Annotated in this window: 49 protein-coding genes and 1 tRNA gene (1 of these 50 running past the window's edge); 30 read left to right on the top strand and 20 right to left on the bottom strand. The window is 43.8% G+C overall.

The window, feature by feature from the left end; all coding sequences use genetic code 11:
* The 6 genes from LT679_RS05105 to LT679_RS05080 form a co-directional block, all read left to right on the top strand.
* Nucleotides 1–408, top strand: partial view of a 3'-5' exonuclease gene (locus tag LT679_RS05105; RefSeq protein ID WP_232176168.1) — the 3' portion only. Its footprint begins 303 nt before the window's first position; only the last 408 of its 711 coding nucleotides appear in the window; the start codon falls outside the window, past its left edge; it ends in the stop codon at nucleotides 406–408.
* Entirely contained in the window at nucleotides 408–2,099 is a 1,692-nt protein-coding gene (locus LT679_RS05100) for an ABC transporter ATP-binding protein (RefSeq protein ID WP_232176167.1), read from the top strand. The genes LT679_RS05105 and LT679_RS05100 overlap by 1 nt, the downstream gene beginning before the upstream one ends.
* Before the next feature lie 104 nt (nucleotides 2,100–2,203).
* Nucleotides 2,204–4,339 (top strand): ribonuclease R, encoded by a 2,136-nt coding sequence (gene rnr / locus LT679_RS05095; protein WP_232176166.1) that lies wholly within the window; start codon nucleotides 2,204–2,206, stop codon nucleotides 4,337–4,339.
* 13 nt (nucleotides 4,340–4,352) lie between these two features.
* Nucleotides 4,353–5,327 carry a polyprenyl synthetase family protein gene (locus LT679_RS05090; RefSeq protein WP_232176164.1) on the top strand — a complete coding sequence of 325 codons (975 nt, stop codon included), beginning with the start codon at nucleotides 4,353–4,355 and terminating at the stop codon, nucleotides 5,325–5,327.
* Between the two features lie 16 nt (nucleotides 5,328–5,343).
* Entirely contained in the window at nucleotides 5,344–5,745 is a 402-nt protein-coding gene (locus LT679_RS05085; protein ID WP_232176162.1) for an energy transducer TonB, read from the top strand.
* A 5-nt stretch (nucleotides 5,746–5,750) separates the two neighbouring features.
* Nucleotides 5,751–6,149, top strand: a complete 399-nt coding sequence (locus tag LT679_RS05080) for an energy transducer TonB (RefSeq protein WP_232176160.1) — start codon at nucleotides 5,751–5,753, stop codon at nucleotides 6,147–6,149.
* Between the two features lie 86 nt (nucleotides 6,150–6,235).
* On the opposite strand, the gene LT679_RS05075 is transcribed toward LT679_RS05080, so the two are convergent.
* Nucleotides 6,236–7,243, bottom strand: coding sequence for a 3'-5' exonuclease (locus LT679_RS05075; RefSeq protein ID WP_232176158.1), 1,008 nt, complete (start codon nucleotides 7,241–7,243; stop codon nucleotides 6,236–6,238).
* Nucleotides 7,244–7,381: 138 nt separating this feature from the next.
* Between LT679_RS05075 and LT679_RS05070 the strand changes: the two genes are divergently transcribed.
* Nucleotides 7,382–9,361, top strand: a complete 1,980-nt coding sequence (locus LT679_RS05070) for a DUF3857 domain-containing protein (protein ID WP_232176156.1) — start codon at nucleotides 7,382–7,384, stop codon at nucleotides 9,359–9,361.
* Nucleotides 9,362–9,369: 8 nt separating this feature from the next.
* Nucleotides 9,370–11,277 (top strand): DUF3857 domain-containing protein, encoded by a 1,908-nt coding sequence (locus tag LT679_RS05065; RefSeq protein ID WP_232176154.1) that lies wholly within the window; start codon nucleotides 9,370–9,372, stop codon nucleotides 11,275–11,277.
* 72 nt (nucleotides 11,278–11,349) lie between these two features.
* Here LT679_RS05065 and bioB read toward each other — a convergent pair whose 3' ends face one another.
* The 6 genes from bioB to ribD all read right to left on the bottom strand — a co-directional run bounded on the left by bioB (nucleotide 11,350) and on the right by ribD (nucleotide 16,430).
* Complete coding sequence (gene bioB / locus LT679_RS05060) at nucleotides 11,350–12,369, bottom strand: biotin synthase BioB (RefSeq protein ID WP_232176152.1); 1,020 nt, start codon at nucleotides 12,367–12,369, stop codon at nucleotides 11,350–11,352.
* Between the two features lie 24 nt (nucleotides 12,370–12,393).
* A complete protein-coding gene (mgtE, locus tag LT679_RS05055; RefSeq protein WP_232176150.1) occupies nucleotides 12,394–13,743 on the bottom strand; it encodes a magnesium transporter in 1,350 nt (449 codons plus the stop codon).
* An 86-nt stretch (nucleotides 13,744–13,829) separates the two neighbouring features.
* The gene (locus LT679_RS05050; protein WP_232176148.1) at nucleotides 13,830–14,108 is read right to left on the bottom strand and encodes a hypothetical protein; all 279 of its coding nucleotides are present in this window, start codon (nucleotides 14,106–14,108) and stop codon (nucleotides 13,830–13,832) included.
* Between the two features lie 89 nt (nucleotides 14,109–14,197).
* Nucleotides 14,198–14,701: a DinB family protein gene (locus LT679_RS05045; protein ID WP_232176146.1), complete on the bottom strand. Its 504-nt coding sequence runs from the start codon at nucleotides 14,699–14,701 to the stop codon at nucleotides 14,198–14,200.
* 49 nt (nucleotides 14,702–14,750) lie between these two features.
* Complete coding sequence (locus tag LT679_RS05040) at nucleotides 14,751–15,365, bottom strand: YigZ family protein (RefSeq protein WP_232176144.1); 615 nt, start codon at nucleotides 15,363–15,365, stop codon at nucleotides 14,751–14,753.
* A gap of 9 nt (nucleotides 15,366–15,374) precedes the next feature.
* The gene (gene ribD / locus LT679_RS05035; RefSeq protein WP_232176142.1) at nucleotides 15,375–16,430 is read right to left on the bottom strand and encodes a bifunctional diaminohydroxyphosphoribosylaminopyrimidine deaminase/5-amino-6-(5-phosphoribosylamino)uracil reductase RibD; all 1,056 of its coding nucleotides are present in this window, start codon (nucleotides 16,428–16,430) and stop codon (nucleotides 15,375–15,377) included.
* Nucleotides 16,431–16,463: 33 nt separating this feature from the next.
* On the opposite strand from ribD, the gene prmC reads away from it, so the two are divergent.
* From prmC to LT679_RS05010, 5 genes are all read left to right on the top strand, one after another.
* Nucleotides 16,464–17,330 carry a peptide chain release factor N(5)-glutamine methyltransferase gene (prmC, locus tag LT679_RS05030; RefSeq protein WP_232176140.1) on the top strand — a complete coding sequence of 289 codons (867 nt, stop codon included), beginning with the start codon at nucleotides 16,464–16,466 and terminating at the stop codon, nucleotides 17,328–17,330.
* Nucleotides 17,331–17,392: 62 nt separating this feature from the next.
* Nucleotides 17,393–18,652 carry a putative DNA modification/repair radical SAM protein gene (locus LT679_RS05025; protein WP_232176138.1) on the top strand — a complete coding sequence of 420 codons (1,260 nt, stop codon included), beginning with the start codon at nucleotides 17,393–17,395 and terminating at the stop codon, nucleotides 18,650–18,652.
* Nucleotide 18,653: 1 nt separating this feature from the next.
* Complete coding sequence (locus LT679_RS05020) at nucleotides 18,654–19,415, top strand: TIGR03915 family putative DNA repair protein (RefSeq protein ID WP_232176136.1); 762 nt, start codon at nucleotides 18,654–18,656, stop codon at nucleotides 19,413–19,415.
* Between the two features lie 308 nt (nucleotides 19,416–19,723).
* Nucleotides 19,724–20,398, top strand: a complete 675-nt coding sequence (locus LT679_RS05015) for a hypothetical protein (RefSeq protein WP_232176134.1) — start codon at nucleotides 19,724–19,726, stop codon at nucleotides 20,396–20,398.
* Nucleotides 20,399–20,410: 12 nt separating this feature from the next.
* Nucleotides 20,411–21,358 carry a hypothetical protein gene (locus LT679_RS05010; protein WP_232176132.1) on the top strand — a complete coding sequence of 316 codons (948 nt, stop codon included), beginning with the start codon at nucleotides 20,411–20,413 and terminating at the stop codon, nucleotides 21,356–21,358.
* 71 nt (nucleotides 21,359–21,429) lie between these two features.
* Here the strand turns inward: LT679_RS05010 and dnaB are convergent, their stop codons facing one another.
* Complete coding sequence (gene dnaB, locus LT679_RS05005) at nucleotides 21,430–22,992, bottom strand: replicative DNA helicase (RefSeq protein ID WP_232176130.1); 1,563 nt, start codon at nucleotides 22,990–22,992, stop codon at nucleotides 21,430–21,432.
* A 272-nt stretch (nucleotides 22,993–23,264) separates the two neighbouring features.
* Between dnaB and rlmB the strand changes: the two genes are divergently transcribed.
* Nucleotides 23,265–24,026: a 23S rRNA (guanosine(2251)-2'-O)-methyltransferase RlmB gene (rlmB, locus tag LT679_RS05000; RefSeq protein WP_232176128.1), complete on the top strand. Its 762-nt coding sequence runs from the start codon at nucleotides 23,265–23,267 to the stop codon at nucleotides 24,024–24,026.
* A gap of 116 nt (nucleotides 24,027–24,142) precedes the next feature.
* Here rlmB and LT679_RS04995 read toward each other — a convergent pair whose 3' ends face one another.
* A complete protein-coding gene (locus tag LT679_RS04995) occupies nucleotides 24,143–25,228 on the bottom strand; it encodes a mannose-1-phosphate guanylyltransferase (protein ID WP_232176126.1) in 1,086 nt (361 codons plus the stop codon).
* 232 nt (nucleotides 25,229–25,460) lie between these two features.
* Here LT679_RS04995 and recQ point away from each other — a divergent pair, with 232 nt between their 5' ends.
* Nucleotides 25,461–27,653, top strand: a complete 2,193-nt coding sequence (gene recQ, locus LT679_RS04990) for a DNA helicase RecQ (RefSeq protein WP_232177155.1) — start codon at nucleotides 25,461–25,463, stop codon at nucleotides 27,651–27,653.
* A gap of 258 nt (nucleotides 27,654–27,911) precedes the next feature.
* On the opposite strand, the gene LT679_RS04985 is transcribed toward recQ, so the two are convergent.
* Nucleotides 27,912–28,328 (bottom strand): acyl-CoA thioesterase, encoded by a 417-nt coding sequence (locus LT679_RS04985; RefSeq protein ID WP_232176124.1) that lies wholly within the window; start codon nucleotides 28,326–28,328, stop codon nucleotides 27,912–27,914.
* An 89-nt stretch (nucleotides 28,329–28,417) separates the two neighbouring features.
* Here LT679_RS04985 and LT679_RS04980 point away from each other — a divergent pair, with 89 nt between their 5' ends.
* From LT679_RS04980 to LT679_RS18695, 4 genes are all read left to right on the top strand, one after another.
* Complete coding sequence (locus tag LT679_RS04980; RefSeq protein ID WP_232176122.1) at nucleotides 28,418–29,089, top strand: basic secretory protein-like protein; 672 nt, start codon at nucleotides 28,418–28,420, stop codon at nucleotides 29,087–29,089.
* A 139-nt stretch (nucleotides 29,090–29,228) separates the two neighbouring features.
* Nucleotides 29,229–29,957, top strand: a complete 729-nt coding sequence (locus tag LT679_RS04975; RefSeq protein WP_232176119.1) for a dioxygenase family protein — start codon at nucleotides 29,229–29,231, stop codon at nucleotides 29,955–29,957.
* 63 nt (nucleotides 29,958–30,020) lie between these two features.
* Nucleotides 30,021–30,569, top strand: a complete 549-nt coding sequence (locus tag LT679_RS04970; protein WP_232176117.1) for a hypothetical protein — start codon at nucleotides 30,021–30,023, stop codon at nucleotides 30,567–30,569.
* Nucleotides 30,532–31,233, top strand: a complete 702-nt coding sequence (locus LT679_RS18695; protein ID WP_232176115.1) for a pirin family protein — start codon at nucleotides 30,532–30,534, stop codon at nucleotides 31,231–31,233. Before LT679_RS04970 ends, LT679_RS18695 begins: the two co-directional genes overlap by 38 nt.
* Here the strand turns inward: LT679_RS18695 and LT679_RS04960 are convergent.
* Nucleotides 31,228–32,211 (bottom strand): D-alanine--D-alanine ligase, encoded by a 984-nt coding sequence (locus LT679_RS04960; RefSeq protein WP_232176113.1) that lies wholly within the window; start codon nucleotides 32,209–32,211, stop codon nucleotides 31,228–31,230. The genes LT679_RS18695 and LT679_RS04960 overlap by 6 nt on opposite strands.
* A 186-nt stretch (nucleotides 32,212–32,397) precedes the next feature.
* Between LT679_RS04960 and LT679_RS04955 the strand changes: the two genes are divergently transcribed.
* The 7 genes from LT679_RS04955 to LT679_RS04925 all read left to right on the top strand — a co-directional run bounded on the left by LT679_RS04955 (nucleotide 32,398) and on the right by LT679_RS04925 (nucleotide 37,388).
* Complete coding sequence (locus LT679_RS04955) at nucleotides 32,398–33,195, top strand: PASTA domain-containing protein (protein ID WP_232176111.1); 798 nt, start codon at nucleotides 32,398–32,400, stop codon at nucleotides 33,193–33,195.
* A complete protein-coding gene (locus tag LT679_RS04950) occupies nucleotides 33,182–33,496 on the top strand; it encodes a rhodanese-like domain-containing protein (RefSeq protein WP_232176109.1) in 315 nt (104 codons plus the stop codon). The genes LT679_RS04955 and LT679_RS04950 overlap by 14 nt, the downstream gene beginning before the upstream one ends.
* Nucleotides 33,497–33,499: 3 nt before the next feature.
* Nucleotides 33,500–34,555: an endolytic transglycosylase MltG gene (gene mltG / locus LT679_RS04945; protein WP_232176107.1), complete on the top strand. Its 1,056-nt coding sequence runs from the start codon at nucleotides 33,500–33,502 to the stop codon at nucleotides 34,553–34,555.
* Nucleotides 34,555–34,962: an acyl-CoA thioesterase gene (locus tag LT679_RS04940; protein ID WP_232176105.1), complete on the top strand. Its 408-nt coding sequence runs from the start codon at nucleotides 34,555–34,557 to the stop codon at nucleotides 34,960–34,962. The genes mltG and LT679_RS04940 overlap by 1 nt, the downstream gene beginning before the upstream one ends.
* Nucleotides 34,963–34,972: 10 nt before the next feature.
* Nucleotides 34,973–35,974 carry a YihY/virulence factor BrkB family protein gene (locus LT679_RS04935; protein ID WP_232176103.1) on the top strand — a complete coding sequence of 334 codons (1,002 nt, stop codon included), beginning with the start codon at nucleotides 34,973–34,975 and terminating at the stop codon, nucleotides 35,972–35,974.
* A gap of 100 nt (nucleotides 35,975–36,074) precedes the next feature.
* Nucleotides 36,075–36,159 (top strand) — tRNA-Ser (locus tag LT679_RS04930).
* A gap of 212 nt (nucleotides 36,160–36,371) precedes the next feature.
* Entirely contained in the window at nucleotides 36,372–37,388 is a 1,017-nt protein-coding gene (locus LT679_RS04925; protein ID WP_232176101.1) for a LacI family DNA-binding transcriptional regulator, read from the top strand.
* Between the two features lie 5 nt (nucleotides 37,389–37,393).
* On the opposite strand, the gene LT679_RS04920 is transcribed toward LT679_RS04925, so the two are convergent.
* Nucleotides 37,394–38,839, bottom strand: coding sequence for a glycoside hydrolase family 28 protein (locus LT679_RS04920; protein ID WP_232176099.1), 1,446 nt, complete (start codon nucleotides 38,837–38,839; stop codon nucleotides 37,394–37,396).
* A 34-nt stretch (nucleotides 38,840–38,873) separates the two neighbouring features.
* Nucleotides 38,874–41,168, bottom strand: a complete 2,295-nt coding sequence (locus LT679_RS04915; protein ID WP_232176096.1) for a GH92 family glycosyl hydrolase — start codon at nucleotides 41,166–41,168, stop codon at nucleotides 38,874–38,876.
* A gap of 395 nt (nucleotides 41,169–41,563) precedes the next feature.
* Between LT679_RS04915 and LT679_RS04910 the strand changes: the two genes are divergently transcribed.
* The 3 genes from LT679_RS04910 to LT679_RS04900 are packed head-to-tail and all read left to right on the top strand — an operon-like array spanning nucleotide 41,564 to nucleotide 47,227.
* Nucleotides 41,564–42,454, top strand: a complete 891-nt coding sequence (locus tag LT679_RS04910; protein ID WP_232176094.1) for an inositol oxygenase — start codon at nucleotides 41,564–41,566, stop codon at nucleotides 42,452–42,454.
* A gap of 52 nt (nucleotides 42,455–42,506) precedes the next feature.
* Nucleotides 42,507–45,539, top strand: a complete 3,033-nt coding sequence (locus LT679_RS04905) for a SusC/RagA family TonB-linked outer membrane protein (protein WP_232176092.1) — start codon at nucleotides 42,507–42,509, stop codon at nucleotides 45,537–45,539.
* Nucleotides 45,540–45,550: 11 nt separating this feature from the next.
* Entirely contained in the window at nucleotides 45,551–47,227 is a 1,677-nt protein-coding gene (locus LT679_RS04900) for a RagB/SusD family nutrient uptake outer membrane protein (protein WP_232176090.1), read from the top strand.
* A gap of 357 nt (nucleotides 47,228–47,584) precedes the next feature.
* Here the strand turns inward: LT679_RS04900 and LT679_RS04895 are convergent, their stop codons facing one another.
* Together LT679_RS04895 and LT679_RS04890 are read right to left on the bottom strand one after the other, a co-directional pair.
* The gene (locus LT679_RS04895) at nucleotides 47,585–49,798 is read right to left on the bottom strand and encodes an alpha-N-acetylglucosaminidase (RefSeq protein WP_232176088.1); all 2,214 of its coding nucleotides are present in this window, start codon (nucleotides 49,796–49,798) and stop codon (nucleotides 47,585–47,587) included.
* Between the two features lie 44 nt (nucleotides 49,799–49,842).
* The gene (locus LT679_RS04890; protein WP_232176086.1) at nucleotides 49,843–51,063 is read right to left on the bottom strand and encodes an acyltransferase family protein; all 1,221 of its coding nucleotides are present in this window, start codon (nucleotides 51,061–51,063) and stop codon (nucleotides 49,843–49,845) included.
* Nucleotides 51,064–51,267: 204 nt separating this feature from the next.
* Here LT679_RS04890 and LT679_RS04885 point away from each other — a divergent pair, with 204 nt between their 5' ends.
* Nucleotides 51,268–51,456, top strand: a complete 189-nt coding sequence (locus tag LT679_RS04885) for a hypothetical protein (RefSeq protein ID WP_232176084.1) — start codon at nucleotides 51,268–51,270, stop codon at nucleotides 51,454–51,456.
* A 325-nt stretch (nucleotides 51,457–51,781) separates the two neighbouring features.
* On the opposite strand, the gene LT679_RS04880 is transcribed toward LT679_RS04885, so the two are convergent.
* The 5 genes from LT679_RS04880 to LT679_RS04860 all read right to left on the bottom strand — a co-directional run.
* Complete coding sequence (locus LT679_RS04880; protein WP_232176082.1) at nucleotides 51,782–53,440, bottom strand: glycoside hydrolase family 32 protein; 1,659 nt, start codon at nucleotides 53,438–53,440, stop codon at nucleotides 51,782–51,784.
* Between the two features lie 149 nt (nucleotides 53,441–53,589).
* Nucleotides 53,590–54,042 (bottom strand): DoxX family protein, encoded by a 453-nt coding sequence (locus LT679_RS04875; protein WP_232176081.1) that lies wholly within the window; start codon nucleotides 54,040–54,042, stop codon nucleotides 53,590–53,592.
* Between the two features lie 57 nt (nucleotides 54,043–54,099).
* Nucleotides 54,100–54,666 (bottom strand): Crp/Fnr family transcriptional regulator, encoded by a 567-nt coding sequence (locus tag LT679_RS04870; protein WP_232176079.1) that lies wholly within the window; start codon nucleotides 54,664–54,666, stop codon nucleotides 54,100–54,102.
* A 94-nt stretch (nucleotides 54,667–54,760) separates the two neighbouring features.
* The gene (locus tag LT679_RS04865) at nucleotides 54,761–57,160 is read right to left on the bottom strand and encodes an ABC transporter permease (RefSeq protein WP_232176077.1); all 2,400 of its coding nucleotides are present in this window, start codon (nucleotides 57,158–57,160) and stop codon (nucleotides 54,761–54,763) included.
* 292 nt (nucleotides 57,161–57,452) lie between these two features.
* Nucleotides 57,453–57,671: hypothetical protein (locus LT679_RS04860; protein ID WP_232176075.1), on the bottom strand; the 219-nt coding region annotated here is incomplete at its 5' end.

The following is a 57,671-nucleotide window of genomic DNA, read 5'->3' as shown; positions in this document are numbered from 1 at the left end:
AACAGCCAGCCGCCTAACCAGGTACTTTGCGCGCACAACGGCAAGGAATTTGATTTCCCGTATATCTGCCGCCGTATGCTCATCCACGGCATTAAGCATCCATCACAGTTGGAACTATCGGGTAAAAAACCCTGGGAGATAAACCATATTGATACAATGGACCTGTGGAAGTTTGGCGATTATAAAAATTATACCTCGCTAAGCCTGCTTACGGCTATTTTTGATATTCCCACCCCAAAGGATGATATTGACGGCAGCCAGGTTGGCCATGTGTACTGGGTTGAAGATGAGTTGGAGCGTATTTGTACTTATTGCCAAAAGGATGTGGTGGCTACCGCGCAACTGTTGAGACGCTTTCGCGGCGAACCATTAATTCCTGATGAAAATGTAACTATTGTTGGCGGCTGATGCTTAGGGTTGAGGACTTACATATCAGCTTTAAAACGCAAAATAGTTTCTTTGAAGCGGTGAAAGGCGTCTCATTCCAAATCAATAAGGGTGAAACGCTGGGTATAGTAGGTGAGTCCGGTTCAGGTAAATCCATTACCTCGCTGGCCGTGATGCGTCTTTTGGATAAGCAGGCGAAAGTGCGCGGCAAAGTTTGGCTGAACGATCAGGATATATTTGAACTTGCCGAACGCGATATGCAGCAAGTGCGCGGCAATCGCATGGCCATGATTTTCCAGGAACCCATGACCTCGCTTAACCCGGTGCTTACCTGCGGTTTCCAGGTGGCTGAAGCCATAATTACCCATCTTAATAAATCCAAAGCAGGAGCGCGCGAAGCGGCAATCGCTTTATTTAAAGAAGTACAGCTACCCCGGCCCGAAGCTATTTTCGATAGCTATCCGCATCAGCTTTCGGGCGGGCAAAAACAGCGCGTGATGATCGCCATGGCTTTATCCTGTAACCCTGAATTACTGATAGCCGATGAGCCTACTACCGCGCTGGACGTGACCGTACAAAAGAACATCATTGAGCTGCTTTTAAAGTTGAAAAAAGAACGGGGCATGAGCCTCATCTTCATCTCGCATGATCTGGGGGTAATACGGTATATAGCCGACCGCGTGTTAGTGATGTATAAAGGTGAGGTAATTGAAGAAGCACCGATAGAACAATTATACAACGCCCCTGAAAAAGCCTATACTAAGGGCCTGTTGGCTTGCCGGCCATCGCCGCACAGGTTGCTGAAAAAACTGCCTACCGTTGCCGATTTTTTGCAAGCAGGTGATGAGCTGTGTGTTAAAGAGATGTGCGGCCGCTACGCTTACGAGCCAGGCGAGTTGTATGCACGACGGCAAGAGCTTTATGCTAACGAACCTATCCTCAAGGTTGATGGATTAAGCACCTGGTATCCGGTTAAAAAGGGGCTGTTTGGCACAAGTCATGAAGTGATCAAAGCGGTAGATGATGTGAGATTTGACGTTTTCCCCGGTGAAACATTGGGGTTGGTGGGTGAGTCGGGTTGTGGTAAAACCACACTTGGCCGCAGTATTTTGAGGTTGATTGAGCCTACAAAAGGCAACTTAAGTTTTGAAGGTATTGATTTATGCAGCTTAAGCAATACCGAAATGCGCCGTATGCGTCGGGATATACAGATCATTTTTCAGGATCCGTATTCATCCCTTAACCCGCGGCTATCCATAGGGCAAGCTTTGCTTGAGCCGCTACAGGTTCATCAGCTATATATTAACGATGCCAACCGGCGTCAAAAAATAAAGGAAGTGCTGGAAAGGGTAGGCCTTCTGCCGCAACATGTTAAACGTTACCCGCACGAGTTTTCGGGCGGGCAAAGGCAGCGCATCGTTATCGCGAGGGCATTGGTATTACAACCTAAATTCATTATCTGCGATGAGTCGGTTTCCGCGCTGGATGTATCCGTGCAGGCGCAAGTGCTTAACCTGCTTCGCGATTTGCAGGAAGAGTTTAAGCTGAGTTACATCTTCATCTCGCATGATCTGGCGGTGATTAAACACATATCCGACCGTATGATAGTCATGAACAAAGGGCGTATTGTTGAGCAGGGTTTTCCGGAAGATATCTATAACAATCCTAAGGAGGAATATACACGTTCACTTATATCTGCTATTCCGGATTAACAACATACCAAAACACTTTAGCTATATTTGAGTGTTAAACAGATTGGACTGTTTAATTAACTGACCGATCACTGAACACTTAAGTGTGTTTCGATATCTACTTTATGTCAAAAAAGAAAAGTAATTCTACCATAAAACAAGTGCTCACACAAATGGTGCTGGGCGTATTTGAAGAGAACGGCAACACGCCGTTAAACTATAAACAAGTATCGGCTAAATTAAATGTGCGCGATCCTGAATCGCGTGATATTATTTTGGAGATTCTGAAAGAAGAATCAAAAAAAGATACCATTAAGCAAATATCCCCGGGAAAGTTCCAACTGCTGGAGCTTAAAACTTTTGTTGAAGGTAAGGTGGATATGACTAATGATGGCTCCGCCTTTATAGTTACTGACGACGAAACCGAAGACGATATTTTTGTGGCTCCGCGTAAGCTGCGCACAGCACTTAATGGCGACCGTGTAAAAGTTTACGTTTATGCCAAAAGCAAAGGCCGCCGCAAGGAAGGTGAGGTGATTGAAATACTGGAACGCCGCAAAATGGAGTTTACCGGTATCTTAAAACTATCACAGCACTATGCCTTTTTAATTCCGGACGACCGGAAAATGCTGCATGATATTTTTATTCCGCTGGAGCAACTTGACGGTGCCCGCAACGGCGAAAAAGCGGTTGCCGAGATAACCGATTGGCCTGCCGGTGCCAAAAATCCGGTAGGCAGGATAAAGCACATCCTGGGTAAGCAAGGCGAAAACGATACCGAGATGAACGCCATATTGGCGGAGTATGGTTTCCCGCTTTCATTCCCCGCAGAAGTGGAGCAAGAGGCGGAATCCATTACTGAAGCTATCACCGAGGAAGAGATCGCCAAACGCCGTGATTTCCGGGAGGTACTCACCATCACGATTGACCCATACGATGCCAAGGATTTTGATGACGCCATATCCTTTAAAAAACTGGAGAACGGCAACTACGAGGTTGGTGTTCATATAGCTGACGTAGCACATTATATAGAGCCCGATTCCGCATTGGATAAAGAGGCTTTTGAGCGCGGTACTTCGGTTTATCTGGTTGACAGGGTTATCCCAATGCTGCCCGAAAGGCTATCAAACGGACTATGCTCGCTTCGCCCTAACGAAGACAAGTTGTGCTTTGCTGCGGTTTTCGAGCTGGATGAAAACGCCAATATTGTAACCGAATGGTTTGGCAAAACGGTAATCCACTCTAACAGGCGCTTTACTTACGAGGAAGTACAGCAAATAATTGAGGACAAAGCAGGTGAATACAGCGAGGAAATACTAAAACTTAATGAACTGGCCTACATTTTACGCGATCGTAAATTTAAAGCAGGCGCTATCAGCTTTGAAACAACCGAGGTTAAATTTAAGCTGGATGAGCAAAGCCGGCCAATTGGTGTGTATGTAAAGGAGCGTAAGGATGCGCATAAGCTGATTGAAGACTTTATGCTGCTGGCTAACCGCAAGGTGGCTGAATTTGTTAGTAAAAAAGGTAAGGGCAAACATAAGTTCACTTTTGTTTACCGCGTTCACGACGCTCCTAAGCCCGAAACCCTGGCCAGCTTTGCGCAATTTGCGTCGCGGTTTGGCTATAAAATAAATACCAAGAGCGATAAGGAAGTGGCCCGCTCACTAAACCATTTGATGGAAAGCGTTGAAGGTAAAAAGGAGCAGAATGTGCTTACCCATTTGGCCATACGCTCAATGGCAAAGGCAATTTACACTACAAAAGGTACCAGTCATTACGGCCTGGCCTTTGATCATTACACCCATTTTACCTCACCCATACGCCGTTACCCGGATGTAATGGTGCACCGTTTGCTATTTCATTATTTGAACGGTGGCCAGTCGGCCAATGCCGAGCATTATGAAAAGCTGTGCGTACATAGCTCCCAAATGGAGAAAAAAGCTGCCGATGCGGAACGTTCATCCGTAAAATATAAACAGGCTGAATACCTGGCCGATCAGGTGGGCAATACTTACGCGGGTATCATATCCGGCGTTACCGAGTGGGGCATGTATGTAGAGATCATTGAAAACAAATGCGAGGGCATGATACGCCTGCGCGATATAAGCGATGATTTTTATACTTTGGATGAAAAGAATTACGCCATCATAGGTCAGCGCAAGAAGAAGGTTTACCAGCTTGGCGACGAGGTGAAAGTTAAGGTAAAGAACGTTGATTTGACAAAAAAGCAAATTGATTTTTCATTAGTGCAGGAGTAATTATATTTGCCGGGTGAAGAAACTTGCCGAACTGCAGGATATAATATCCGAAGCGCTGAACCGCTATACCTTACCTGCACAACCTGCCGAACTTTATGAGCCGATACGCTACATCCTTACGCTGGGCGGCAAACGCCTGCGCCCGGCACTGGTGTTAATGGCTTGCGATATGTTTGGCGGCGATGTTGAGGCGGCCGTGCAGCCTGCGTTGGCTATTGAGGTGTTCCATAATTTTACGCTGATGCATGATGATATTATGGATAACGCCCCTTTGAGGCGTGGCAAAGCTACGGTGCATGAAAAATGGAACAGCAATATCGCCATCCTTTCTGGCGATGTAATGATGGTGGAGGCCAACAAGCTGATGATGCAGGTTGATGACCGCATACTGCGCCCGGTGCTGGATATTTTCAACGAAACCGCCCAGGGCGTATGCGAAGGCCAGCAGTATGACATGAACTTTGAGCAGCACAACACCGTTGCCGTTGAAGAATATATCGACATGATTCGCTTGAAAACGGCCGTGCTGTTGGGTGGTGCTTTGCGCATTGGCGCGCTTATCGGCGGGGCAAGCATTGCAGATGCGGAGAACATTTACCACTTTGGCGTTAACCTGGGTATAGCCTTCCAATTGCAGGATGATATTTTGGATGTCTATGGCGACCCGAAAAAATTTGGCAAGCAGGTAGGTGGTGATATCCTCTCCAATAAAAAAACATACCTGCTCATCAAGGCCCTTGAACTGGCTAAGAACGATGACGCGATCAATTTACATTACTGGCTCGCCGCACGTACATATGAGCCTGCCGAAAAGGTAGCCGCTGTAACCGAGGTTTACAATAATCTGCAAGTAAAGCAACAAGCCGAAGAGGCCATGAGTGGCTATGTCGAAAAAGCCTATCAATACCTCACTGCTATCAGCGTAGCTGAAAACCAAAAGCAATTTTTGCAGGAATTTGCCGATGGGTTGATGGTGAGGGATTATTAGTAATACATTTGTGGTTATGAAAAAAACCTTATTCACAGTTTTATTTGCTGCATTTTCGTTAGTGCTTAAAGCACAGGATGCGCCTGAAAGATTGGACTCATTAGGAAGAGAATTAGAGGAACAACCACAAGTTGAGGCTGAACAGCAAGATGTACTACCTATGTATCCGGGCGGCTTAATTCAATTATTTAAGTTCATCGAAAAACATAAAAGATACCGTGGAGTACATGGATTGGTTGAGGTGTCATTCGTGATTGAAAAGGATGGGAGTACAAATGAATTCAGAGCTGTAAAAAGTTTGAGTGAAGACGCAGATCAGGAAGCAATACGTGTTTTGCGTAAAATGCCTAAATGGAAACCGGCAATGCAAAACGGTGAACCTGTCAGATTTGCATTTACTATGCCGGTAAGATTTTAAATAACATGATAAAATTTACAGTTGTCTTTTTAACACTATTATATAGTGCTTCACAGCTAAGCGCGCAAGATAGGCCTAATACCGATACAGTAAAAACGGATAGCGCAGAAGTGTTTTACCCGGTTGAAGTGCAGCCGTCTTTTCCCGGAGGCTTTCCTGCCTTATATAAATTTGTTTCTAAGGGTGTTACTGAAGCTAATGTATCAGGTCCGGGTAGGGTTTTTTTAACCTTCATCGTACAAAAGGACGGTAGCCTCACTGATATTAAGGTTGCTAAAAGTTTAAGCGAAGACGCAGATAAGGCCGCCATAAAAATTATGGCGGCAAGCCCTAAGTGGGAGCCCGGCATATCACGTGGGAAACCTTGTCGTGTTCAATACACCTTACCAATTACGTTTAAATGAAATTGTAATGTCTTGATTAGTTAATAACGTTTCTTCAATCACATAAATAAACAACAAAGGCCGATCATATGATCGGCCTTATTATTTTATCCCTTTTTAAACTTATCAGCTAATAGCTTCAGCATATCATCGTTAACCGGTTTCGCCGGGGTATCATCCTTTTTGGAATAGTTGTTATTCGGCCTGTTGTTTTGATATTGTGGTTTTTGGTAATCCTTTTTTACAAAATTTTGCTGCGCGGGTTGCTGAGGCTTAGGCTGCTGCGGGCGGTTTTGCCTTTCAATAGCTTTTTTGGCGCTCCAGCGTTTATAAATTTCTTCCAGCTTACGTTTAGTATACAGCGGGAAATCGCCCTGCATCATCCAGGAGTAATAGCTTGGCTCGGCATCAAATACATCTTCAACGCGCTTGCCTTTATGCTTGCCAAAGTTGATTACTTCTTCGCCATCCTCGTTGTACACTAAACGGCCTGCAAAATCGACCGGTTTGCTTAGGTTGGTAAATTTGTGCAGCGCCTCAACATCGCCCACAACAGGCACACTGCGTATGCCCTTTTTATCTTCCCATTCGGTGCCATGGTAACGGGCTACCTGCGCTAACAGTACTTCCATGGTGGCACGGGTATCGGCCTCGGCACTGTGGGCATTTATAATATCCTTGCTGCAATAAAACTGGTAAGCCGCCTTTAAGGTACGCTGCTCCATCTGGTGAAAAATGTTTTGAACATCCACAAAATGGCGGTTTTCCAAATCAAACTCTACCTTGGCACGCAAAAACTCTTCCATAAGCATAGGTATATCAAACTTGTTGGAGTTATAGCCGGCCAGGTCACTTTTACCTATAAAGTCGGCAATGTCCTGAGCGAGCGCTTCAAAGGCAGGCTCGTTGGCTATATGCTCATCATAAATGCCATGTACCAGCGACGATTCCAGCGGAATAGGCATCCCTGGGTTAACGCGCCAGGTTTTAACTTCTTCACTATCATCAGGGTGCAGTTTTATAACGGCTATTTCCAATATGCGGTCGGTACCCAGGTTGGTACCGGTAGTTTCCAGGTCAAAAAAGGCCAGCGGACGTTTTAAAATCAATTTCATTGAGGGCAAAGGTCTTAAAAAACTTTAGTTGTTTGAAATTATTTGCGGTTATAAACAACTAATTGGCGGTAAATTATTTGCTTATCCGCTTGATTTAGTATTTTTATGACCGAAAAAACGATCGGACTTTATCACTTCATGAAAAGAAAATTACTCTCCCTGGCTTCGGCCATTTTTGCACTATGTACATCGGTTAACGCGCAGGATTTTGATTACGGTAAGTTCTCCTATGATGAGCTGAACAGCAAGTCCTACAAAAACGATACTTCGGCACATGCGGTAGTGTTGCAGGAATATGGCAACGCGCGCATAGGAGATGCTGACCGTATTACCTTAGAATTTGATTATCATGTTAAGATCAAGATTTTTGACGCCAAAGGATACGCCAACGGCAACATTGAGATACCGATACGTGTAAATTCAAATTCTGGCGAGGAAGTAAGCGAGATTGAAGGCATTACTTATTATACCAACGAAAAAGGCGAAGCGGTAAAGGAGCAGCTAAGCCCCAAAAATGTATTTACGGTGAAACAAAACACCTATTGGAATACGGTGCGGTTTGCCATGCCGGCACTGCACGAAGGCTGCGTTATTGAATATAAATACCACTTAAAAAGCCCTTACATACAGGAGTTCAGGAAATGGGATTTTCAGTCGGATATCCCTAAGGTTTATTCGGAATATAAGGTGCAGTTGCCCGCCGTTTACAACTACAAAATATCGTTACGCGGCGTTTTGAAAATGTTGGAAGGCGGAAAGTACAAGCCTGAACTCGAACGCGAATGTTTCAGCATAGGAGGTATCAAAGCCGATTGCTCCAGGTTTATATTCGCCATGAAAGACATACCGGCATTTAAAGAAGAGGAGTACATGACCTCTAAAAATAATTTTTTGTCGGCCATTTACTTTGAGCTTGAAGATTATACTAACCTGAATACCGGTTCAAAAGTAAAATTGTCAAAAGAGTGGCGGGACGTTGACCGCGAGTTACGGTCTGACGAATCATTCGGTAGCCAGTTAAAAAAGAAAGATTTTTTTAAAGAAAAGCTGATACCGGTATTAGCCGGTAAAACAGCTCCGCTCGAAAAAGCGCAGGCCGTATATCACTTCATCCAGAAAAATATAAAATGGAATCATTTTTATGCAATTTACAGTTTTGACGGCATCAGGAAAGCCTTTGAAAAGCATACCGGTAACGTAGCCGATGTTAACCTTGCTTTAGTGGTGGCGCTTAAAAGCGCCGGATACGATGCTGAGCCGGTTTTAATTTCAACCCGCGAGAATGGTTTTATCACCAAGCTCTATCCTGTGCTTACTGAATTTAACTACCTGATTGCAAAAATCGATATCGAAGGTAAAACTTACTTTCTCGACGCTACCGACCCGCTGCTTGGGTTTGGTACCTTACCAATGCGTTGCATGAATGACCAGGGCCGGGTGTTTAGTCTGGATAAACCATCGTATTGGGCTGACATTACTAAACAAACCGAAAGCGGCACTTATGTGCTCGATTTTAAATTGCAGGAAAATGGTAAGCTCAAAGGTACTATCAGCAGTATTTTAACCGGTTACGATGCCTACCGCAAGCGTATCGAGATCAGTAAGTTTAATACTGTTGACGAATATGTAGAGAACTATGACGAGCGAATGCCGAGGATGAAGATATTAAAATCAGACGTTAAAAACGTTGATAGTTTAGACAGGGGCGTTATTGAATATTACGAGGTGGAAATAGATTTATACGACAACCTCGACTCAAAAAAATTAACCTTTAACCCGTTCCTACTTCACCGTATAGCTGAAAACCCGTTTAAGCTTGAGGAAAGAACATACCCGGTTGACTTAGGTGTAGCATCAACAGACCGTGTTAGTTTAAACATAGAACTACCGGCGAATTACAAAATTGAGTATTCGCCAAAAAACGTGGGCTTAACGTTGCCGGATAACGGCGGCAGGTTTGTTACCAATTTTGAGACGATAGGTAATAAATTTTCATTTTCGCACATTACACAATTCAATAAACCGGTTTATGCGTCTTCAGAATATCCTTACCTGAAAGAACTGTATAATCAGATCATTCAGGCTCAAAAGGTTGATTTAGTCTTTACTAAAGGGTAATTGCATCAATGAAACGTTTACTTATACTAAGTTTATTTATAGCCTGCGCTGTTACAGCAAAAGCACAGCAAAATTACGATGTATCGTTAATACCCAAGCAACTGCTGCCTTATGCGTCGTCGGTTATCAGGTATAGCGATGAAGTAGTTGAAATTAGTGATATCGGGGCACAAACCCGTCGTATAAAAAAGGCGATCACCATATTTAACAGGAGTGGTGATGAAGACGCGGAGATATTGGTATGGCATGATAAAAATACCTCGATCAAATACATCAAGGGTTTTGTGTACAACAGCTCCGGCAATGTTACGGCAAAAATAAGCGAGCGTAATTTTGAAGATGCTTATGCAGGGAACAATTTCTCGTTATACGAAGATACCCGTGTAATGCACTTTAAACCCGCAGTGGTTGATTACCCTTACACGGTAGAGTATGAGTACGAAACGCGCGATAAGCAAACGCTTTCTTTAGCAAGCTGGATGCCTGCGTCAAGTACCAATACCGCTGTTGAAAAAAGTTCGTTTACCGTTATTTGCCGCCCTAATTTCAACATCCGTTATAAGGAAATGAATTTACCGGCTAAGGTGCAAACAGGTACAAACAAGGATGGTATGGCCACCTACAGCTGGCTGGTAAATAATTTAAAAGCTACCAGGCAAGAGCCATATAGCCCCAATCCCGAAACCTTTTTGCCGATGGTTAAGATTGCACCTGTCAACTTCAGGTATGGTGCTTACACCGGAAGTTTTAATAACTGGAACGAGCTGGGCAAATGGGTGTACAATAGCTTGCTTGTAGGCAGGCAGGCGCTTTCGCCGGCTACAATTGCCAACATTAAAGAGCTTACAAAAGATATTCCTGACGAAAAGCAGCGTGCTAAAAAAATATACGAGTATATGCAGCAGCGTACGCGGTACATTAGCATACAGATTGGTATTGGCGGTTACAGGCCGTTTCCCGCGGATGATGTTGACCGGTTGAGCTACGGCGATTGTAAAGCACTGGTAAATTATACACAGGCCTTGCTGGCAGCAGCTAACATAAAATCATACTATTGCGTGGTGAACGCCGGCAGCCGTAAAGTAAACGTTGATCCTGATTTTGCTACCATAAATGATGGCAACCACATTATTTTATGTCTACCGTTTAAAAATGATACTACCTGGCTGGAGTGCACCAGTCAAAAAATGCCTTTCGGCTATTTGGGTGATTTTACTGATGACCGTACGGTTTTGGCCTGCACGCCTGAAGGTGGTGTGTTGCTGCATACGCCAAAGTATACAGCGGAGAAAAATATACAATTGCGAAAGGCGACGCTTAAGCTTGATTCGGCAGGCGAAGTTTCGGGAAGTATGAAAACTCTTTATAAAGGCACTCAGTACGAAAACCAGGAAAACCTGACTTATGAGTCGCCCGCTGACCAGTTGAAGGAGATAAAAGAAGCCTACGCCATTAATAACCTCGATGTAGGCAAGCTAAAGTTTGAGAAAGTGAAAGATATTAATCCGGAGCTCAGCGAGGAACTACAGTTTAGCGCGCGCGATTACGCGTCTGTAGCTAATAACAAGCTGCATTTCACCCCTAATATTGCCAATAAAACCCGCAGCATACGCGATATACGCAACAGAACAACGGATGTTTGCATACAACGTGGCTATACGGATGAAGATGAAATTGTTTACACGTTACCGGCTGGCAATTACCAATACGAAAAAAAACCGTTATTGATAGCCATAAATAAACCGTTTGGAACATACATGGCCATTATGAATTTAACGGGTAACAAGCTTGTTTACAAACGTACAATTAAACTGATAGACGGTACTTATGATAAGGAAACTTATGCCGACTTAGTGAAGTTTTTTGAAGATGTTGCCGATGCAGATAATTACAATGCCACATTGGTTAAGCAATAGAACTTGAAAGCAAAGCAAAGGCGCGTTAGTGATAACGCGCCTTTTGTATTTATAGCAGTAAGTAAGCTATCGTTAACCGATAACCTCGTTAATGCTCATTTCTTTTACTTCTTTTACCTCGTTAGGTCGGCCGTTTTTGAATGCTTTGCGTGGGGTAAGGCCCAGCAACTCAAACATAGCCATGTCGTCGGCAAATGCCGGGTTAGGGGTGGTAAGCAATTTATCTCCGGCGAAGATGGAATTGGCGCCTGCCATAAAGCAGAAGGCTTGTTCCAATGTGCTCATCTCGGTACGGCCTGCTGAAAGGCGTACCACCGTGCGCGGCATAATAATGCGGGCGGTAGCTATCATACGTACCATATCCCAAATGGCTACGCGCGGCTGATCTGCAAGCGGGGTACCCTTTACCGGTACCAGCGCGTTAATCGGCACTGATTCCGGGTGCTTCGGAAGGTTTGACAAGGTTTTCAGCATCGATATCCGGTCCTCAACCGTTTCACCTAAGCCAATAATGCCGCCGCTGCATACTGTGATCTTGGCTTTACGTACATGCTCCAGCGTTTGTAAACGATCATCATACGTACGGGTAGTGATTATACGCTTGTAATCATCTTCTGAGGTATCGAGGTTGTGATTGTAAGCATATAACCCGGCATCGGCCAAACGCTGTGCCTGGCTTTCGGTAAGCATACCCAGGGTACAGCAAACCTCCATGTCAAGTTCATTAACGGCTTTCACCATATCAATCACCTTATCAAAGTCGCGGTTATCGCGTACTTCGCGCCAGGCTGCGCCCATGCAAAGGCGTGAAGCACCGCCGGCTTTTGCTCTCTCGGCAGCGGCAACCACCTCGTGTTTGGGCATAATGGCATGCACTTCAACACCGGTATTGTAACGCGCCGCTTGCGGGCAATAGGCGCAATCTTCGGTGCAGCCGCCGGTTTTAATTGATATTAATGAACTTATCTGTACTTCTGAGTAGTCCTTATTTTCGCGGTGAATGGTAGCCGCGCGGTAAACCAGGTCAAGCAATGGCGAGTGGTAAATCTCGGCAATTTCGTCCTGTGTCCAGTTATTTCTTACCTCTGTCATCTCTTCAATTTTGATGGTTCAAATTTATAATAAAAGCTTTGAAGCTACCCATAGTGGCAGCAAAAAACCAAAACAATCTGTAAATGTGGTTATTATGATGGATGATGCCACAGCAGGGTCAATACCAACACGCTTAAGTATTAGCGGTATGGATGCCCCGGTAATGCCAGCGATTAGCAAATTACCTGTCATCGCCAAAAAAAGTACTAAACCCAGCATCGGGTTGGCATCATAAAACAAGGCTACTAACAATACGATCAAACCATTGGATGCACCGTTGATCATACCTACTAATAACTCCTTTAAAACGGTACGGTAAGCCTGGTTGTCGGTCAGATCGCTTAACGAGATACGCCTCACCGTAACGGCCAGCGCCTGCGTTGCCGCGTTACCACCCATACCGGCAATAATGGTCATGTAGGCCGACATGATGGGGAGCGCCTTTACCGTATCATCAAAACTGCGGATGATGGATGCCGCAAGGAATGCCGTCCCCAGGTTGATCACCAGCCAAGGCAGGCGGCTTTTTACCGCATCCTGCCAGCTACCGCTCAGTTCTTCATCTTCAGATACACCGGAGATCTTCAAAATATCTTCGGTATTTTCTTCCTGCATTACGTCAATAATATCATCAACCGTAATGCGGCCAAGCAGTTTCATGTGCTCATCCACTACCGGTATGCTGTTGATGTTGTATTGTTGTATCAGGCGGGCAACTTCTTCCTGGTCAACGTCGGCCTGTACATGTACAAACTCCGTCACCACCAGGTCGCGTATCATTACATCATGACGCGATTTGATGATATTTTTGAGCGATACAATGCCTTGCAGAATGTTATTATCATCAACAGCGAATATGGTATAAAATTCTTCCTGTTCTTCTGATTGCTTGATAACGGCATCCAGCGCCTCCATTTTATTCATGCCGATGTTTACCGTAGTAACATCAGTGGTCATCAAACCACCGGCGGTATCCTCGGCATAGCTCAGCAGGGTGCGTATATTGCTGGCATCCTCATGGTCAAGGTCGTCTAATATTTCCTGCTGCTCATCTTCATCAAGCTGGGCAATAATATCGGTGGCAACGTCGTCATCCAGTTCCTCAACTATCTCGGTACGCTTCTCGGGGTCAAGGTTAATTAATATATCTTCCGGGTGATGCTCCTCGTCCATCTCGGCAATAACATCCGAGGCAAAATCAGCAGGGAGTATAGATATAATTTTTTCCTTGGCTTCCTGTGGCAGTTTTTCAAAGAGTATAGCAATCTCCGACGCATGATACTCATTCAGAATTTTCTCTAAATCAGCATCATTGCCTTCTAAGGCGCTTTTGATGCGCTGCAGGTCGGTTTTATCAAGTTCAAAAGATTGCATACCTGCCTAATGTAGCTAAAATTATCTCCTTTATAAAATAAAAAAAGGGCAGTTCTGCTGCCCTTCATCATCTATTTTCGGGTTGGTCAGGCCACTTTTTTTAATTTATAGGAGGTGTTTTCATGATTAATAACCAACTCATTCAGCCCTATTGATTCTACCGTAATACGTTTCTCTCCCGAGCGGTCATAATTGTGCACTACAAGGCATAAGCCTTCATCAGTGCGTATGATCCTGAATGGAGAAACAATACTGCCGGAAATTTTTGAATCTTTAAAATAGCTGATCTTTAAAAGATGACGTACAAAGTCAAACTCAAACCGTTTCTCATTTTCGAGATAGATTCCCAAAGGCAGGCTGTTCATGTTCTTAATGGATAAATAATAGCTTATAAACAGGTACCGCTTTAGCTTTGTTTTATACACTGCAATTATTTTTAGCAAAATTTGGGTTATTAACCAAAAGTGCGGTCATCTGCTGACGGGCCATAAATTGAAGGCACTGGAATATTGTTTAAACGCATGTAAACGGTTAGTTGGCCGCGGTGGTGCACCATATGGTTTATGCTTGATGAAATGCTGTCTCTGCGTGGTTCGCTATGCAAAACGGTTCCGTTGTTTTTAAGCGAAAACGTGCCGACCAGGTCACCATCTTGAATGCCCTTTAACACCTCAATAGCTTTTTGCTGGTTGCTTTTAAAATGATCGACTAACTCGCCGGTAGTCTTAGGTTGAAAGTGGGTATATGTTGCAAAGTCAATATCATTGCCCGATGCGATATGATAAACCCATAACGGTATCTCAGCTACTAACAAGGCGAGGTAACCTAACGCCATCGATTTTTCGTGCGGTCTGTACTCAAATAAAGTTTCAGGTATGCGCTCAAGGCATTTCAATGATGCGGTGTATTCAGCGTCCAACTCATGAATGCTGGCTTTTGCAAAATCAACGTCGTTCATGGTAATGGTTTTTTACTAAACTACGTATTTATGCCCTGTTTGTTTTTGCTTAGTTTTGGTGCAAGAACCTGACCTTCAATCCATCAATGCCGTTTAGCCGGCCGAGCGCTTTATTTACCTGCTGCTGCCTGATGGACAGGATGATGCTACATTGGTTGTCAAAGTTTTGTTCAACAATCTCCAAAGCTTCATCCTTAATAATGCGCATCACGTCATTCATCTGCAAGTAATCAAAGCCGATGCTGTAAACATCATTAACGGTTTTTTGTACGATGGTTGCTTGTTGAATGGCTTCCTCGGTAGCGGTTTTGTAAGCGTTGATCAATCCCGGTACACCCAACAGCGTTCCGCCAAAATATCGCACCACTACAACAAAAACATTGGTGATATTGTGAGAAAGTAAGGTGTTCAATATTGGCCTGCCCGCGGTGCCTGATGGTTCGCCGTCATCATTCAAACGAAAAATGGAACGGTCGGGCGTTAGGCGCAGCGCCCAGCAATGATGGCGGGCTTTTGGGTGCTCGTGCTTTACCTGCATTAGCAATGCCTTAACATCGTTTTCGGATTTTAAAGGAAACATATAACCAATGAATTTGCTGCCGCGATCGCTGAACACGCCCTCGGCCGGTTTTTCAATGGTTTGGTAGGTATCGTCAAAAAGCATTTAATAAAATTAAAAAGCGGTAGCGTTCAGTAAAATCCTCAATCGGTCAGCACCAACAGCTTCTTCTGATTGCAGGTTGCCGCTAATGGTGGGTGCTTTAATACCGCTGATCAGGCTGTTGCTGCCGGTAAATATGCGGGCTTCGTCCCACAAACCTGCCTCAATAAAGCTATTTAGCGTATGCACGCCGCCTTCAATAATTACAGATTGTACATCCTGCATATAAAGCTGGAACATGATGTATTGCGGTACAAACCGGTCAAAATCCTCCAAGGCGATGTATTTAATGTTGCCGTCAATATCCGTTTTAACCTCGTTAAATATCATGGTTTCCACAGATTGATCAAACACGTGCAGCGAATGGTCAAGCTCGAGTTTACGGTCAATAATTACCCGCTTTGGCGATTTACCCTGCCAATAACGTACATTCAACTGCGGGTTATCAATGGCAACGGTATTTTTCCCGGCAAGTATGGCATCTTCTTCGCTGCGCCATTTGTGTACCAGCTTACGCGCTTCGGTGCCGGTTATCCAGTACTGGCATTTATCGGCAGGGGCAAAAAAGCCCTCGTGTGTTTGCGCCCACTTTAAAACAATATAAGGGCGATGTTTTTGTACTCTCGTAAAAAACCGGCGGTTAAGCCATTGGCATTCCTGCTCTAATACACCGGTTTCAACTTCAATACCCGCGGCTATCAATTTTTCGATGCCTTTTCCATCCACCTGCGCAAATGGGTCGCGGCAGCCAACTACTACTTTGGGTATATGGTGCTTGATGATTAGATCGGCACAGGGCGGTGTTTTGCCATGATGCGCGCAAGGTTCCAGGGAAACATAGATGGTTGCCTGTGCTAACAGTTCGGCATGGTTGGGATATTTGGCGATAACACTGTTTATGGCGTTTACCTCGGCATGCGGTCCGCCATAGCGCTGGTGCCAGCCTTCGCCGATAATGGTGTCGTTATGCACGATCACCGAGCCAACCATAGGGTTCGGACTAACCGCCCCGGCACCTAAACCAGCCAGTTGCAGGCAACGCTGCATATATTTTTGATGCCCAAGCATGGTGCAAAAGTAGCTTTTATGTTACTTTGTTGCATGGAAACGGTAAAGGATGTGTTCAATAATTTCAGGCAAAGGCTCGCAGCGGTGTACAATGCGCAAGAAACAGAGGCGCTTACCCTGGCTGCCGTTGCCGAAGTAACACAACTGGGCAAGGCAAGCATCAAGGCATTTCCGGAGCGTGAATTGAGCAGTGAGGCGTTAGCTAGGCTTGATGAAATTGCCAGTGAATTACAAACCGGCAAGCCTTTACAGTACATTTTAGGCAAAGCCGAATTTTATGGATTAACATTTAATGTAAACCCCGCGGTTCTTATTCCGCGGCCCGAAACAGAGGAATTGGTGGAGTGGGTTATCGAGTCAGTTAACAGTAGGCAGTTGGCAGTTTACAGTAAAGAGTTAAGTCTTTTAGACATAGGCACAGGTAGTGGTTGCATCGCCATCAGTCTGAAAAAAAATTTGACAGCCGCTGATGTATCAGCTATGGATATTTCTGCCGATGCCTTGCAGACGGCAAGAAGTAATGCCATGGTGAATGCAGTTGATGTGAGTTTTATTGAGGCGGATGTACTTTCGGCAAAACCGGATGCGGCGAAGTATGATATCATAGTATCTAACCCACCCTATGTTACCTCGGTTGATAAGCAGCAGATGCATACTAACGTAACCGACTTTGAACCACATACCGCGCTTTTTGTATCCGATGAAGAGCCGCTTTTATTCTATAGAGCTATAGCCGATTATGCATTACTGAGTTTAAAAAAACCGGGTATGCTTTTCTTTGAGATAAATGAAAATTATGGTAACGAAACAGTGGAAATGTTAGCGGAAAAAGGCTATAAGAATATTGAGCTAAGAAAGGATATGAGCGGTAAGGACAGAATGGTAAAAGCTCTGTTATAGTATTCCTAATATCTCTTAATAAAATTACTATTTGCTAAAAATATTAGTAATTTTGTTTTGGGATGAATTTAGAGCGGATAACAGAAAAGCTGAATATTTTGGCCGATGCAGCCAAGTATGATGTATCGTGCGCATCGAGCGGGAGCAAGCGGAAGAATGAGAATAAGGGCTTGGGCAATGCCAGCAATGGTATTTGCCACTCGTATACCGAGGATGGGCGATGCGTATCGTTATTAAAGATACTGCTTACCAATCATTGCATTTTTGATTGTGCTTACTGCGTATCGCGCAAAAGTAACGACATTAAACGCGCTGCCTTTACCGTGCAGGAGGTGGTTGACCTGACCATCAACTTTTACCGCCGTAATTATATCGAAGGTTTATTTCTTAGTTCAGGTATTTTTAAGGATGCCGATACCACTATGGAGCGCCTGGTACAGGTAGCTAAGAAATTGCGCACCGAGCATAAATTTAACGGCTATATTCATCTCAAATCGATACCTGGTGCAAGCGACGAACTAATGCGCGAGGCTGGCCTGTATGCCGACAGGTTGAGTGTAAACCTGGAAATGCCTACCGAAGAGGGCCTGAAACTTTTAGCTCCGGATAAAGACCGTAAGGATATGATCCAGCCGATGGGGTTTTTGCGTAACGAGATCATTCAACGGGCAGAAGAAAAAAAGCTGTTTAAAAAAGCGCCCATGTTTGCCCCGGCGGGACAAAGCACGCAGGTTATAGTTGGCGCCACCGCTATTGAAGATGACCGGGCAATCCTTTATTCAGCCAACCATTTTTATCAAGCCTTTAAGCTGAAGCGGGTATATTATTCAGGTTATGTACCTGTATTGGCCGACAACCGCTTGCCTGCCCTAAATACCGCTGTACCCATGGTACGCGAAAATCGCTTATACCAGGCTGATTGGCTGATGCGCTTTTATGGTTTCAGGGTAAATGAGATCGTAAATAACGATCAACCGCATCTTGACCTGGATATTGACCCTAAACTGAGTTGGGCGCTGCGCAATATGCAAGTGTTTCCGGTTGATATTAACAAGGCTGATCTGCAATTAATATTACGGGTTCCGGGCATTGGCATGTTATCAGCGCAAAAAATTGTAAGTGCCCGTAAGTTCAATAAGCTAAACTGGGATCATATTAAAAAATTGGGTGTTGCCGTAAACCGTGCCCGCTATTTTATCACCTGCAACAGCAATGCCTACGAGCGCCGTGATCTGACGGGCACGCGCATCAAACAATTTATCCTCGCCGAATCGCAAAGTAAATATCTCAAGAATAAACCCGACCAGCTAAGTCTTTTTTGATATGACAACTACTTTAGTCTACGATGGTACGTTTGAAGGCCTGCTCACCGCCGTATTTGAGGTTTACGAACATCGCCTGGAATATGTAAAGCTGGTAAAAGGCGAGTGTCGAAACACAGCTTTGTTCGATAGTTCGATGGAGATACTTACGGATGAACCGCGGTACAGCCGGGTATTAAAGGGCCTGCAAAAAAAGCTGTCGGCCAGTGGTATGCAGCGTTTGTATGTGGCCCACCTGTCGGGCATTGATGATGCCGACCCGGCCGTTTTAGGCTATATACGATACGTGTTTGACGCTCCGCTGAATATTGAGGAAGATTATGGCAACCGGTACGTAATGCGGGTATCAGAAATTGTAAAGATGATGCGCCGCGAAAAGCACCGTATGGAGGCTTTTATTCGTTTTCAAAAGCTGCAGGATGGGTTGTTCTATTCTGTAATTGAGCCAGACTTTAATGTGCTGCCCATGCTGATCCGCCATTTCAAAAACCGGTATGCCGATCAAAAATGGATGATCTATGACCTGAAAAGGAAGTATGGCATCTATTATGATCTGCACCAGGTTGAATACATGGAGATGGATTTCAGCGATGGGCAGGGAGCGGCTAATGTAGTAAGCTCCTTTAATGAAGATGAGGACGCTTACCAGCATCTTTGGAAAAACTATTTTAAAAGTGTAAATATCGCTTCCCGCAAAAATACTAAACTGCACATCAGGCACATCCCTAAACGGTATTGGAAACATTTAACCGAAAAGATTTAGCAAAACAAACCGATGCTTTTTTGTGTATTGTAAAAGCCTGTTAATCAATAAAATTGCTACTTTTGTAAAATTAATACTTAAGCCTGATGAAACATTATCTGCTGCTTTGTGCGGCTACAGTACTGCTCTTTTCTTAGTGCAGTAAAGAAAAACGCGTTTCTCCTGATGATGGAGAAAAAAAATATCCTGTAACTTTTAACTTATCCGGGTTTGGGCAAACTTATGTACCGATTGTTAAAGCCAATACTGCCGGTAAGAAAGTAAACGAAGTCGACTCCGTACCGGTTAATAAATTGTATTTTTTGTTATTGAACGATACGTCTGGAAACGGAGGCATTCAGTCATACAAAGAAGTGACCAAAACAACGTCAGGTTTTGGCGTTTTTAAAGAGAATTTACCGGCCGGGCAATACACCGCAATATTTATTGGTTCAAACGGTGGTATAATGGACACAAAGGTGAAACCAGCTTTGTTTAGTGCTTATAATTACGAGACTTTTTATAGCAAGATACCTGTAACCATTTCAAACGCAGGTGTAAGTCAAAATGTAGAAATGGGACGGGTTACCGGCCAACTTGTTTTAAATATAAATGATGCCGTACCTGCCGGAGTTACTAAAATAGAGATGACCTATACCTCTGCAACCTATTTTGAGGTTTTTACAGTTTTGAAAAAAACTTTTACACCCATGACAAAAACTGTGGCCTTAAATGCTACGGATGCTGGCAAAACCAATTACAGGGTTACAGCAAATCTGCTTGCAGCTGATAATGGTGTTTTTAGTGTAAATATCAAATATTACAAAACGAGCCAAACCACTGCCACCAGATCGGTTACAGTTCCTAACGTACAATGTAAAACCAATGTACGTACTATACTTTCAGGAAACCTTTTCACTAATGATCCGCCGGCGGGAGTCGGCCAAAATTTTACGATTAAACTTGACACGACCTGGAAGGCTCCTATAACTACTGAATTTTAGTGTGTAAAATCCATGAAAAAATATTTAGCTATTATAGCCTTTATAAGCTCAGCCGCGCTATCGTGTAAAAAGGATCAGAAAGTGAACCGAGGCGAAGAAACGGCGGGAAAACTATATCCGGTTACTTTTTCGGTTAATGTATTCACGCAACAGCATGAACCTGTTATCAACTCAACTTCGCCACGCTTATTGGCTGATGTGCCGTTAAAGGGTAGGGTAAATCACTTAATGTACAGTATATACAAGTTGGACGGTACACGTGTTAAATCAAGATCAGATCGGCGTTTTAATGATGCGACTTTTGGTACTTTTAAAGACAGCTTAGCTGCCGGGGAATATATCTTAACTGTTTTAGGTTCTGATCGAAGTTCAACTAATTACTTGCTTAATAGTGGGAATGTTTACACTGTTAGCACCAGATATTCAAGACCTATGGAATGTCGGCTTTTCTCAAAAAAAATAAACTTAACGGTTTCGCCCAATGGAAATAACAGCCAGACGATAACACTTGAACGTGTTAACGCAGCTTTGGAGATTGTTGTTAAAGATAAAGTGCTATACAACAGTACTATTAATGTAGGGTATGTTGATTACCACGGATTCGGCATGTTTAGTAATGAAACAGGAAAGTATTGGGATGATAATGATCCTCCGGAGTATCAGGTAAACAGGCATAGTCATCATTTGCTTTTGCCTGGAGGTGTATCAAACGCTTCGGTACTCATAACTGATGATGTGCTAAACACATCTACGCCAATTGATACCGATATCTCGGTAACTGATAACAACAAAAACGTTATAGCTCAAAAAACTGTATACGGAGTAAGGTTTTACCGGAATACTAAAACCATTTTAACCGGCAGATTATTTAGCAATGATCCTTCCGGCACAGGTAACGCAGGGTTTCAAACAACTTTTAAAACAGCGTTTGAAGCGGCTAGCATAGTTAAAAATTTCTGAGCATCACGGTCATAAACAAGAAAAGCGATAGTCACCCTATCGCTTTTCTTGTTTGTAATATCATTTATAGCTTAAAACGGTGCTTCGTCATCCATATCATCCATACGCGATGGGCGGATGATGAAATTGCTCGCGTTTGGATTATCAAAGCCTTGCGAAGGAGCGAGGCCGGCAAACGCATTGTTAGCGCCCATGCCAAAATCATTATCATCCTCAAGGTTGGCAAACTTAACGTATTTACCCACAAACTTAAGGCGCACGCGGCCGGTTTCGCCATTACGGTGCTTGGCAATGATTACCTCGCCAACGCCCTGCGTAGGGTTGTTGTCCTCATCCACATCCAGGCCGTAATATTCCGGGCGGTAAAGGAAGAGTACCATATCCGCATCCTGCTCAATTGAACCGGACTCACGTAAGTCAGATAGCATCGGCCGTTTTGAACCACCCGGACGGCTCTCAACGGCTCGGCTCAGCTGTGAAAGCGCAATCACCGGTACATTCAGCTCCTTAGCTACTGATTTAAGCGCCCTCGATATGCTACCAATCTCCTGCTCACGGTTACCGCCTTTACCATCGTTTTTACCATGCATCAGCTGCAAATAGTCAATGATGATCAGTTGAATGTCGTGCTGAGCCTTTAAACGGCGGCATTTAGCCCTGAATTCGAATATATTAAGCGCAGGAGTATCGTCAATAATAATGGTGGCCTGTTCAAGCTTGCGCACCTTGCTGTGTATCTGCTCCCATTCCCACGGTTCCAGGTTACCCTTACGTATTTTTTCCTGCTCAATTTGCGCCTCGCCGGATATTAAACGGTTAACCAACTGAACCGACGACATTTCGAGCGAAAATACCACTACCGGTTTATCAAAATCAACCGCGGCGTTACGCGCGCAGCTTAATACGAAAGCCGTTTTACCCATCGCAGGGCGTGCCGCAATAATAACCAGGTCGGATTTTTGCCAGCCCGAGGTCATGCGGTCAAGATCAGTAAAGCCTGATGCAACACCGGTAAGGCCGTCTGTTTTATCTTTCAGCGCCTCAATATCACGCAATGCCTCGTGCATCAGGTCGTCCATCTTGCGCGAATCGCGGCGAAGGTTATTCTGGGCGATATCAAACAGATTCTTTTCTGCCTTATCCAGCAGGTCAAGCACGTCCGTCGTATCCTCATAAGCGCTATTAATTACATCTGTAGATATACGGATCAGCTCACGTTGTATGTATTTCTGAATAATGATACGGGCGTGGTACTCAATATTAGCTGCCGATGCAACACGATTGGTAAGCTCTGTGATATAATAAGCGCCACCGATCATTTCCAGCTCACCCTGGGAGCGTAAGTGCGCAGTAACGGTCAGGATATCAACCGGTGATGTTTTTTCAAATAAAATGCGTATCGCCTGAAAAATTTTCTGGTGTGCATCCTTATAAAAAACTTCCGGTTTCAAAATATCAATAACGGACGATAATGCATCCTTTTCAAGCATTAGCGCACCCAATACGGCCTCTTCAAGGTCAAGCGCCTGCGGCGGCAGTTTGCCTAAGCCGCTGTAGGCGTTTCCGGCAGAAAACCGGTTTCTTCTTTCATTTGTATTCGGCTTGTTAAATTGATTTTCGTTATCGGGAATCATAGTCTACAAAAATATACAAATATTCTTCGGATTAGCTAACATTATGCTCAAACCGCCAAAACTTAACGTTGAAAAATAATGGTTTAGCAAGGTGTTGTAACTAACACCGCATGTTAATAACGTGTGGAATACTTACTTATGTTGCTGATAGATAACGATGTTAATAACTATTTGAGCGTGTTAATTAGTTAAACGTATACTCAAAAGCCCATTCGGTTCATTAAGTGCATAATCAAATTAATATAGCTATTTTTGACCCTTAAATTTTTACTATGGCATTCCACTCAAAACCTGTTCGAGAAAGTAACCAGATGGTTTTTGGCATACGTGCCGTTATTGAGGCTATCCGCTCGGACAAGGAGATCGAATCCATTTATATTCAGCGCGGCATAAGCGGCGGGTTAATGAGCGAGCTTAAAGCGCTGCTTGGCGAGTATCAGCTAACTGCACAGCAGGTACCGGTAGAAAAACTGAACCGTCTTACGCCTAAGAATCACCAGGGTGCGGTCGCGTTTATTTCGCCGATTGTTTACCGGAAGATTGAGGATATCATTCCCGAAATATTTGAGAAAGGGGAGGTGCCGCTAATTTTGATTTTAGACAGTATTACCGACGTGCGCAACATGGGCGCCATTGCCCGCACGGCTGAATGTGCGGGAGTGCACGCTATTGTGGTACCCGCCAAGGGCTCGGCACAAATCAACCCGGACGCGATTAAAACCTCGGCAGGCGCGCTGTATAAGATACCGGTTTGCCGCCACGCCAATCTTTTGCAAACAGTAAGATTTATCCAGGAGTCGGGCCTGCAGCTGGTTTGTTGTACCGAAAAAACTAACGATTACTTATACAAGCCTGATTATACCGCACCTACGGCTATCATCATGGGGTCAGAAGAGGACGGAATTCGTAATGAGATCATCCGCATATCCGACCACCTGGCCAAGATACCTATGTTCGGCGAAATAGAATCGCTTAACGTAAGTGTGTCCGCGGGTATAATTATTTATGAGGCGGTGAGGCAGCGGAACGCGTAGCCCCCTGACCCCCTAAAGGGGGAATTGTATTTGCCCAAAAGTAAAAAGCAAAGGCCGGTTGAATACTCAACCAGCCTTTTACTTTTTCTTAAACTCCCCTTTAGGGTTTGGGGGCTCTAAATATATTTCGTTCCGAACTTTTGCTTGACGTCGGCAACCACCTGTTTAACGTTTTGCTCCTGGTCGCGCGGGCATATAAGCAGCGTGTTGTTTGATTCTACCACGATGTAATCGTGCAGGCCTTGTAAAATAACCAGCTTTTCGTCAGGCACGTTAACCATACAGTTTGATGAGTCGTACATGATCACCTTCTCAGCTGGAATAACGGCATTGCCTACGTAGTCTTTGTTTGACAGTTCGTAGATCGAAGCCCAGGTACCCAGGTCAGACCAACCGAATTCCGAAGGCAACACATATACGTTGTCCGCTTTTTCCATAATACCGTAGTCAATAGATATGTTGGTGCATCGCTGGTAGGCGTTGCTTACATGCCTGCGTTCGTCATCAGTGTTATAAACAGAGCGGGCTTCAGCAAATATGTCGAACATGTCCGGCAGGTAGCTGTTAAAAGCCTTCACAATAGCCTTGGCCGACCATACGAAAATACCCGCGTTCCACAAAAAGTCGCCGCTTTGCAAAAATGTGCGGGCAAGCTCCAGGTTAGGTTTCTCAGTAAAGGTTTTTACTTTATGAAAATCGCCGTTTATAGCATTCTCGGTGTATTGAATATATCCGTAACCGGTATCAGGCCTCGAAGGTTTAATGCCCAGCGTTACCAGGCACTGATGTTCAGCGGCTGTTTCAAGTGATTTCTCGATAGCGTTTACAAAAGCCGTTTCATCAAGTATCAAATGGTCTGATGGCGCTACCACAATAGCGGCATCCGGGTTAAGCGATTCTATTTTAAAACAACCATATGCAACGCAAGGCGCGGTATTGCGCATTACGGGCTCTGTAAGTATCTGGTTGTCGCCCATGTCAGGCAGTTGTTCCTTAACCAGGCCTGCGTAGCTTTCGTTGGTTACAACGTAAATATTTTCTTTCGGGCAGATCTTTAAAAAACGGTCGTAAGTGTTTTGTATAAGTGTTTTTCCGGTACCTAATATGTCAATAAATTGCTTAGGATGAGAGGTTCTGCTTATCGGCCAAAAACGGCTTCCGATGCCGCCGGCCATAATTATGGCATAGTAGTTACTGTTCATTGAGCAGGCTGAAATAATAGTTAAATGTGACGTACGCTGTAAAAGTGAACAATTATTTGCAAAATCTACGTTAAATGTTCGTAAAAACGGCGTCTGGGTTTTAAAGCCGTAAGTAAGCAAATTGTTTTTAATTACTAAATCATTTTTATATAAAAATTTGGTTTAAAGCGGACGCATTAATAAAAAAATTTGTTATTTTGAACTTTTATTTTCAAGCACACAACAAATAATGATAGAGACTAAAAAGTCGCTTTTCGATAATCTCCAAAATTTTTTCGGATTTGATAATTTTAAGGGCGACCAGGAGGCAATTATTACCAATATATTAGCCGGGAGGGATACGTTTGTTATAATGCCTACAGGTGGCGGTAAATCAATGTGTTACCAGTTGCCAGCACTCATGAGCGATGGTACCGCCATCGTAATTTCACCACTTATTGCATTGATGAAGAACCAGGTTGATCAGCTACGGGCTTTCGGCGGTTCTGATAGTATTGCACACTTTCTTAATTCATCATTAACCAAAGCAGAAATTGCCCGCGTTAAAGAGGATGTACTGGCCGGCAAAACCAAGCTTTTGTATGTTGCGCCGGAGTCATTAACCAAACAAGAAAATATTGATTTTTTACGCCTCAACCACGTATCGTTCGTTGCGGTTGACGAGGCGCACTGTATATCAGAGTGGGGGCATGATTTCCGCCCCGAGTACCGTAAGATCAGGCAGGTGATCAGCAATATCGGCGAGAACATCCCGATCATCGCGCTTACCGCTACTGCTACACCAAAGGTGCAGCATGATATTCAGAAGAACCTGCAGATGAACAATGCAACGGTCTTCAAATCATCATTTAACCGTACCAACCTTTTTTACGAAGTGCGCGCCAAGCGTAACGTAATCAAGGAGATTGTGAAGTTTGTTAAGCAAAATACAGGCAAATCGGGCATTGTGTATTGCCTGAGCCGTAAAAAGGTGGAAGAGGTAGCCGAGGTGCTTAACCTCAATGGCATACGTGCCCTGCCTTACCATGCCGGGCTTGATGCCAAGGTGCGCGCCGATACGCAGGATAAATTCCTGATGGAAGATGTTGACGTAATTGTAGCCACCATTGCCTTCGGGATGGGTATTGACAAACCGGATGTACGTTACGTAATACACCACGATGTGCCAAAGAGCATGGAAGGGTATTACCAGGAAACCGGTCGTGCGGGCCGCGATGGCGGTGAAGGTGTTTGTGTGGCGTTTTACTCTCAAAAGGATATTGATAAACTGCAAAAGTTTATGAAGGATAAGCCGGTATCTGAGCGTGAAATTGGCACGCAGATACTGAAGGAGGTGATTGATTATGCAGAATCATCAGTATGCCGCCGTAAGCAGATTTTGCATTATTTTGGCGAGCATTTTGACGAAAGTGGTTGCAGTAAAATGTGCGATAACTGCAGCGCGCCTAAAACCTTTTTTGATGCGGAAACGCATTTGCATAAAGCGCTAAGCCTGATCAAACACCTCGGCGAAAATTTTGACGACCGTTACATCATTGACATATTAGTTGGTGCAGATAACCCGCAGATACGTAATTACGGGCATGATGAATTACCCTACTACAATTCAGGCAAAGAGGATGGCGAGAATATCTGGAGCTCAGTTTTAAGGCAGGCTTTGCTCGACGATTTCCTGTCAAAGGATATTGACCAGTATGGTTTATTAAGGCTTACTGAAAAAGGAGCCAACTTTATTGACAATCCTTTCAGCATACGCTTTTTAGTAAACCGTGTTATTGAAAATACCGATGATGAGGACGGAGAGGACGGCCCTAAGCAGGGTGGGGGCGCTTTAGATACGCAACTGCTGCAAATGCTGAAGGATCTGCGTAAAAAGATAGCCAAGCAAAAAAACTTGCCGCCATTTGTTATTTTCCAGGATCCATCATTAGAGGAAATGTGTACACACTATCCGGTATCTATTGATGAGTTGAAGCAGATATCAGGTGTGGGTGCCGGTAAGGCCTTGAAGTTTGGCGCACCGGTTATCGAGCTGATCAAAAAATATGTCGAGGATAACGACATTGACCGCCCGGTGGATATGGTGATCAAAAGCGCGGCTAATAAGTCGGCTTTAAAGGTTTATATTATCCAGAATATAGACAGGCATCTTAACCTTGAGGACATTGCCGCTTCAAAAGGCTTAACTTATGAAGAAATACTCCGCGAGGTGGAATCGATAGTAAACTCCGGTACCAAACTGAATCTCGACTATTATATTGACGAGGTGATGGACGAGGATAAGCAGGACGAAGTATTTGATTACTTTAAAACCGCCGAAGTTGACTCCATTGATAACGCATTGGCAGATTTAGGCCCTGATGACTACACTTACGAAGAGGTGCAGCTGATGCGCATCAAGTTTATGTCGGAACTGGGCAACTAAGCTATAAAGACATTACATACAAAGGCGGCGAGGAAACTTGTCGCCTTTTTTGCGTTGTGGCGATCAGCTTTTTCGCCATTGGTCGTCACAAACCGACTGTTGGTCTATACTCAGTATGCGCAATGATCCGCGCGCTATATATTTGATTTTTAAAGAGGATAAACACCGGGACAAGAAAAAAATTAACGACGCCAATAGTGCAAATGGCCCGTTATAAGTGTGATGGTTAACGCATGGCTTAAAGGCCATGCGTTTTTTTTATGCTGTAAAACTTGTGTAATGCGCTATAACGTCATCCGGAATAGCTACGCCGCGATTCGTGCTCAGGTCTATCAATACAAAATCAAACCAGCCGTCGCAGCTTTCTTTATTTGTTGATTTATTAATGATGTTGAACTTCACCCGGCAGTTACGTGTGCTGATGTCCTCAATACCGGTACGAACCAGAAACGTATCGCCCATTTTTAAGGCGCGTTTATAGTTAATATGTACGGTTTGTACCAACCAGCCAAAGCCGCGTTTCATAAAGGTTTCCATGCTCTTGCCATAGTTGTGGTCCATTTGGTCGTACCGGGCAGCCAGTACGTAATCAAAATATTTGCTGTTATGTACGTGTTGGTACATGTCTATGTCATCCGGCCTAACCTTTAATTCAGTTTCGAAGGTTTTATACATTTCTTAAATAAAATTTAGAGAAGTTTATCAACTGATGATAAAACGTTTTATGTTTGTTTATATTTACGATGTTAAATAGATCACATTATATGAAAAGAATAATCTTACTCGCATTAACGGTTGTGTTTTTCGCCGCTGCAAATACGCTTGCAGGTGGCATTGATACCTTAAAGAAGAACGGCTACACGCTGATTGTTTCAGGTAACGACGAAAATTTTGATAAGGAGCTTACCCAAAAGCTTATTAACACATTTTTTGAGGTATATCCAAAATTGGCAAAGGAGTACAATAAGAAAACGGATAAGGTGGTGACATTTTTTATTGATACCGCTTACCACGGTGTAGCGGCAACAGGAGATGGCAAAGTAGTGTTTAGCGCCGAGTACATGACCAAGCACAAAACCGACATTGACGTAGTAACGCACGAAGTGATGCACATTGTGCAAGGCTATGGTAATACCAACGGCCCATGGTGGGTAACTGAAGGTATTGCTGATTATGCCCGCTATAAATTCGGCGTGGCTAATGAGGCCGGCAACTGGAGATTGCCGGAATTTAAGGCTACCCAAAATTTTGATAACAGCTATCGTATCACCGCCCGTTTCCTGGCGTGGATTGAAGCTAAAGTGAAAAAAGGCGCCGTTAAAAAAATAGATGATGTTATGCGCAGGCATGCATATAATGATAATACCTGGAAAGATATAACAGGTTATACCGTTGAAGATCTTTGGAAGAAATATGCGGCTAATCCGGCTATATAGTCAGCATGAAATATTACAAAGGAGGGGCAGATTTATCTGTCCCTTTTTTGTTTATCGACTCATAAGCCCGGTTTAACGATACATTTTTAATTATAGCCAACTATTGCTCCACTTTTATATTGATCAAAATATAAAAGTTATGGAACGCAAGAATTTCTTGAAGAGTTTAATGATCGGGGCAATGTCAACCCCGGTATTGCTACATGCCTGTAAAAAGGATGATGATACGGTAACCCTCGATTCTGATGATACGCAGGCAACTAATACAGGTTCAACCACAACAGGCTGTAACGTAGCCCCAACCGAAACAGAAGGCCCTTTCCCCACAAAACAACCGGCATCTTATGTACGCAGCGATATTACCGATGGGCGCACAGGGTATAAGCTAACCGCTAAAATTACTATTACTAACACCAATAATAATTGTTCAGCCCTCGCAGGCGCGTTGGTTGATATTTGGCATTGTGATGCTGAAGGTAATTACTCCGAATATGGCGGTTCAGGTATGCAGTCAACTAACTACCAATCGGTACATTTTCTTCGTGGCCGTCAGACTACTGATTCGAACGGCTTGGTAACCTTTACCAGCATATTCCCGGGCTGGTACACCGGCAGGGCCACGCATATTCATGTGCATGTTTACAATTCTTCAGGTAAATCATTAAAGGTTACGCAAATCGCTTTTCCTGAAGGTTCGGGTTCGGCAGTAGCATTAGTTAACGGCTACGATAAGGGCATGAACAATTATACTTACAACAAAAATGATAATGTTTTTAGCGACGATACCGCTGGCGTGCAAATAGCATCTGTTACTGGTAGTAAGGCTGATGGTTTTGAGCTGGCCATAACTTTTGGTGTGCCTGCTTAATGTGTTCTGTTTTCATAACTGATAGGGCATACGCAGGTATGCCCTTACTTAAATTAATGGCATATGTACAATAGAATAATTCGTATTTGTTACCGCAAGATAATTGATGGAGCAGCAAGCAAAGCCTGGGACAGGCTGGTGTTTGACGATAGTTACACCGAATACCGTATGCAGGTGCAAAATTTTGAAAGGGCAGCACAGTATCCGCTATATACCGACCTGTTAAAATATAATCCGGAAGTAATCAAAATGAATCATATGGTGAGCGGCGCTGTAATGGGTTATCTGCAACTCCTAAACAATATAATGCCGGATGTGCTGAATACGCTTGGCCGCAGGTTTTTAAAATTCAATCAGTTTAAGTTTGAGATCATCAACTCTCACTTGGAAAACAAGGAGAAGCACCGTATTTCTATAACTTTTTATTCAGAGCCGGTATACTGGCTGGATACTATAGGTCAAAATCTATTATTGACCGGTATCGATCAGCAACAGGATATGACGCTTACGGACTTGTTACCATTAACGCAATACCTCAGTATTTACTCTATCCAAAATCAGGAGATCAATAATTGTGGAACAAACGCAAGCTACCATATTTTTAGCCGATAGTCGCGGCCTGATGCAAGATGAACGCGAGCAGCGTTACAGCACCTTCAATTTTGGCGATTATTATGATGAGCATAAAATGGCCTTCAAAAACCTCTGTTTGTTTAATGAGATTATTTTAGCCGGAGGAGCAACCGCTACTTACACGGTTGAGCATACTGGCTACGTAGTTTTGTTACCCGTAACAGGTGCATTTAAATACCGAGATACCTATAATCAAACAGACGCGGAGGCAGGTGAAGCTTTGATTATCCCGATAAAGGCAGGGGGCCAATTCAATATAAAAAATCACTACAAAGCTAACTGGGTGAGCTTTGTAATGATGAATATAGAAACAGCTGCTATACCGGTTGCTACGACCCGGAAAAACGCTTTCGATATCTATTATCGCCAGGATGAATTAATGGAGGTGACCGGCAATATAGAACTTCCTTTTTCCGTGCACATTGGGCGATTTACAGGCCGCTTTGAGGCGGAATATAAAGTCCGTCGTACAAATTCAGCATTATTCGTGTTTGCCGTAGCGGGAGCGTTCGAAGCGCAAAACAGGCTTTTGCACCAAGGTGACGGATTAGCCTTACCGGATGCCGAAACGTTTGAAGTAGAAGCGCTTAGTAACGACGCCGTTTTGCTGCTTATAGAACTTCATGGTGAAAAGCGCTTATAAAGCGCCTTCAATCAGCAATCCATAAAATTCGCTTACCTGCATACCCATTGCCCGAACTTGTTGTGGTATCAGGCTGTTGGCGCTTTGGCCGGGGGTAGTGTTCACCTCTATAAAATAAAAATCGCCGGTACCTTCCTGTATAATAAAATCAATACGTACCATACCGCGGCAATTTAGGCGACTGTAAACATCCTTTACAATGCTGGCTACAAGTTCGTTCTGCTCATTGGTCAGGTCGGCAGGGGTAACCTCATTGGTAACGCCGGGGGTATATTTGGCTTCGTAATCAAAAAAATCTTTTGAGCTGATGATTTCTGTGGCGGGCAGCACGGTTATTTTTCCGTTTAAGCGAGCGATACCAATACTGAACTCGCGGCCCTGTATAAATTCTTCGATCAGGATCTGATCATCCTCATGAAATGCTTTCTCCAACGCGGCCGGTAGCGCGGCTGCATTATACACCTTGCTCATGCCTACGCTGCTGCCGCCATTGTTGGGTTTAATAAACAGCGGGAACTTTAGCGTAGCGGCAATGGTAGCCACATCATGCACATCATTTTTAAACAGTTTGATAGATTTAGCGGTATGCAAACCATGTATGCCCTGCACCAATGCTTTGGTGTAAGCTTTATTCATGGATATGGCCGATGTAGTGGCATCGCAGGTGTTATAAGGCACGCCTAACATATCCAAATAGCCCTGCATTTTGCCATCCTCGCCTGGCGTACCGTGTATGGTAATAAAAGCAAAGTCAAACTTTATCTTTTCGCCGTTAAGGGTTATACTGAAATCATTTTTATCTACGTCAACAGCACCCTCAGCAGTTTCGTGCAGCCAGCGGTTACGGTCGACCAAAATGGTATAAACGTTATATTTCTGCGGATCAAGATTGTCCGCTATGTTTTTCGCGCTATTAATTGAAACTTCGTATTCGCCGGTATAACCACCGGCCAAAAGGGCTACGTTTTTTGCTGACATAAGGTCAAATATAGGTTTTTAGCTGATACCTGTATAGGTTATAAACGTACAAAAATACACACCAATATTGAGGATAAATTCAGGCTTTGGTAAATCAATCAGTTACGTTGCTAATAGTTGGCATTCTTCGTTAATTAAAATATTTCACCTATGTTTGATAGCTAAAATGGCTATCCTGCTAACAACATGAGTAAATTTGGTACATATATAAAATCAGCTTCTTTTGGTAAAACATTGCTGCTTGCCGCAGGCTCGGTATTGGCTGTGGTGTTGATAGCTTTTTTTAGTTTAAGTTACTACACACGGCATGGCTCAGGCATACCGGTGCCTAAGTTAAAGGGCATGAATATCGACCGTGCCATCCAGCTATTGGAGGAGCAGGGATTTGAATACAAGATCGATTCGGCATATATAGGTGATCAGCCTCCGGGTACTGTTATTGAGCAGGACCCTGATCCGGAAACGAATGTTAAAGAGGGCAGGGTGATCTACCTAACCATAGTTACTACCCAGGCGCCAATGGTTTCGCTACCTGATATGGAACAGAATAACTACCGTGAAGCATTAGCTACCTTGGCTAACTACAGCCTGAAGCTGGGCGATACCAGTTACCGCTCAGACATTGCCCGCGACCGAGTGCTTGAAGTACGTTTTGGCGGCAAGGTTATTGGCCCCGGCACAAAGCTACCTAAAGGGTCATCGGTTGACTTGGTGTTGGGTGATGGGCAGGGAGCCAGCGAAGTGGATATTCCTGATCTGCTGAACCAGGACCTGGACGCGGCGCGGTTCGCTATAAAAGGCGCAGGGCTTACCTTGGGTACGGTTACCTATGAGGGTACTATAACCGATTCATCAAACGTTATCATTGTAGCGCAATCGCCTATGCCTACTGATTCCGCTTCAAAAACAAGTATAGGCACGCGTATTAATGTAACGGTATCGCAGGGTACTGCAACACCACTGCCACCTGATGAGCAAAACTAATATTACCGCCGCCGAACTGCTGGAGTTGATGAACAGCGGCAAGCAGCCTGTATTATTGGATGTGCGCGAAAAGATAGAATTCCATACTTATAATGTCGGTGGCATTAATGTGCCTTTGGCGCAGCTTCCCGATTATATTGAAGACGCCGGGCACAACAAAAACGACCAATTAATTGTTGTGTGCAAAGCCGGGCTACGGAGCCGTACAGCGCAGGTGTTATTGCAGCAGCATGGCTACACCAATGTATTGAATTTAACCGGCGGTTTGATCGCCATTCAAAAAATTAATAATTCGTTATAACAAATGGATCAGCAGCAAAAACCGGCTTCGGGCGGGTTTAAGAAGTTTATCATCGCATTTATAATATTGGTTATAGTTGGCTTGGGCGCTACGGGTATATTTTATTACCTGCGCTTTTTTGGCCCAAACGTAACCGATAATGAGGAGTATCTATATATCAAAACCGGATCAACCTTTACTGATGTATATAATACCATTAAGGAGCAGCACATAGTTAAGGATACATTTGCGTTTGCAGCCACCGCCCAAAGCATGGAATATCCGGCTAAAGTAAAACCCGGTAAGTACCGCCTGAAAGAGGGGATGGGTAACCGCGCGTTTATCAATATGCTGAAGGCCGGCAACCAGGAGCCGGTGAAGCTTACCGTTCGTGGCCTGCGCCTGAAAACTCAATTGGCTGCGTTTGTATCAAAACAACTGGAACCCGATTCGTTAGCTATCATCCGTTTGCTTGATTCAGCTCAGTACGTCGAGAAGTTCGGCCTTAATACCGACAATGTTTACGTGATGTTTCTGCCCAACACTTATGAGTTTTATTGGAACACACCGGCCGATAAATTCATTGATAAGATGTATGCTTATTACAATGAGTTTTGGACACCTGAGCGCAAGGCAAAAGCCCAGGCATTGAATTTAACCCCTGCACAGGTATCTATATTAGCATCAATAGTAGATTGGGAGGCCCTGCACGATGATGAGATGCCGACCATCGCCGGTTTATACCTTAACAGACTGCGTGTAGGTAAAAAGCTGCAGGCCGATCCTACGGTGATATTCGCTACCGGCGATTTTACTATCAAACGTGTGCTTAACCGCCATTTAGTTACCAATTCACCATACAATACTTACCTGCACGAGGGCTTGCCTCCGGGGCCGGTTATGATGCCGTCTATCAACGCTATTAAGGCCGTGCTTGATCCGCAAAAGAGCGACTATATCTATATGTGTGCTAAAGAGGATTTTTCAGGCTACCATAACTTCGCGGTTACTGAGGCCGAGCACTTAAAGAACGCTCGCCGTTTTCAGCAGGCACTTAACGAAAGGAACATCAAGAAGTAATGTTTGAGCACTCTACAAAAATAAGGGTACGTTACGGCGAAACTGACCAGATGGGGTATGTTTATTATGGTAACTATGCCGAGTTTTATGAGGTTGGCCGAGTAGACATGCTGCGTTCGCTTGGCATGACTTACCGTAAAATGGAAGAGACCGGCATTATGATGCCCGTGCTCGAGATGAAGTGCAAGTACCTTAAACCGGCTTTGTACGACGAAGAGATTACCATACGCGTTATTATGGATAAGCTGCCTGGTGTGAAGATACATTTCAGGTACGAGTTATTTAACGAGAAACAGGAGCTTATTAATATTGGCGAAACGCTGCTGGCATTCATTAATATGAAAACAAACCGCCCGTGCCTGGCCCCGGCTGAATTTATTGAAAAGACAAAGCCGTTTTTTGAGTAGCTTTGATTAAATGGAGTGGCTGCATAACTTTCTTTTCAGGTTTGCATTTTACCGCAGGTTTATTGAATGGACAAAAACGCTCATTATACCAGGCTTTCGTCCGTTGCCGCTTTATACCGTCGTAGTTTTCTTTATACTCGAAATTAAGCAGGGATCGCTGGGTAACCGTGCATCATCGTTAGCGTACAGCTTTATGCTGGCAATATTCCCGGCTTTGATCTTCCTGGTGTCGGTTATCCCGTTTATACCCGTAGTAATCCCTTATATACCCGAATATAAGTTCCAGCGCGAGTTATTACAGTTATTCAAATTGATTTTGCCTGATGATGCTTACCAGGCCTTTAAACTTACATTGGTCGATCTGGTGAAAAATCGTAACGGGGGATTGCTTTCTTTCGGTTTCTTTTCGGCGCTATACTTTGCTACAAACGGCATCAGCAATTTAATGCGGGCATTCAACAAATCATCATTGCAACTGGAAACCCGTACCTGGTTAAAGCGGCGGTGGACGGCATTATTACTTACGCTGGTATTAAGCTTCGCGATGTTCTTTGCCATTATACTGATGATAGCCGGGCAATCGGTTATCAGCTTTTTGCAGGAGCATATTTATAGTAAAAGCAACTTTTGGTCGTACGTAATTGCTTTTTCACGTTGGATCATCATAGTGATCATTTTCTTTGTAACGCTCGGTGTATTGTATCGTTACGGACCGGCGCATAAGCAGCGCTGGAAATTCATAAACCCGGGCTCTGTACTGGCCACCTTTTTAGGGTTGCTTATATCAATAGGCTTCGCATACTACATCAACAACTTTTCGGCGTACAACAAGGTGTATGGTTCAATCGGAACTTTGATCGTGGTGATGATTTGGATGTACCTTAATTCACTTGTTGTGCTCATCGGGTTCGAATTAAACGCCAGTGTCGACCTTTCAAAACGTAATATCAAGATCGCGAAACCCCGTTTTAACACCTTTAGGACTACATTGAACAAGCCAAACGAAAATTAATCTGCTTGTTTATCAAAGCGTTGTTTCAAAAAGGAGATTTTTTAAGAAAAATTTAACATTGAAATTTGGCAATTCAAGTCGGTTTTGTACTTTTGCCCCCGGAGAGATGGCAGAGTGGTCGATTGCGGCGGTCTTGAAAACCGTTGACTGTTAAAGGTCCGGGGGTTCGAATCCCTCTCTCTCCGCAGATTTACATATCGCAAATTAATGAAAGCCCGTTTTTTTTAAAACGGGCTTTTTTTATCTGCTATTTGTTATTCCATCACAAGCGATAGCTATGTTTGATTGCTGGACCATATTTTATTTTCGTCTAAGGGGGATATGTTATTTGTGCTGTTGCAGTACGTTAAAGGTTTGTTAAATTTGACTGCTTTTGGTTGTTTTTAACCAACTTATAATGGAGAAGATTACTATTAAGCTGCTTGCAAAAAGTTTAAATGTTTCGATCGCGACCGTATCGAAATCATTTACCGGCAGCCACGAAGTGAGTGAGGCAACACGAAAGCGAGTGTTGGACCTGGCTAAAGAGCTTGATTTTGTTCCGAATGCTTATGCTGGCAGCTTAAGGGGGCATAAAAGCAAGACTATAGCTGTGTTGATACCTGAAGTAGCCGATAGTTTTTTCTCCACGGCATTAAATGGCATTGAAGAAGTAACACTTGAAAAAGGCTATCAAACACTTATTTGCCTAACACACGAGAAGTTGGAAAAAGAACAGGCTTTGCTTAAGGAACTTGCCAACGGACGGGTAGACGGGGTAATTATGTCTGTTAGCTCTGAAACTAACTCATTTGACCATATTAATGCCTTTATCAAAAAGCTTCCGATTGTATTTTTTGACCGTGTATGTGCCGAACTGAAAACAGCCTGCATAACCACCAATGATTTTGAATGCGGTTACATAGCCACGCGGCATTTAATTGAAGCAGGCTGCAAGCGCATTGCTTTGCTTTCTATATCAAATGCGCTTTCTATTATTTCGGAGCGTAGTAAAGGATTTCAAAAAGCGATAGATGAATATGGTTTAGATACTGGAGCTTGCTCAATTATTAACTGCAGCCAGCAAGCCAATGTAAATTACCAACTGATAAGCGAGCTGATGAGTGGGCCAGACCGGCCTGACGGCATTGTAGCTACAGTAGAAAAACTTACTACCGAAATTTACATGGCTTGCGCTGATCTCGGCGTCAATATCCCCAACCAGGTAAAAGTAATTTGTTTCTCCAATCAATCATCTGCCGGCATATTAAATCCCAGCTTAACTACCATTACGCAACCTGCCTTTGAAATGGGAAAGGCGGCTGCCAAAGCCTTGCTTCGGGGATTAAAGAATAAAGAGCTTGATCTTACTGATGAAAGTACGGTAATACCTTCTGTATTAACCGTACGAAATTCAACCGTCAGGAAAAAATAACAGCTTTATTTCTTACTGATGGCATCAAACTTAGCGGGGAAGGCCGACTGTCCCTCAAAACACTGGATTTTTAAATTGGCTACATTACGGCTGTCGATGGCATGCCGAAAATAATCAGGCCGGTTGTTTCCCCAATTAACCGAGCAATTACGGATAGTAACGCTTTCTGCATTCTCCAGGTAAAACCCGGAGGTATTGCCCGAAATCAGGCCTTCAATTTTAGCCGGGCGCCGGTCATAAACGCCACCTTTAACGCTCGTGGTTTTGTTAATATAGAGGTCAACCTGGTCAAAAACAATCTCGCTCAATTTATCGGCAGACTCTGCACCTAAATACACCCCGTTTTCGCTTACTCCCTTGATGTTGCTAAAATAAATACGGCTCACTCTGCCTACACTTCCCTCAGTTTTGCCTTTCGGGAAACGCCAGTTGGCATCTTTGTTATTCCCGTTGGCACGCCTGTAAGCCGTTACGTAGATAGGCTCTGCCTTACCCCACCATACGTCCGAAAAAAGATGCGCATCAATGGTTATATTAGAAAAAATTACATCGGTAACTGTACCTTCATCACGATTTTGGATGCCTATGCCCCGGTTACTGCTCCGGATAATGCAGTTGTTAATTAATACATGCCGGATGCTGTCCATATTTTCAGACCCGATCTTGATTGCGCATGAACGGGAGGTCATGGTGCAATTATTTACAACGATATTTTCGCAAACCCCGAATTCCTCATACTCGCGGCGATTTTTAATGCAAATACAATCGTCGCCAGATTCAATAAAGCAATTACTTATGCGCACGTTCTTGCTATGGTCTAAATCAATTCCATCGCTGTTGCGTACTTTCAAATCATTCAACAGGGTAATATTATCAATGGTTACATCATTGCAGCCTATAAGATGTACCGTCCAATAGGCTGAGTTTTTTATAGTCAGGTCTCTGATGCGGATATTCCTTCCGCCAATAATAGTAAGCAGGTGCGGGCGTGGGTCTGCAACGTTAAATGGTTTCAATACATAAGAGTCTTCCAGCGGCGCTCCCATGAATGATACGCCGTTGCCATCTAATGTACCACTGCCGCTTATGGTAACGTTTTGCAGATTATAGCCGCCGATCCAAATCATGCCTTCTCCTACATTACTTTTAAAAGCACTGTTTTTGTAGATGGCTTCATCGGGATTGGCCAATACGCAGGCATTGGCTTCAACCACCAGTTCAATATTAGATTTAAGGTTAAACGGCCCACTCATAAAAAGCTTACCACTCGGCACAATAACACGCCCGCCACCGGCGGCGGCACAGGCATCAATGGTACGTTGAATGGCCCCGGCATTGTCTACACCGGTTTTTGTAGTGGCACCGTAAGTGGTAATCACAAAATCATTAGCCCTACCGCCAACAGGCTGAGCCAGTGTGACAAAACAGATTAGTAATGCAGGAACGAGCATTATGGTAGCTTTTATAAACTTACTATGCATAAAATTATTTTGAGAGTGAGGGGGGCCTGTCCGCCACATTAATGGCCCAGTTTTTATTTGGCGTAGCTGATAACGTTAGCTCCAGCACGCCGCCATTAGTGATGTCGCTATGCTTAATGTAACTCCTGGTATATCGTTTACCATTTAGTTTTACGCTTTTGATATAAATATCACCAGCAATCCGCTTTTTAACTACTACCTTAAAAACAATTTTACCTGGCAAGTTAATTTGATAACTGTTAAAAATCGGAGCTGAAAGGATATAATGATCTGATGCCGGATTTACAGGGTAAAAACCCAAAGCTGCCATTACATACCAGGCAGACATTTGCCCGGCGTCATCGTTTCCACTTAAACCGCCTGGCCCATCGTTATATTCATCATTTAAAATTTCGTGAACATACCGCTGCGTTTTCCAGGGCGAGGATGTATAAGTGAACATAAAAGGTATTTGCTGCCCGGGTTCATTGCCGTGCCAGTACTCTCCGGTTTCAAATAGCTTATCGAGGCTTAGCTCTAATTGGTGTGGGCCGCCCATAGCCTTGGCTAAACCGTTAATATCCTGCGGCGCGTAAAACGTATATTGCTGCGGTGTTCCTTCGGTAATGTAACTTTGCTTTAAATTAGCATGGAAAGGCTTTACCCAACTGCCGTCAATATATCGTCCGCGTACCATTTTAACCGACGGATCAAACACGTTAAGGTAATTGCGGGCCCGCTTAATAAGTACTTCATAGTCGGCAGTTACGCCGATACCCCTGGCTACTTGCGCCAGGGCATAATCGTCAAAAGCATATTCCAGCGTGCGGCTCACCTGTTCCTTTTTGTGAAAAGCGTCAGGCACGGAGTCCTCAAGCGGAATATATCCATACTTTAAATAAGAATCTAATGCGCGCCTGCCCTTCCCATCGACGTAATCACTACGGGTTGGTATTTTAAATGCATTTTGACGCATTAAGCTGTAAGCCGCTTTCACATCGTAATCACGTATTCCCCTTACATAGGCAGACGCTATGAACGCCGTAACGTGGTCGCCAATCATGGCCGCGGTAAAACTGTTCCAGCAGGGAAAAACGGGCATCCAGCCCCCCTGTTGTCCCTTCAAAATCATTGATCGCACGCAGTCGTTCACTAACGCAGGCTCGAGCACTTCAAACAACGGCATCTGAGTGCGGTAGGTATCCCACATTGAAAAATCGTCATAATAATTCCCACCGGCAATCTTTAAAAGTTTATAGTTCCCTGCAAATTGGGGATAACTCCCATCAACGTCATTAAACAACCGGGGCTGCTGCATGGCATGGTACATGGCTGTATAGAATATGCGTTTGCTGCGTTCGTCTGAGGTAGTAACCTTAATTTTGCCCAGTGCCTTTTCCCAACCGTTTTTATTGGCTTTCACCAGGCTTTCAAAGTCCTGGTGTGTAATTTCTGTATTGAGGTTGAGCAGCGCACCTTCGAAGCTGCTGAACGATGTACCAATCCGAAGCCGCACCTTTTGCCCGGCTTTAACTTGCAGCCCAATAAAAGCGCCACTGTTAAGGCCGCCTTTTAACGTATCTGCAAACCAATTTTTTCCATCCCGAAAAACGCCGCGTCTGGTGAATCCGCCTTCAACCTTAACTACAAAGTATCCACTGAAACCAGCCGGTTTGCCCCAGCCTTGGTAAATACGATGAACAGGATTATAGCCCCATACTAAACCTTTATCAGCATCTATTTGTACAAAACCTTCCCCGCGGTCGCTGTTGGGTTTTATCAAAACATATAAACTATCGTTCTTTTGTGCGGTAAACTGTAACATGCCGCTGCGTAAAGTGGCCGTAACTTCCGCATTCACTCCATAAGCAGGCAAGTTTACATGATAATAATAGGGTGATGACTTTTCTTCGCTATGCTTAAATGGGGTAGCATAACCTAAGGTATTCAAGGAGCCTGTCAGCGGCATAATGGTTAAGCTGCCGTAATCCTGTGTGCAGGAACCGCTTAACCAGTGCGACGCCCGGAATCCATTGAATAACGTGTCGCTATATAAATATGGCGGTAAACATTTGATTTCAGACTGCCGGGTTTCTGGTGTCCACTGTGTCATGGCAAATGGCTGCGTAACCGCAGGTATCACGTTGGCGTTAAGTTCAGTTCCGGCGCCATGCTTGGTGGCTGATTTGGTGGTAGCCCGTGCCGTACCGGCCAAAGGCTGTACATAATCAGCCAAATTCTGCGCCACCACCACAACGTTGCATAAAAACAAGCTGATGAACGTTAGTGTTAATTTATTGATTACAATACGAATGGTCATTTGGATTAATATGCTGCAACCAGGCGCAGCGCTATCTGTTTGCTAATTTAACAACATTGAATAAGGGTGCATCTGCGCCGGCTAACTTTTATAACGAAATCGTTTACTTATTTGCGGCAAATGGCTTCTATTTTCTTTTCGCTAATCATAGCCGGAGGGTAAGTGTACAATTTCCAAGTTCAGATAGGCCAACTCGTGAGTCAATCCGGATTGGAGGCCGTCTGTGTAGTTTGCTCACTACCAATCAGTATAGTTAAGTAAACGTTTACTTAACTATTTACTCATCATATTGATAAACATCATTTTAAAATTCTTCACATTAGCATTACGTACCAATTCAGTCAGACACTCTGATAACCGCAAATAGGATCTGTTTATTAAAAATTTTAATTGTGATGGATACACGCAATACTAACGCTATGCCTAACCAAGCTACGCCACTTGATAACCTGGATGAATGGGAGGATGATATTCTTCGCCGTTATCCTGATCCTTCAAAAATAAACGAAGACAAAAAGGAAGAGGCTTTCCGCAATTATGAGGAAACTGAAAAAGATGGCGTCAGAGAATTTTATCGCTTAAACCACCTGTACCAAACGTATGATTTTGTGCTTGAGCGCAAAGCCAAATACCTGAGCTTCGACAAAAAAACAATGCCTATATGGGATGCCTTTACTTTTTTGAACGAGCTGGTTGATGATTCTGACCCCGATACCGACCTTGACCAGATGCAGCACCTGTTGCAAACATCTGAAGCGATACGGAGAGACGGGCATCCGGATTGGATGGTGCTGGTAGGGCTGATACATGACATGGGTAAAGTACTTTGCCTGTTCGGCGAGCCACAATGGGCTGTTGTAGGCGATACCTTCCCGGTGGGCTGCGCTTTTTCAGACAAAATTGTTTACGCTGAATTCTTTAAAGAAAACCCTGATTACAACAACCCGAAATACAATACCAAGCTTGGTGTGTATACGGAGCATTGCGGTTTAGATAAAGTACATATGTCATGGGGGCATGATGAATATGTGTACCACATGATGAAGAACTACATTCCGGAACCGGGTTTGTATATGCTGCGTTATCATTCTTTTTATTCGCAGCACCGGGAGCATGCCTACAATCACCTGATGACCGAGCATGACCACAAGATGTTTGAATGGGTAAAATTATTTAACCCGTATGATCTGTATTCAAAAAATCCCAATCAAAAAAGCTGGCAGGAATTACGGCCTTATTATGAAAACCTGGTGGCCAAATACCTGCCTGCTACACTAAGCTTTTAATCAACATTACGAACACTTTAACACACTTTATGAACTTAAATTTACGCTAATTATGACATTAAATCTCTTTTGCAGCAAGGGCAAACTCGTGCCCTTATTACTGCTGCTTGCCCTGATTTTTAACATGCAATACACGTTTGCGCAGGATATCCGCGTTACGGGTACCGTAACGGATGCCAAGGGCGTATCAATTCCGGGTGCTACTGTAGTGGTAAAAGGAACTACAAAAGCAACCTCTACAAGTACAGATGGCAAATTTACCATCAGCGCCAAAAATGGCGACGTATTAACCATTTCATCAGTTGGTTATACCAACAAAGAAGTAGCTGTAACCAGCGAAAAAAATTACAGCATTACCCTTGCCGACGCCAACCAATCATTAAAAGAAATTGTGGTTGTGGGTTACGGCACCAGCTCGCGCAAAACGCTGTCGAGTTCTGTTAGCTCGGTTAAAGCTGAGGATTTGAACCGCGGTGCAATTGCTGATGTTGGCCAGTTACTGCAAGGTAAAGTACCGGGCTTAAACATTACCGCCAGCGGCGACCCTAACAAACCTGCAAGTGTTATTTTACGCGGCGCTTCAACGGTAAACAGCCCGGGCTCACCATTTTATGTGATTGACGGCATTCCGGGTGCAGATATCGCGGCCGTTGCACCTAATGACATTGTTACTATTGACGTACTTAAGGATGCTGCCGCTACCGCCATCTACGGTAACCGCGCCTCAGCCGGTGTAATTATGGTAACCACCAAACGCGGAAAAAAAAATTCATCTTTAGTGTCTTACAATGGTTACGCGGGTGTTGAAAAGGTCAGCAATCAGTTAGATTTGATGAATGCAGATGAAATACGTGCTTTTCTGGCAAAAAACAACACCGGCTTTTCTGCTAATAATGATTTGAATGCCAATACCGATTGGATGAAAGCCATTGAGCGCAGCTCTGCATTCTCTCAAAATCATAACATTTCATTTAGCGGTGGTTCTGAGCATGGAACTTACAGCGCCAGCGTTAATTATTTTGAAAAGAACGGTATTTTAAAAGGCAGTAAGTTAGAACGCGTAATTGGCCGTTTAGCTGTTGATCAGTATGCTTTGAACGATAAACTAAAATTCAGTTTAAACCTGTCAAATTCGGCAAGCAATTCTAACAACGTACCTTTACAAAACGTAGTATTATTACAGGCCGCCAAGCACTTACCTGTAAACCCGATATATAACGCTGACGGTACATATTATGAAAACTTTGGCAATACCGGTTATTTTAACCCGCTTGCAATTGCCAACAATGCAAAGGATGATACCAAGTACAATGTTTTATTAGGATCATTTATTACCGAGGCTAAATTGCCTTTCGGGTTTAGCTACAATGTAAATCTGTCATATCAAAAAACAACTGCTTCACGCGGCGAGTACTATAGCTCGTATTATAATGCTTACAGGGGCAACAGCTTTTACAACAATCCCGATCCTTCTATAGGTGTTTATCATACGCTGATTAACTTCGGCCAAAATGGTACAGCGTACCGTAGTGAGTTATCTGCCTCGGTTAAAACGCTTGAAACCTTTCTGAGCTGGGATAAACAGCTGGGCGATCATAAAATCAACGCGGTTTTAGGTTACTCCTATCAGCAAAACGTTGTTGGTGATGGTATCCAGGTATCAACCATTAACTTCCCTACGGATAATGTTGGCTATAATAACCTTGCACTATCTAACCCTTACGCGGTTGGCTCATACAGAATTAGCTTTGGCAACGATCGTGCTTACGGTAAAACCTTGTTAATTTCTGATTTTTTCAGGTTTAATTACAGCTACAAGGATAAATACCTGGTTCAAGGCTCTATCAGGAGAGATGGCAGCTCGGTATTTGGCATTAACAACCGCTGGGGTTATTTCCCTTCCGGAAGCGTTGCATGGCGCATTGCGCAGGAAGACTTCATGAAAGATCAGAAGTTTTTTAACGAGTTGAAACTCCGCGCAAGTTATGGTGTTACGGGTAACTCTTTCGGTATAGGAGCTTACACTGCGCAACTGCTTTACGGCGCTGTTGATAAATATTACAACAATGGTGTATTAGAAGCTGCATTAGCACCTATCCAGGGGCAAAACCCAGATTTGAAATGGGAGCGCACTGCCTCAACCAACATCGGTGTTGATTTTGCAATCGCAAATAATAAAGTAACCGGTTCAATTGATCTTTATAATAAGAAAACCTCTAACATGTTATTCAACTACCGCGTATCACCGGCTTTGGTTCCGGGTGGTAACATCAACGCGAACGGTGGTAGCATCAGCAACAAGGGTATAGAGGCAAGTGTTACGGTTAACGCGGTATCAAATAAAAACTTCAGCTGGTCAAGCACTATCAACGCTGCTTACAATAAAAATAAAATTACCAGCTTGGTTAGCCCTTATGCCAACGGCGACTCAATTTTATACACCTCGCCGGAAGGCCCGGGCCAGTCTGGCTCAACACTGCAAATACTAAAGGTTGGCTATCCGTTAGGCCAGTTCTTTACCTTTAGGTACGCAGGGAAAGATGCTGACGGCAACTCGCTGTTTTACAAAAGAGACGGCTCAACAACTAAACAGCCAACTACCGGCCAGGACTATTTCTATGCAGGTAGTCCGCAGCCAAAAGTGTTAATAGGCTGGAATAACTCGTTCCGTTACAAAAGCTTCGACCTTAATGTTTTTATAAGAGGCACATTGGGTAATAAGATATTTAACGCCACGCGTGCCGATCTGTCAAACACATCTGCCGCAAATGCTAACAATATTTTACGTTCAGCCTCGGATGATAAAATTACCGATACACGTAATTACTTTTATTCTGACAGGTATATCGAGAGCGGGTCGTACATAAGGCTGGACAACTCCTCTTTAGGGTATAATTTTATACAGCCAACCAAATCTATCAGTAACATACGGTTATACTTAACCGCAAACAACTTATTTGTTATTACAGGTTACAAAGGTGTCGATCCGGAGATTAACCAGGGCGGCCAGTCCCCAGGTATCGATTACAATAACTTTTATCCAAAAACGCGTACATTTTTATTGGGCGTAAACGTATCATTATAATTCATAGTAGCATGAAAAATATATTTTTAACTATCGCATCTGCTGTTTGCATAGCCGTAGTTTTATCCTCTTGCCATAAAACGGATGTTACGGTAGACACACAGCTCACCCCGGAGGTATTCCCGCAAACACCGGCTCAATACCAGGCTGTAACCGGTTCGGTATATGTAGCATTGAGATCTGATTATACTGGCGCGTACTTTTTTTCGCAAAGCCACACAACTGACGAAAACCTGTTAGGTATTTTTGGACCTGACTGGATTGACGGTAACAGGTACATGGAGCTACACCGCCATACCTGGACGAGAGATAACAGCGGTGTTAGTGCCATTTGGTATTATTATACTAACATGATAGGCGTTACCAACCAAACCCTGTCTATTTTTAAAAACGCGCCTGAAAGCGCTGCCAAAACAAACAGCATTGCCGAGTTGAGAACACTACGCGCGTTTGCCTATTATATAGGTATGGACAACTTTGGAGGCGTTCCCCTGGATACCGTATACGGAAACAAGGAGTTACAGCCGAGGGCTACCCGCACCCAGGTTTTCAATTTTATAGAAAGCGAGCTTAAGGCATCTATTCCAAACCTTAAATCAGATGTTACGGCGGCAACCTATGGTTTGGTAACCAAGTACTTTGCCTACTCGTTACTGGCTAAATTATATTTGAATGCCGACGTGTATACCGGAACCCAGCGTTACAACGATTGTATAGCAGCCTGCGATGAAATCATTAGCTCTAACAAGTACTCGGTAGAGCCTATGGCTTCTTACCTGCAAATGTTCTATCCAACTAACGGGCCGACAACTCAAAAAGAATTCATTTACGCCATTCCGTATGATGCTTCTACAAGTTCAGGAAATTTGATTTTTGCGAGATATAACCTTAACCGTAACCTGGGTATACGCTATGGATATTCAGGCTCAACAGCAGGTGGCTATACAAACCCGGTAATTAATCAAAGCACAGGTAATGGCCTGGCGAATAACAGGCCAAGTGGCCCATCAATGACCACCGCTGAATATTATGCCTATTTTAACGATCCTAACGATATTCGTAATAAACAATGGTTAACCGGCCAGCAATACTGGCAGGACGGAAGCCCTATTATGGTAAGCACCACAAATGTTGGTTACAACCAGTTTTATAACGGGCCAAACCCTAATGATAAAATTGTTTATCCATTGGTGTTAAGCCAATTAACATTCAGGCCACGTGCCGGCACTAACTCTGATTATGATTTAGGCCGTGATGAAATTGCCTGGAATACCGGTTACCGCAATAATAAGTTCATTGCTGATTATACGAACACCATTAACCGTGCCCAAGGCAACGATTTCCCTGTATTCCGTTATTCAGACATTTTGTTAATGAAAGCTGAAGCCATTTTACGTGGCGGTGCCGCAACCTCAGGGGCTACGCCAGTATCTTTGGTAAACCAGATCAGGGCTAACCGCACTACGTCTGAGCCCTTGACTTCAATAAACTTAGACGGTGTTTATGCAGAGCGTGTAAGAGAATTAGCTTATGAAGGATGGCACCGAAATGATATGATCCGTTTTGGTAAATATGAGGGCACATGGGGTTTAGGTAAAACCAACGCCGATACATATCGCCGTATATTCCCGATACCAACTTCCGGTTTTCAAACAAATACTAAGCTTACACAAAATCCTGGTTATTGATTAATGATATCAGTTGATTTAGATTGGTTGGGGGAGAGCAGCAATGCTTTCCCCCTTTTTTTGCGTTATGATATCTTAATCTGCGTGCAATACCATTTTATAAATTACGCGCTAAACTTTTAGCAAAGATTATTTCTATGTGGCAGTTTAGTTTTTTTAACTTACGGCATTATCTACGCTTGCTTTACCACAAGCATTTTAAATCATACCGTACCGACCAGCACTTTATGCAATTATCCGCCAATTGCTTCCAACTATGTGCAATTACCTCGATCATTTTAACCTAAGTCAATAAGAAAGGGTCAACTCAAAATTGAATTGACCCCGGTACTTAAGTTTTAATATTTAGTGTGCCGATTAATTGTTTATATAAGCCTGAGTGATGGTAGGCCAATACTTGTTGTAAAGCAGGCGTGCCTGCACCACACTGTTACCCTTAGGCTGTGCCGGATAATCCTTACGGGCTGTTACCCAGTTCCATTCCCAATCTTTAATCTGGTTATTAAAATCATCCTGGCTAAAATCTGCCTTACCCTGGATATCAAGCGTTAATTGCGCAAAATATTTTTCCCAGCGAGGCTTGTAAAAGTCTGATAGCAAGCCGCTCCATTGGCGGCAGGCATATTCATATAACGGGCAGTTTTTATCGCCCCAAAGTGTAATCAAGTTTTTGGCATTCTGCTCATATAGCGCTTTCTCGGCAGGTGTTACTCCGCAATTGCGGGCACCTGCCACCCAGGCACCTAACAGAAAGTCTTTGCGGGTTGCCAGCAGTTCATCCATATCATTAATAAGTGTTATAAACTGGCCGCTGTATTTTTTAAAATCAGCTTCGTTTTTATCACGATAAGCTTTCACCCACTTTTGCTGAATGTTGAGCGCATAGTTTGCCAGTACCTGCCGGGTAACGTCAACCAGGTCATACTGAAAGCCATCGCTGCCCTTCAATTCCGGCGAAGCAAGAATCAGGCCCTGCCAAGCCGGTAGTAAATCCTGCGGTTTGTAGTTCAACTTTGTAGCTGCCCAGCGCGCAAAGCTGTCAAGCCGTGGCCGTGCCTGTATAATTGATTCGGCACCGTCTCTGATATACCTGTCTGCCGGTACTGAATAAGCCGTTTTGTGCAGTACATTCCAGGCTTTAAGCGCCTGTGCATTGTTTTTACCATAGCGGTTACGCACATATTTCGGCAACCACTCGCTTATGTTAATTGGCTTGTTACGCCAGGTATTATCCGTAAATAGCTCATATATAACCGGGTTTTGCTCAATGCCTTCCATAGTTAAGCCAATACCCATCATGTTACCGCTGTTAGGATCGGCCAGGGCCTGCGCCGGCCCCGTGGCAGCGCCATCAAGCCTGCCAAATAAATTGGTATTACCGCCAAAATTGTTCAGCATGTTCCAGATCCAGGGCTTGCCGTAAAACGCGCTGGTACGTTTCCAGATCGGTTCAATTTCGGCCGCCAAGTCCAGTATAATCATTTTGTTATCAGGCACGGCTTTCAGCAGTGCTTCTGTTTGCGGGGCTTTCCAAAACTTTCTGTCGCTGTAAAACAACCAGCCCTGCATCACCCAAACCGCGGCTGTATCAGCCTGGTGCATACCATCATATACCCGGGCGCTTAGTTTGCTCAGATATTCCGGATCATCAGACGGCGGTTCATTTTCATTAAAGGTATCAGCGCTGTAAAAATGATCTGTTCCGAGTAATTGTGTTTGTTTCTGCAAAAACAGCTTACCTATACGCGCAAACATCGGGTCTTCAGAATCAAGAATGTAGGTATCAGCAAATCCGTTGTTCCAATTGGTAGTTTTTAGCTTAGCTGCGGGAAACCTGTTTTTGAAGCTGGCGGGTACGTGCCCGGTAAAAGCAGGCAGCACAGGCTTCATTCCGAGCGCGCGCTGGCGCGCCACAATTTTTTTTTGCAGCTCCATGTGGCTTTGCATCCAATGTAACGGAAGTGGGCCTCCCCAGCCGTCGACATTGCCCATCCAAAACCACGAAAAATAAGCCGGACCGGTAAAAAAGCCCTTTAAATCTTCATCGGTAAACCCTAAATCTTTGTAAACAAGGTACCAGGTATATTCTTCGCCCGTGATAGCCAGCGGCATGTTTATGCCGTGCATCGCCATCCAGTCAATCTCCTTCTCCCAGCGTTTCCAGTCCCACCAGCTCATGCTGTAGTTAAAAGTGCAGTAATTCAGGTTATAGCGCAGCTTATAAGGCGTGGTTTTTACCACTTTGGCAGGCACCTTTGGCAATACAGCCGGCAACTTAAGGTTGGTGCCGTTCCATGTGATCTGGCAATGAGCATATTCCGTTAAGTAATAATATAGTGCCGATGCCACAGCCACCCCGTTGTTACCACGCAGCACAATACGATTATTGCGGCTTTCTATTTCGAAGCCATCTGTTTTTTTCCCTTTAAGTTGCTCCACGCTGAATTTCTGAGCGTGCGCGGGCAATGTTCTCTTTATAAGGGCGTAGGCCTGCTCTTCCATTGTTTGTGCAAAAGCCAGCCCGTGTACAGCGGTTAAGGCCAGGCAAGCAACAAGTTTTTTTATAACCATATAGAAAACGTAAATAGTTTATTAATGCGGCCAACCATGCCGTTTTATAATTTCAGAAATATTTTATGCCGGTATAAAAACCGTAGCAGCAGCAGTTGAATTAACAGTACTCCAGTCCACAAAATACTGCGGTGCCACAGCGGATCCACATATTTTAGCACACCATCCAATAAAAATTGTGAGGTAGATAGAAAGTTTACCAAGCCATGCGCGGCCAGGTAAATAAGTATGGAATTTGTACCGATCCAAACAAAAGGGCGGCACCACTTTTGCCAGCCGCCAACGTCAATAACTCCATAAAAAAGACCGAATAAAATTAAACTCCAGCCCCCTGCGTATATTGTGAAAGCACTGGTCCACATGTTTTTGTTAATCGGGAAATAAAAATTCCAGCCTAAACCCGTAATAACAAATAGTAAGCCCGCAGCCAATATCGCCAGCATTTTATTCACCGGAGTAAATTGCGTACCCTGACAACGCAGAAACGTGCCGGTGAATATTCCCAGTAATGCGGTTGCTATAGCCGGTATGGTAGATAGCAGACCTTCGGGATCATACACCCCTCTGTGAAGTTTGCCTGGCAGCATAATCCGGTCAACATAAGCCGAGAGGTTCCCTGCAGGGGAGTAATTACCCGCACCATATCCGGGCACCGGCACCAGTGCCATAAGCGCCCAATAGCCAAGCAGTATTATAACAAACCAGGTAATTTGCCAGCGTAAATTGAATTTTAAATAAATGAGGGCGGCAAAAAAACATGCCAGGCCAATGCGGCCAAGCACGCTGGCAAATCTGGTGTGTTCATACCCGGCAAACTTAAGCCCACCGTTAACCACCATGCCCAGCAACAGCAGCAGCAGGGTTCGGCGCAACAGGCTGCCGTACTCGCGCTGGGTCGGGTTTAGCAAACCCGTTTCCTTATTACGCAGCCTGCTATAAGAAAAAGGCATAGAAACGCCCGCAATGAAGATAAAAAGCGGAAAGATAAGATCGTAAAATGTAAAGCCGTTCCAAACGGTGTGGTGTAACTGATTACTTATGGCTACGGCTATCTTTTCCAAAAAAGACAGCCGCCCATCCGCATAAATTTGCCAGTTAGTCGGGTTACGAAAAAGACCGTATTTATGCTGCACAACGTCTGCAAAGCCATGAAATATTTCTTCCCCGCTTATTATCCAGAACATATCAAACCCGCGCAATGCATCAAGCGACAGTAGTCGCGCCGGTTTTTTTGAGTCATTGTTTTCAGTGGGTGCAATCAACATTTTACTGGAGAGAACAACGCGTAAAATTTAAACTCAAACCGGAAATTCCAGATGGATAATACCGGTTAACCTTGCCTGTTAAAAAGACCCGTTTAAGTATGCGTTGAGCAATTTTGTTTGTATTGCTAAGATGTAAATTTGTTTGAACTTTATATCCTAACAGCTACATAAAAAGTAAGTAAACGTTTACGCTCGTGAAAAGACGTGTTAAAGGATGTTATTGGAGCTTGGGTTAAGGCGGCAAACAATCACGATCTGCGTTTTGGAGTAAGCGTACACGCGGCGCATGCGTGGAGTTGGATGGAAACCGCGCAGCGGGCTGATAAAAACGGACCCTATGCCGGCGTATCTTACGACGGCAAATTACCAATGCCGATGGTGCCGGAAAAATGATGGCAGGGAGAGGCCCCGCAGGAATTATATGTTCAAAATCACCCTTTAAGTAAAACAACCAGTATAACGGCAGGATTCATAGCCGTTATCATTTAAAACAAGGGTAATGTGTGTAGAACTTGAAGGTTATTCGGAAGAGGAGATTGAAGAAATGCGCCATGTTATAGAAATGAAAAGATGATTATATAGAATTCGACCTCTATTTCTTAATTTCCTGTTTAACAGCTGATTGAAACGTTTGGTGCAGGCATATAATAAACAACCCCGACCAAAGGTTGGGATTGTTTATTATATTTTTATCAGCTGTAAACTTATCAGTTCTTACCTACTCCCAAATGGATTTAACGGTGTACACTTCCAGGTTCTTCACATCGATGTTGTTACCCCAAAAATGAAATCCTTCGGTATTCTTAGCATCCGGCTTGCGCTGCATGGAGTAGGAGTAGGCGCCGTTGTCAATAAATACCTCGATGGAGGTTCTGTCTATATAAATGTCGGCGCTTAGTTCCATGCTGGTCATATCATCAGGCGAATAAAATACACTGTTAATGGTATTGTAGTTCATATCATAATCAATGATACGCTGGCCAAACAGGTTAAGCCCGGCGCTTGTAGCGTGGGATAATTTGATAGTTGTTTTAATACGCAGGCGATCGTTGTTGTTGTTGTTGTTGTAGGCTTTTAGTTGATCATTAGCCGCGGCCTCTTTCAGGTTTGTCCATTGGCCCACTTTTTCAAACAGTTGTTCGGTTTCCTTAATAGGAGTGCTAAACAACCGCACGCCATTTTTTGTAGTTTTTAGCGTCAATTCAGTAGGTAATAACATGATGCCGTTAAATGGCATACCAGGGTGTGAGAGGCGACCCCAGCCAATCTGTATCCTGCGGCCATCATTATCGGGTATATTGGTAAAAGTTTGCGCGGCGTAAATGGTACCAGTACTAAAATAATGCTTGCCCGATTCCGGAGTGAACTTTTTACCATCAAACGAGCCGATCATGTAGGTGTTTGAGGCGCCATACATTACCCATTTGGTTTTGCTTTTGTCGCCGTCAACCGGTAGTTCAAACAGGTCGGGGCATTCCCAAAAACCGGTGGTATGGCTTTGGTAAGTCCAGTCCTTTAAATTAGTAGAGTTATAGATAGAGTGTCCGTCGCGCTCATTCAGGGCCATTACCCAATGTTTGCCCGGCGCGTACCAAAACACCCGTGGGTCGCGTGTATCCTGGCTGTTCCATTTTTCTTTTGAATCAATTAGCGGGTTGCCTTTGTATTTTGTCCAGGTACGGCCCTTATCGAGGCTATAAGCCATGCATTGTACTTGTTTGCCATGTCCGTCAACCGTGTAGGTAGCTATCATAGCAGGTGTTTTGCCTTTGTTAAAGCCTGCCGTGTTATTATAGTCGATGACAGCAGAGCCTGAGAACATAGTACCCATATCGTCCGGACTAAGCGCTACCGGCAGTTCCTGCCAGTGGATCATGTCCTTACTTACCGCGTGCCCCCATGACATGTTTTCCCACTCACGTTCGTACGGGTTATACTGATAGAATAAGTGATATTCGCCCTCGTAGAATATCATTCCGTTGGGGTCATTTATCCAGCCACGGCGGGTGGTGAAGTGAAACTGCGGACGGTTCTTTTCGTGGTACATGGAGTCCTGCCCAGCAATTTTATCATCCTGGTAAATTTTTGACAGTCCGGCGTTATCACCCTCATAACTGATGGTTACGGTTTTTCCCTTTAAGTTACTTACGTCGCAAAATACCCAATACTCTGGTTCGCCGCTGGCCAGGCGTATCTTAAACTCACGCTCCTTTTTGCCACAAACAGTAAACTTCATGTTGCTGCGTTGCTGTGCTTGTGATACCGGCAGATTTAAATACCGCTTAGTAATTTTAATGGGTAAATCCGCAGCCTGTAATTGCAACACACTGCAAGCTGTAAGGCAGCAGGTAAGTAATGATTTAGTGAATATGGTCATCGTTTAATTTAATTAACAGCGTTTATCTGACTTCGTTTAGTTGTAAACCTTAAGGTTTAGTTTATCAGAGATCAGGCAAGGCTTTTTAATGCTAATTGGTTTTAGCGTAAAAGTAATAAAATTACACAGCTGAGAGGCATTAGTCTTGATTATTTGCTGATGGCGAAAAAGTAAGTCCACCAGATAAAAAGTATTTGTAGCGGTATCCTGAACCAGAGGTAATTTAAGCCGTTGCCGTTAAAAGTTGCTTTTTGATAATCCACCTTGTTGATCGCCGCGTAGATGTTTGATGGAAGTATCAATATCAGGAAAAAGATAAGGAGCCAGGCGGCAGGCGTCCGCCAGGAGGGAATTAACAGGGCGATAGCAAAAACAATTTCTAGTATGCCGGTTGCATAAACAAGCTCACGCCTGAGCGGTATAAATGATGGGATCATCATCACCATGCCTTTTGTGAATGCAAAATGTCCGCCTGCGGTAAACAGCAACATTATGGAGAGCGCGATGGTGCCTGAAAGGTTAATATTAAAATCAGCCGATGTTATTTTATACACGATGCAACTAATAGCAAAAACAGCCAGCAGTATAAATAATGGTTTCATTAAATTTTTTTTTCTGCAAAGCTCGGTAGCCATTGGTTAAAAGGCAATGAACCTGGGTTAAGAAATACGCTTACGTATACGGCTTAAGGCCTGCGGCGTAATACCGATGTATGAGGCGATGTATTTTAAAGGGATTTGCCGGATAAGGTTTGGCCGCTCCTTAAACAATTTAAGGTACCGTTGTTCCGCGCTATCTTTCAATAATGATAGCTCTCTCGCCGATTTGATCAGAAATAGCTTTTCACCCGCGTGTCTGCCCATCAGGTTGCCGGTTTGCGTTGTTGCGTAAACAGTTTGCAGGTCATCGTAACTGATACGCCATAATACGGTTTCGCTAAGTGTCTGTACGGCATAAGTACAGGGCGCGCGGGTCAAAAACGAATCGTAAGCGCTCACAAACTCACCATCAAAACTGAACCCGAAGGTGATCTCCTTATCTATGCCCGGCATAAAAAACCGAACGATGCCTTTCTCGATAAATGACAAATGGTTTTCTGTTTTACCCTCGCTTAATATCAGGCTGCCCTTGGTAAATTCCCGCTTTTTTAAAAACGAGGCAAACACATGCCAATCATGGTCAGTCATTTTTGATTTTAACTCCAGCTGTTTCCTGATTTGTTCCATTTGGCAAAATCAAACTATTTGAATGCTTCGTAAATTGCAAAAAAAGGCCGGCTTGTAAACATGCCGGCCTGTCTAAAATAAAAACTAAACTGAACTATTCGCTTCTTAAACTCTTTACCGGATTAACCATCGCGGCTTTTATAGCGTGCGAGCTAATGGTTAGCAATGCAAAAGCTACTGCCGTAATGCCAGCTACTATAAACGGTAAAGCGGTTACATTTATACGGTAGCTAAATTCCATCAACCATTTGTTCATCAGGTACCATGCTACCGGGGATGCTATTACGATAGATATCACCACCAGCTTTAAAAAATCAGTAGTCAGCAAACGTGTAATGCCCGATATACTTGCGCCAAGTACTTTGCGGATACCAATTTCTTTGGTACGTTGCTCGGCAATAAAGGCTGCAAGCCCGAACAATCCAAGGCATGCCACAAAAATTGCCAGGATTGAAAATACCGTAGCCGTACGCGCCATTATTTGCTCTGAAGCATACATGCTTTCAATATGGTTATCCAGAAACTGGTACTCAAAGCTCGAATTAGGCATGTCAGTTTTAAACTTGCTCTGCAATTGCTTTATAAAGGCGGCAAGATTGCTCGTGTTATATCTTACCAATAGCGTTTTTATCGATTCGGGCGCAGCCAACATATTATAATATACGTAACCGCCTATTTCACTTTTTAACGATTGATAATTGAAATCCTTCACCACACCGGTAACAACCGACCGTGCACCCATCTCGCTATGGATGTATTTACCAACGGCATCCTGTGGTGTTTTAAAGCCAAGGTACCGGGCAACCGTTTCATTTATTAAAGTATAGCAAGTGCTGTCACCTTTGGCAATTTCGGTCGGCAGGGTAGTGCCGGCTAACAGTTTTAACCGCATGGTTTTTACAATGGATGCATCGGTATGGCAAGTTTTTACCGGTATGGCTTCCTTTTCATTAGCAGTTTTACTTACACTCCTGCCGCTTTCTACATCGCCGGGAATAGATTGCACTTCCGAAAAGCTTTCAACACTGCTCATGCTCCTTAAATCATTGGTTAATGCTGCTAACTGCTGCTTATTCTGCGCCGACTTAATATCGAGCGCTAATACACCGTTTGGATTGTAACCCAGGTCGCGGTTTTTTATATAACGGATTTGTTGGTAAATCACCATAACCGAGATGATAAGCACGATGGACGATGCGAATTGAAATACAACCAGCGACCGGCGCATAACATCAGCAAAAGAATGTTTAAGCTTCAGCTTGTTCATCAGTACCAAAGGCGATATGCTTGCCATTGAAAATGCAGGGTAGCTGCCCGCCACCAGTGTAACTACTATCCAGGTAATTAACAAGCCGATAAGCACCGGCATCGATAGAAATGCCGAAGAACTTAAACCGATACCTGTAATGTTTTCAAACGTTGGTTTTAATGCAAAAGCCAAAATGTAGCCTATTGTAATAGCTATTAGCGAGAGCAGGGCTGTTTCTGTATAAAATAAGGCAAGCAGGTTATTGGTTCCGGCTCCCAAAACCTTATTGACCCCAACACCCTTTGCTCGCTTTTGCGACCGGGCGGTTGCAAGGTTCATATAGTTAATACAGGCGATAAATAATACTAATGCTGACAGGAACATTAATGATTTTACCATGCCGATGCTGCCCACACGGCTTGTGTAGCCTTCCCGTATATCAGCAGAATAAAGGTGAATGTCTGTTAGCGGTTGTAAAAAAAAACGCTGAAAATATTTGTCTTCAGGCTTTACGTTTTTATCTATTAAAGCCGTTGCCTCTCGCTGCACCTGGGCAACGTTGGCTCCTGGCTGTAGCAGACAGTATGTTTCGTAACTGGCATTGCTCCAATAAACATCCTTACCGGCCCATGTATCCATAATATTATAGATCATGTTACAATCAATAGTACTGTTAGCAGGTAAATCGGCGTATACACCCGATACATGCAGCGTATCGCGGTTGTTTATATAAATTATTTTGTCAACCGCCGACTGGCTTCCATATAACCTTTGTTTTGTAGATTGAGAGATTACAATTGATTTAGGCTGAGCGAAAGCCGTTTTAACGTTTCCTTCCAAAAATTTAACGTCAAAAATGTTGAACACGGTAGAGTCCGCCATGTACAGGCGTTTTTCTGTAAAATTTTTATCATCAGTTTTAAGTGATACGCTCGCGCCAAAGTCGTGCTTGATCAGTCGCGTGGCCGATTTAACCTGCGGAATGTTCTGCACCATTGCCGGGCCAACTGAATTTGGCAACTGTGCCCACACCTTATAGTTGTAATCGGCTGTAGTTTGCATATTAACCCGATAAATGTTTTTCGCGTTCTTAAACATACGGTCAAAACTTAGCTCGTAAAACACATAAGCAAACAAAGTGATACAAACGCAAATGCCAATAGCAAGTCCGGCCACATTAAGGCCTGTAAAAAGCTTGTTATTTAGCATGTTACGCCAGGCGATTTTGATGAAATTTTTAATCATGATAGGGTAACGCTTAATGGGTTATACAGTACGCAGTTTTTAATGAGCCGCGCGTTAGTATCATTGCCAAAACTTGTGCCTTTATGGTAACTTATTGTAAGACAGTGTTTTTTAATTATATGCTGATATTTAGATGTTCGGTTATGATACATTGGATGTTCGATTTCGAATGTTATCTACTATAATACGAAGCAACTAAGCTGTAATAATTTAGCGGAATACCCCTGTGTTTTTGAATTTTCAATATTGTTTGCCTTGCTGCTAAAATTTTTCTCCCTGATGCACAGCATGTTTAAACGGGTATAAGACGAAAAGGGCGGTTATGATTTGGAACGGCGGTTAAAAGGCGTACCTTTGCAGCCGCTTTGATAGATAAAGCGAGTGTTATTTGAAAGTTAGGCAAAGGTAAACAGAGGGGGGTTGAAGGAAAGCTTGAAAGAGCAATCCGGAGACGAATAAAAGCAAGGAAAAATTCAAAAAATTTTTCTTGCGGAAATGATAAATAAAGTTG

Source organism: Mucilaginibacter roseus (assembly GCF_021215455.1).
In the GTDB taxonomy this organism is placed as follows: domain Bacteria; phylum Bacteroidota; class Bacteroidia; order Sphingobacteriales; family Sphingobacteriaceae; genus Mucilaginibacter; species Mucilaginibacter roseus.
This window is presented reverse-complemented; position numbering and strand designations above follow the sequence as displayed.

Bases quoted from the DNA above. Each gene is read 5' to 3' on its own strand.
- LT679_RS05100 (WP_232176167.1), top strand. From the start codon at position 408: ATGCTTAGGGTTGAGGACTTACATATCAGCTTTAAAACGCAAAATAGT.
- LT679_RS05010 (WP_232176132.1), top strand. From the start codon at position 20,411: ATGAAAAAATATTTAGCTATTATAGCCTTTATAAGCTCAGCCGCGCTA.
- LT679_RS04910 (WP_232176094.1), top strand. From the start codon at position 41,564: ATGGATACACGCAATACTAACGCTATGCCTAACCAAGCTACGCCACTT.
- LT679_RS04890 (WP_232176086.1), bottom strand. From the start codon at position 51,063: ATGTTGATTGCACCCACTGAAAACAATGACTCAAAAAAACCGGCGCGA.
- LT679_RS04960 (WP_232176113.1), bottom strand. From the start codon at position 32,211: ATGTCAGCAAAAAACGTAGCCCTTTTGGCCGGTGGTTATACCGGCGAA.
- LT679_RS04900 (WP_232176090.1), top strand. From the start codon at position 45,551: ATGAAAAATATATTTTTAACTATCGCATCTGCTGTTTGCATAGCCGTA.
- LT679_RS04935 (WP_232176103.1), top strand. From the start codon at position 34,973: ATGGAGTGGCTGCATAACTTTCTTTTCAGGTTTGCATTTTACCGCAGG.
- LT679_RS05040 (WP_232176144.1), bottom strand. From the start codon at position 15,365: ATGCTTTTTGACGATACCTACCAAACCATTGAAAAACCGGCCGAGGGC.
- bioB (WP_232176152.1), bottom strand. From the start codon at position 12,369: ATGACAGAGGTAAGAAATAACTGGACACAGGACGAAATTGCCGAGATT.
- LT679_RS04995 (WP_232176126.1), bottom strand. From the start codon at position 25,228: ATGAACAGTAACTACTATGCCATAATTATGGCCGGCGGCATCGGAAGC.
- LT679_RS04970 (WP_232176117.1), top strand. From the start codon at position 30,021: ATGTACAATAGAATAATTCGTATTTGTTACCGCAAGATAATTGATGGA.
- LT679_RS05025 (WP_232176138.1), top strand. From the start codon at position 17,393: ATGAATTTAGAGCGGATAACAGAAAAGCTGAATATTTTGGCCGATGCA.
- LT679_RS05050 (WP_232176148.1), bottom strand. From the start codon at position 14,108: ATGAACAGCCTGCCTTTGGGAATCTATCTCGAAAATGAGAAACGGTTT.
- rnr (WP_232176166.1), top strand. From the start codon at position 2,204: ATGTCAAAAAAGAAAAGTAATTCTACCATAAAACAAGTGCTCACACAA.
- LT679_RS04915 (WP_232176096.1), bottom strand. From the start codon at position 41,168: ATGACCATTCGTATTGTAATCAATAAATTAACACTAACGTTCATCAGC.
- LT679_RS04940 (WP_232176105.1), top strand. From the start codon at position 34,555: ATGTTTGAGCACTCTACAAAAATAAGGGTACGTTACGGCGAAACTGAC.
- LT679_RS05085 (WP_232176162.1), top strand. From the start codon at position 5,344: ATGAAAAAAACCTTATTCACAGTTTTATTTGCTGCATTTTCGTTAGTG.
- ribD (WP_232176142.1), bottom strand. From the start codon at position 16,430: ATGCTTGGGCATCAAAAATATATGCAGCGTTGCCTGCAACTGGCTGGT.
- LT679_RS05065 (WP_232176154.1), top strand. From the start codon at position 9,370: ATGAAACGTTTACTTATACTAAGTTTATTTATAGCCTGCGCTGTTACA.
- rlmB (WP_232176128.1), top strand. From the start codon at position 23,265: ATGGCATTCCACTCAAAACCTGTTCGAGAAAGTAACCAGATGGTTTTT.
- LT679_RS04975 (WP_232176119.1), top strand. From the start codon at position 29,229: ATGGAACGCAAGAATTTCTTGAAGAGTTTAATGATCGGGGCAATGTCA.
- LT679_RS05075 (WP_232176158.1), bottom strand. From the start codon at position 7,243: ATGAAATTGATTTTAAAACGTCCGCTGGCCTTTTTTGACCTGGAAACT.
- prmC (WP_232176140.1), top strand. From the start codon at position 16,464: ATGGAAACGGTAAAGGATGTGTTCAATAATTTCAGGCAAAGGCTCGCA.
- dnaB (WP_232176130.1), bottom strand. From the start codon at position 22,992: ATGATTCCCGATAACGAAAATCAATTTAACAAGCCGAATACAAATGAA.
- mgtE (WP_232176150.1), bottom strand. From the start codon at position 13,743: ATGCAATCTTTTGAACTTGATAAAACCGACCTGCAGCGCATCAAAAGC.
- LT679_RS05070 (WP_232176156.1), top strand. From the start codon at position 7,382: ATGAAAAGAAAATTACTCTCCCTGGCTTCGGCCATTTTTGCACTATGT.
- LT679_RS04920 (WP_232176099.1), bottom strand. From the start codon at position 38,839: ATGCTCGTTCCTGCATTACTAATCTGTTTTGTCACACTGGCTCAGCCT.
- LT679_RS04905 (WP_232176092.1), top strand. From the start codon at position 42,507: ATGACATTAAATCTCTTTTGCAGCAAGGGCAAACTCGTGCCCTTATTA.
- LT679_RS04895 (WP_232176088.1), bottom strand. From the start codon at position 49,798: ATGGTTATAAAAAAACTTGTTGCTTGCCTGGCCTTAACCGCTGTACAC.
- LT679_RS05080 (WP_232176160.1), top strand. From the start codon at position 5,751: ATGATAAAATTTACAGTTGTCTTTTTAACACTATTATATAGTGCTTCA.
- LT679_RS04955 (WP_232176111.1), top strand. From the start codon at position 32,398: ATGAGTAAATTTGGTACATATATAAAATCAGCTTCTTTTGGTAAAACA.
- LT679_RS04985 (WP_232176124.1), bottom strand. From the start codon at position 28,328: ATGTATAAAACCTTCGAAACTGAATTAAAGGTTAGGCCGGATGACATA.
- LT679_RS04875 (WP_232176081.1), bottom strand. From the start codon at position 54,042: ATGAAACCATTATTTATACTGCTGGCTGTTTTTGCTATTAGTTGCATC.
- LT679_RS04925 (WP_232176101.1), top strand. From the start codon at position 36,372: ATGGAGAAGATTACTATTAAGCTGCTTGCAAAAAGTTTAAATGTTTCG.
- LT679_RS04950 (WP_232176109.1), top strand. From the start codon at position 33,182: ATGAGCAAAACTAATATTACCGCCGCCGAACTGCTGGAGTTGATGAAC.
- LT679_RS04980 (WP_232176122.1), top strand. From the start codon at position 28,418: ATGAAAAGAATAATCTTACTCGCATTAACGGTTGTGTTTTTCGCCGCT.
- LT679_RS05045 (WP_232176146.1), bottom strand. From the start codon at position 14,701: ATGAACGACGTTGATTTTGCAAAAGCCAGCATTCATGAGTTGGACGCT.
- LT679_RS05020 (WP_232176136.1), top strand. From the start codon at position 18,654: ATGACAACTACTTTAGTCTACGATGGTACGTTTGAAGGCCTGCTCACC.
- LT679_RS04865 (WP_232176077.1), bottom strand. From the start codon at position 57,160: ATGATTAAAAATTTCATCAAAATCGCCTGGCGTAACATGCTAAATAAC.
- LT679_RS04870 (WP_232176079.1), bottom strand. From the start codon at position 54,666: ATGGAACAAATCAGGAAACAGCTGGAGTTAAAATCAAAAATGACTGAC.
- mltG (WP_232176107.1), top strand. From the start codon at position 33,500: ATGGATCAGCAGCAAAAACCGGCTTCGGGCGGGTTTAAGAAGTTTATC.
- LT679_RS04880 (WP_232176082.1), bottom strand. From the start codon at position 53,440: ATGACCATATTCACTAAATCATTACTTACCTGCTGCCTTACAGCTTGC.